Origin of the sequence: Acinetobacter sp. YH12094 (genome assembly GCF_013419295.1) — a bacterium.
GTDB lineage: Bacteria > Pseudomonadota > Gammaproteobacteria > Pseudomonadales > Moraxellaceae > Acinetobacter > Acinetobacter amyesii.
The window spans coordinates 1-57,671 of the sequence record NZ_VPAK01000007.1 but is presented as its reverse complement, the minus strand read 5'-3'; the positions used below and the strand labels follow the sequence as shown (position 1 = coordinate 57,671).

Below are 57,671 nucleotides of genomic sequence, written 5' to 3'. Positions count from 1 at the left end.
TCGTGCCATGAGTGCAGGTTCTTGGGGCAAGCAAGGCGGTGGTTCTTATGGTTTTGACAGTGGTCACATGTTGTTATGGACCCAATGGGCAAACCCAGAAGACCGTCCAAACTTTAGTAAAGCCGATGAATATACTGAAAAATTTGGCGCGCCGATGTCGAAATGGATGATTGAACGTTCACGTAACCTATGTCTTTATCCAAACGTTTATTTGATGGATCAATTCGGTTCACAAATTCGAGTTTTACGTCCGATTTCTGTCAATAAAACTGAAGTCACCATTTACTGTATCGCCCCTGTTGGTGAAGAGCCAGAAGCACGTACACGTCGTATTCGTCAATATGAAGACTTCTTTAATGCTTCAGGCATGGCAACACCTGACGATTTAGAAGAATTCCGTGCCTGCCAAGCAGGTTATGCAGGGATTGAATTGGAATGGAACGACATGTGCCGTGGTTCAAAACACTGGATTCATGGACCGGATGATGCAGCCAATGAAATTGGATTAAAACCACTATTAAGTGGCATCAAAACCGAAGATGAAGGTCTTTACCTTGCTCAGCATCAATATTGGTTAAAAACCATGAAACATGCCATCGCTGAAGAAAAAGAATTGGCAGAACAAGTCGCAAATGAACAAGGAGATGTCGCATGAATGCAACTGCACATTTAGACAGCGTAAGCATTGAAGCTGTATCTCAGTTCCTCTACCGCGAAGCGCGTTTTTTAGATGATGAAAAGTGGGATGAGTGGCTAGAGTGCTATGCCCCATCTGCATCATTTTGGATGCCGGCTTGGGATGACGATGACCGCCTAACGGAAGATCCGCAGTCTGAGATTTCTTTGATTTATTATCCAGACCGCCAAGGTTTAGAAGACCGTGTCTTCCGCATTAAAACTGAGCGTTCATCTGCCACGATGCCGGATACACGAACTAGCCATAACATTAATAATGTCGAGATTATTGAACGTGATGGCAACAGAGTAACGGTGCGTTTTAACTGGAACACCTTAAGTTTCCGCTACAAAACCAACTATAGCTACTTTGGCATGTCACGTTATGAAATTGATTTTTCAGGTGAGCAGCCAAAAATCCTCAGCAAATATGTTGTTCTGAAAAACGATTATATCAACCAAGTTATTGATATTTATCACCTCTAAAAGCTTATTTCACTAAGCAAGTTTTTACTTTCAGCCAGAAGGATATTTGGCTGAAAGGACACGTTATACCAGATTTTCAAAAGGATATTCAGCCATGTCAAACCATAATGTTGCACTTCAATTTGAAGATGGCGTTACTCGTTTTATTAGTGTTGCTCAAGGTGAAACCCTATCCGACGCAGCCTATCGTCAAAAAATCAATATCCCTCTAGATTGCCGTGATGGCGCATGTGGGACATGCCGTGCATTTTGTGAGTCGGGAACTTACGACATGCCTGAAGAATCTTATATCGAAGACGCTTTAACCCCCGAAGAAGCTGAGCAAGGTTATATTTTAGCTTGCCAATGTCGTCCAAGTTCAGATGCTGTTTTCCAAATCAGTGCATCATCTGACGTGTGTAAAACTGAAATTCATGAGTTTCAAGGCACATTGTCTCGTGTTGAAAATATGTCGGATTCTACGATTACCTTTGATATTCAACTGGATGAAGATCAACCTGACATTAACTTCTTGGCAGGTCAATACGTCAATGTAGGCATTCCGGGGACTGAAGAAACTCGTTCGTATTCGTTTAGTTCAAAGCCGGGCAATCGTTTAACAGGCTTCGTGGTTCGTAATGTCCCTGAAGGAAAAATGAGTACCTTCCTGAGTGCCGATGCGAAAGCCGGCGACAAAATGACCTTCAAAGGTCCTTTTGGTAGTTTTTATCTGCGTAATGTCGTCCGCCCTGTGGTCATGCTTGCAGGTGGTACAGGTATTGCGCCGTTTATGTCCATGTTACAAGTGCTTGAAGAAAAAGGTTCTGAGCAACCTGTTCGTCTTGTATTTGGCGTAACCAATGACTTTGACATCGTGGCAAAAGACAAGCTAGATGAATTACAAAACAAACTCCCGTGGTTCGAATACCGTACTGTGGTCGCTCACCCTGAGTCACAGCATGAACGTAAAGGCTATGTGACCTGTCATGTTGAAAAAGATTGGTTAAACAATGGTGATGTGGATATTTACCTCTGTGGTCCTGTGCCGATGGTCGAAGCTGTACGTGGCTGGTTAGATACCGAAGGCGTTAAACCTGCAAACTTCTTGTTTGAAAAATTCTCAGCGAATTGAGGGAGAATAGTTTAATGTCAGAACAAGCCAGATTTAGCAATAAAGTTGTTATTGTAACCGGTGCCGCTCAAGGTATTGGTCGTGGAGTCGCACTACAAGTGGCCCGAGAAGGTGCTCAAGTGGTATTGGCAGATCTCTCAGATTTTGTTGAAGATACGCTGAACGATATTCAAGCCCATAATGGCGATGCCATTATTGTTAAAGCCAACCTTGAAACATTTGCAGGCGCTCAATCAGTTGCTACCCAAGCCATTGAAAAATATGGCCGAATTGATATCTTGATCAATAACGTCGGCGGTGCGATTTGGATGAAGCCCTTCCAAGAGTTTTCAGAAGAAGAAATCGTTAAGGAAGTTAATCGTTCATTATTTCCAACTATGTGGTGCTGCCGAGCCGTGTTACCTGAAATGATTCAAAATCAGCAAGGGACAATTGTAAATGTATCTTCTATTGCAACCCGTGGTATTAACCGTGTGCCATATTCAGCGTCAAAAGGTGGGGTAAATGGCTTAACCTCTGCACTCGCTTTTGAACATGCCAGAGATGGTATTCGAGTCAATGCCGTAGCTACAGGTGGTACAGAAGCGCCACCACGAAAAGTACCTAGAAACGCCAACCCATTGTCAGATCATGAAAAACAATGGATGCAAGACGTGGTCGATCAAACCATTGACCGCACATTCTTAGGCCGCTATGGCACAATTCAGGAACAAGTCAATGCCATCTTATTTTTGGCATCCGATGATTCATCTTATATGACAGGAACAGTCGTCCCTGTTGGTGGTGGAGATCAAGGTTAACGCTATACCGTCATTGGTTTAATTCAACAGGCTCATTGACATAGTCGCATGGAGGCAAAAGCGATGGCACCCCTGTTAAAAACATTAAAAGAAGATTGGTCGATTTCAGCAACGGTTGCAGGATTTTTAGCCGTGCTGATTTCATATTCAGGCCCACTAATTATTTTTTTCCAAGCCGCACAAAAAGCTCAAGTTTCCCCAGCCATGATGATTTCATGGATTTGGGGGATTTCTATTGGTGCTGCGCTAGCGGGTATTTATCTCTCTATTAAATATAAAACCCCGGTGATTACCGCGTGGTCAGCGCCTGGTACGGCGCTTTTAGTCACCCTATTTCCGAATATTTCGCTGAATGAAGCCATAGCGGCTTATATCACGTCTGCTATTGTTATTTTTTTGATTGGCATCACCGGCTATTTTGACAAACTCCTAAAATGGATTCCTCAAGATGTCGCTGCGGGGATGATGGCAGGTATTTTATTTCAGTTTGGACTTGGACTGTTCACTGCTACAGATAGTATGCCGATCATTGTCTTTGGCATGTTATTAGTCTTTCTTATTTCGAAAAGACTATCACCACGCTACGCGATGATTTGGGTCTTACTGACTGGAGTCGTTTTGAGTTTTTCATTAGGAAAAATTAATCCTGTTGATGTGAATTTTCAACTCGCTATACCGCAGTTTATTGCCCCGATTTGGACTTGGAACTCAACTTTAAATTTGGTGATTCCCTTAATCTTAGTCAGTCTGAGTGGTCAATTCCTTCCGGGGATGGCGATCATGAAACTAAGTGGATATGACACGCCAGCTAAGCCCATTATTACAGCGACCAGTATTGCCTCGCTCGTTGTCGCATGTGTCGGAGGCATTACTATTGTTTTAGCGTCTATCACCGCAGCCATGTGTATGGGCAAAGATGCACATGAACTTAAAGAAAAACGCTACATAGCCGGTATTGCCAATGGTATTTTTTATATTTTAGGCGGCTTATTTGCAGGCAGCATTGTCATGTTATTTAGCCTATTACCTAAAGAGTTGGTCGCTGCACTTGCAGGTCTAGCGTTATTAGGTGCGATTGGAACAAACATGTCCGTTGCGATGAAAAATGAGGCCAACCGTGATGCGGCGCTAATCACTTTTTTAGCGACAGCCTCAGGTATGCATTTTTTAGGGCTAAGCTCAGTATTTTGGGGGATTTGTATCGGTGTTGCGGCACATATCATTTTGACCAACCGTGTAACTACACAAGCGCCGATGACAACGACTCAAGATTCTAAAAGTTCATAATATCCAAACGCATTGCTAATACAAAGAAGATGGAAAATTACATCTTCTTTGTTTAATCAAAAATAAAATGCTTTCATTTAGACTTCGGTTAATTCAGGCAATTCTCGATGAGCGATTTCAAAAGCTTCTTGAACATCTAATCCCACAGCAGTCAATAAAAGCTCTACAACTTTGGCAATCCAGTGAACCCTTTAGGCAAATAAGCATAGCAACGCACAGATTCAATTTTTATGATGAAGTAATCGCCACCTAGCCTTAGTTTAAAAAAAACCATCTAATTTGAACCAACATAAACTTTATCAGCAGCGTAAATCTAAAGGTTTTTACCCCCTGAGAAGATTATTTATTGAACAGAATCAATTAACTAAATGATATACTTCAATCAAACTTCAAATGAAAAAAATCGTTAATTAAACTTATAAATGCTTGCACACTTTGCGACGCATTTGTACTTCGCTTACTCATATATAAGTTGATTGTTGGAAGGTCCGTATCTAACTTTTTGACAATAATATTTTCATAAGCAATATCTGCAATATAACTCGGTAAAATCGTACACGACTGTGTGATATTGATTGAATTAATGTTGAATAAAATATTACTGGCGCGTTGGATGATTTTTAAGTTGATCTTTTTGTCTTCTGCAAATTTTAAAATCTTATGATGCAAAACTGACGACACTTCCTCAGCCGGAATAATAAAATCTATTTCTTCTAAAGATTTGACTGATATTTTATTTTGATTTGCAAATGGATGCTGATTATTCATCAAGAAAATCAAAGGCTCTTCAAATATCAACTGACTCGAAATTTCATGGTTATTAATATCTGCCCTCGATATGGCGATATCAATACGTCCATTATGTAAATCACTGACGATTTGCGTGTCATTTAAGCTCAAAAGTTCAACTTTTAAGTCAGGAAACATCTTTGTGAGTTTCGGAATAATAAAAGGAAAAATTTTCATTTCTGCAACTGGTATAAAGCCAATGGTGATTTTTTGGTCTTTGGCTTTTTTGACTTGGCGCGTCATCGCTACTGCTTTATCGGCACATTCCAAAATATTTTTGGCATGTTCCAAAAAAACAATTCCTTCATCGGTCAGTTCAACTTTACGTTTAGAGCGAATAAATAACTGTACGCCAATAAACTCTTCGAGGTCTTTGATTTGTTGGCTAAGAGAAGGCTGAGCCGTATAAAGTTTTAAGGCCGCTTGGCTAAAATTAAGTTCTTGTGCAACCATGACAAAATATTTTAAATGTCTTAATTCCATTTAAGTCACCTGTGTAGTCCAATCCTTAGGACGTTTTTAATACAATTCCGTTAGCAAGCTAAAATAGTCTTATATTTTGTGGTGAAGTGTTCATTTTTTATTTAAATATCATTTTTTCTCATATTTTACTTCTAAATAGTTCAAAATTTTTAATCAATTGAACTTATGCTAAATTTTTGTGATTTCAAAAGAGCGTCTTCTCTAGCACCGCTAAATTCATATTAGAAATACATTTTCAAATAAATATTTTGACAATACAGAATCAAAAAAAAGGGATCATGTTGCATCATCCCTTGTTATTGATCTTTGAATTATTTACGTTTTTTCTTACCACTGAGCAGATCTATGGCTTGGGCATAACGTGTAGGTGCAATCCGCTGAATTAAATCAATGATTTTGGCATCATTACCAATTAAAACTCGACGTTTATTCTGCTTTACCGCATCTAAAATGACTTTTGCTGCGACTTCAGGCGGTGTTTTTAGCACTTTATTAAATGCTTTGGTTGCCCTATCTGGGTTCATCCCTAACGCACGAATACTGTCACTCATACGCGCGCTATTTGCAATATTGGTTCGAATCCCACCCGGATGCACGCAAGTTGCGCTGACTCCAGCATTTTCCAAGTCTAATTCTTGGCGTAAAGATTCAGTAAAACCTCGTACCGCAAACTTCGTTGCATTATAGGCACTTTGAGTCGGTTGAGCCGTCAAACCAAATAAGCTGGAAATATTAACTATATGTCCATCGCCACTTTGTTTTAAATACGGTAAAAATGCTTTTGTCCCATATACCACGCCCCAGAAATTAATATTCATAATCCACTCAATTTCATCATAATGCATACCTTCTACAGTACTGGCTAACGCGACACCTGCATTATTAAAGATCAAATTGACCTGGCCAAATTCAGCTTGGGTTGCAGCCGCCCATTGCTCTACAGCGGCACGATCAGACACATCTAATTGGGTCTGAATTATTTTCACACCGGTGTGCTTAATCATTTCAGCCGTTTGTGCAAGACCGTCAAGGTTGCGATCACTTAATGCTAGATGCGCACCTGATTGAGCCAGTTGAATGGCTAACTGCTGCCCAATACCTGAACCTGCTCCAGTAATGGCTGCGACTTTGTTGTTAAAATTTTTCATCGTTATTCCTATACACACTTAATCTCGTTCAGTGAACAAGCTGCATTTTCATATTATTCATAACACAAGCTTAACGAGAACTGATCTATGAATGAAATGATTTTATTTAATTGTAAAATATGAATGCTATACATAGCTCTTTAGCGTTATTGCTTCAAATCAAATTAATGTAATTCAACATGATTAGAGCAAAAATTGAAAACTTAAATGAGCCTTTTAGCTCCGGCTTTTTTTGGGATTGTAGCTCTAAATTTTTCAGCTCAAACAGCGTTTGATATTTATAAAAGTGATACAAATCCCAAATGTTATAAACAAAGCTCAACATTTATTGTATTTTTCTACACGATCCAGATTCTAGATATTCAAAATCAGTATATAAAATCCACAATATATACTTATTTTTTTGTGAATATAGCCCTTGAAGACAACAAGGCTGATGCTTTGTAATTTTCCAAGTCTTGTGTATCCACCCTTTGGAAGATCAGGGATGCACATCTCTTACTATGTTCAATAGAGGTTCTAAAATGATAAAAACAACTCTTAGCCTAATCGGTTTGTCACTGGTGTCTAGCTTAGCTTTGGCTGCTGATCCATTGCATGGTACTAAATGGAAAACCATCGATGACCAAACCAAAAAACCTTTATCTGTAGTTCAATTTAATGAAACATCAAAGGGCGTTTTATCTGCAAAAATCGTTGATGTACTCATCCCGGGTGAAGCAGAAAACTGCCAAAAATGTGTAGGTAAATTCCACAATAAACCACTACTCGGTGTGCAAATCGTGAATGGTTTGAAAAATACCGGTAAAAATACCTATGACGGCGGTAAAATTACTGACCCGAAAAATGGTAAAACCTATAGTTTCAATGCCAAAATGTCGAATGACGGCAAGACCTTGAATGGTCGTGGCTATATTGGTGTATCTGCGCTTGGACGCAGCCAGACATGGATACGTGTAAACTAATCCGTATCGTACAAATTCAAAAAGCGACTCGATTGAGTCGCTTTTTTTGTATGAAAACCAAGAATGAAATTATTCGAAAATAAAAATTAAACGGTATAACGTTTGCTTAGCCCCCATTCGGCTAATATTCGACGATAGGTTGTCGATGAGCGATCTGCTTCGAAATGCGCCTCCATACTGATATCCAGTGGCAATTCCTCAGGTTTTTGACTTTCCACCATGTCCTGATCTTCAGCAAAAATTTGTGCATTAAAATCATAGACCGCTTGTAAATCGCCTGTGGTATCAAAATTACGAGTTAAAGGCACAAATAAACGGGTTTTATTATGCGATACAGGACAACAGGCATTTAATATTTTTAACACTCCATTTTCAGGAAAATCGATGGTTAAAATTGCAGAAAATGGCGGATAGACATCAAACGTTCTTTTCCATAAAAAATCTTCTGGCGCTAAATGTTGTAAGCCATGCGGATAATTACTCACATCACTAAGATATTCTGTATGTAGTCCATAGTCCGTACGTACTGTCGAATATTTTTGTACTTTAGGATTTTCACGGTCTGCAAAGCTCTCATGATGCACCCATGCGAAATGTGCAACATCAATAAAGCCTTCGAGCTGACGTCCACTTGAACCTCCAATATCTACATAAGGTGGCAATATCGATTGGTGCTGCTCGGTATCCCACGTGTCTAAATCTGGAAAATTGGCCGTAGATTCGTCTCGGTTAAATAAACTGGTCCACACCAATCCATATTTCAATACAACTGGAAATTTAGTTAATGAAAAACGCTCTGAAATTTGAGTCAGCTCTGGCTGTGCGGGAATTTTTACACACCTTCCTGCGCCGTTATAATGTAGACCATGATATGGACAAATGATATCTTCACCCTTGACCCAACCTTTGGTTAATGGCACCCCACGATGTGGACAGATATCACGAACCAAATGAATTTTTCCACTTTCAGTTTGATACAACGCCATTTTTACATCGAGTAATTGCACTTGTTGCGGTTCAATCGAAACATCTTCTACACGTGCAACGGGATACCAATGCTGCGCCAAAATATTCCAGTCGTTAGCATCAAATGTACTGCACTGAGGTTGGGTAAATAAATTGAGTACTGGAATGGCATTCATAGTTCATCTCAACATTTTCAATATTTCTTCAGCATTTAGCATTATCAAGGTTTTGCTAAACCCTTATTTTCTAAGTCGAAATTAATATCTAAACACATTTCTGTCTATTAGAATGATTTGCATAGATTGTTCTGTTTTTTAGAACATTAAGCGTTGATTACTGCTTGATTTGATAAAGCTGGCATGAATATCGCTTAAAATACATAACATTATGATTCGCTGATGACGCGATAGAGATTGAAGCCTGTATGTCGATTACCTTTTCTAGATTTTCTGAATATTTTATGGCGGTTGCACGGACTGGGAGTCTACGCAAAGCTGCTGAACAACTTTTTATTTCAGTCTCGGCAGTACATCGACAAATCGTTTTGGCAGAGGAAGAACTGGGGGTTGCCTTATTTGAACGACTCCCTCAGGGCTTAAAACTGACGCTTGCGGGTGAATTACTGTATGCCGATTTATTAAAATGGCAAAAAGAATATCAACTGACGCGAACTCGATTTGATGAAATCCAAGGCTTAAACCGTGGAAATATTGAAATGGGCTTTATTGCAGCTTTGAATGACAGTTTTGTCGTCGACTGTATTCAAAAGATGGCTGAAACTTATCCGTGGATCAACCTCAACATCAGCATGAATAGCAGTGAAGACATTTCCAGAAAAATCGTCGATGCAGAATTAGATTTTGGCATAATTTTAAATCCCAAAAGCCATAGCCAATTAGAGATTTTATCCTTTATAGAAATTCCGTTAGGCTTTGTGATGTCGCCGCATCATACCTTGGGTGGAATGGATAAAATTTATCTTTCAGATACATTAAATGAACGGCATATTTTACCGAGTGATCCACTCATTATTAGTGAATATGTACAGACTTTATATAAACATCATAAGTTTAGTCCGATTCAAAAGATCGAATGTAATGACATTAGAATGATATTGTCATTGGTTCAACAACAATTAGGCATCAGTTTGATGTCATACATGGATGCTTTGCCACTGCTTGAGAATAATAAGATTATTTTTAAACCGATCCGTGAAAAAGGCTTACACAGTTTGACCATCGCTTTATGTGTCGCATCGAAACGCCAAACCTCTCGAATTTCTCAGATCATGATTAATCTTTTGGTGGAAAAAATGGAAGAAATTAAGATCAATTTAAAATCTTTGAACCCCTAAACCATTATTTAAGTTTTGGGGTCGCAAAACTTTCATAAAAAAAGCCAGTACAAATAAACCGTACTGGTTGCTGAAAGCTAAAGTTTTATTAGTTTATTTTTTTTAATCCAATGGATTACCTACAATATTACTGATAATACCTTTCATAATATGATTGCCTTGTTCCTTACGCAGTTCTGCATACCATTCACGCGTCACACTTTCATCTTTCATATGGGTCACATCACAACGTTTACGCGCTCGCAGAACCAATTCATTGGCACGTTCATTACGTTTATTTTGATAACGACGCAATGAATCTTGTAAGCCTAAAGTATTGATTTGCAAAGAACGAGCTAAATAAATTGCATCTTCCATTGCTTGGCAGCCACCTTGTCCAATATCCGGCGTTGTACTGTGTGCTGCATCACCCACAATCACCACACGACCTTTGTAGAAATCTGCAAAAGGTTCAATATCATGAATTTCTACCCGATTGGTTTTTTGGGCATCTACAGCATCAATTAGCTTTTGCACCGGTTCACACCAGCCCTTAAAGTATTCTTTAAATAAGGCCTTATATTGTGTGCGGTCATTTTCTAAGCCTACTGCCAAAGGTACATCAAAGAAGAAATAGAATCGGTTGTCGGCAACGGGCATCAGCGAAACGCGTTTACCTTCACCTACAAATGTCGTCCATTGATCTGCCGCAGCAAATTCTTCTGAAATGTCGACTAAACCGTTCCAATTGACGTAACCTGCATAGCGGCGCTCAACTTGTTCCCCCAATACATACGCCCGTGTCAATGAATGTGTACCATCGGCGCCAACCAATAAATCAGCCAGAACCTCACTTCCGTCAGCAAAACGCGTGATCACTTGATCGTCTTGTTCTGAGAAGCTCACCATTTTTTTGCCTAGATGAATATTCTCACGACCAAATTCATCCATAAGCATATTTTGTAAGTCAGCACGTGAAACGGGATAAGGTCGCTGTCCAACTTCTTCGATTAAAGGAAACAGACTAAACTGCGTCATAACATCGCCCGTTAAGCCATCAATATAGGCTAAGTGATCCATCTTGCCACCGAGCTTTTCGACTTGTTCGGTTAGCCCCAAATAGTTCAAACATTTGACACCGTTAGACCATAAAGAAATAGCGGCTCCAACAGGTAAAATTTGTTCTGCCTGTTCATAGATGGTTACTTGGTGTCCAAATTTTTTCAAAGCGATCCCTGTCGTTAGGCCCGCCATACCTGCACCAATAATTGTAATGTCCATCTATAACTCCCCTGTGTTTTTTTAAATATCTTTCTCCTAAAAAGCGAAAAGCATGCCATTTTTTCAAACAAGCAATAAAAAATTCTAAAGTTGGCACACGCTGTGCTTCTAAACACGTGTAAATGCTTGTTTTTATCAAATGTTAAATTTTTAACACTGAAAACAAAATGCATATGTTTTAAATGAAAATAGTGAATGGATTTTATATATGGCGACTTTACTCGCACCAAGTTTTGATATTCCTGCACAATTACAGACACTTACAAATTTAGCAGATGACCGTATTGGTGCAAAAATACTTGAATGTTCAGATGATTTTTTTGCAGAAGCAAAACGCATGCTTCAATTTAATGCACCTATCTTTGTCGAAGATAAATTTGATGAGCATGGCAAATGGATGGATGGTTGGGAAACGCGTCGTAAACGCCATGCAGGTTATGATTGGGCAATCATCCAACTCGGTGTTGCTGGTCGAATTCAAGCCTTAGATATTGATACAACATTCTTTACAGGGAATTATCCAGCTTCCGCATCAGTTGAAGCCTGTTTTGCTCCGAATGGCGAGCTAGCACAGGCAGCTTGGGTCAATATCTTAGACAATACTGTATTGGGCCCGAGCCAACACCATATATTGAAGGTCTCAACTGATCAGGTTTTTACCCATGTACGTTTAAATATATATCCAGACGGTGGTATTGCACGATTTAAAGTCTATGGTGAAGTTCAGGTTCAAATTCAAGACAGGACGAGCACATTAGACCTCGCTGCACTAGAAAATGGTGGACGTGTTATTGCTTATAGTGATGCTCATTTTGGACATCCCCGAAACTTAATTAAACCTGGCCGTGGCATCAATATGGGAGATGGTTGGGAAACGAAACGTCGCCGTGCACCAGGTTTTGACTGGTGTATTTTGGCTTTGGGTCAATCTGGTGCAATAGAGAAAATTGATATTGATACTGCCCATTTTAAAGGCAACTTCCCTGCGCAGGTTTCCATACAAGCGATCTATGTAGAAGATGCCACTGACCCTCAACTGATTCCGCAAAGTATGTTCTGGCCGTTTTTACTCGATGCACAAGACATGCAGATGGATCATATTCATAGCTTCGTTAGTGAGATTTTAAAGCATGAAAAAATATCGCATATCCGCATCAATATGATTCCTGACGGGGGAATTAGTCGCATACGGTTATGGGGAAAAATACATCCTTAATTGCTGTGTTAATCAAATAGGAAGCCTTCGTGCTTCCTATGTGTATGGTTTCAATTTTTTTAATTAAATACCCTATAAGATATCTAAACATGACTCACAGCATAAAAATACAAGCTCTAAGTATTGAAGGCTTTGCGCCTTTTGGTGAGGTTATTTGTACGACTGGACATGATTTTTTCCACATCAATGACGCACATACAGAGCGATATCATGCCCTCGTAGAAACAGAAATTTCAGGTGATGCGGTTGCTGGAATTAGCCTCTTTAGAAATATCAAAACGACTGAGTTGCCTTTTACGATTTCGATGTTGGAGCGTCATCCCAACGGCTCGCAAGCTTTTATTCCAATGCAAGCACAGGCTTTTTTAGTGGTTGTTGCACCTGCGTTAGATGATCACAGTCCCGATCTTACACAGCTATATGCTTTCATTACTGATGGTAGCCAAGGAGTCAATTATCGTGCAGGAACATGGCATCATCCTCTCCTAACACTCGAAGCACCGAGTAGCTTTGCCGTTATCGATCGTATTGGCGCTGGGCATAATTGTGATGTGTTTCAGTTCCCAACGCCTATTCACATTTCAAATTAATGTATTTTTAGCTTAAATACTTAGAGTTCAATAGACTAAAAATCACTTAACCATCTGTTAATACATAATTAATTTCATCTCTTGATATTATTTAATTTAAACAATTTCGGGAAGTGTGCATAGAAAGAATGATCGATAATTGGAATCATCCCTGCTGCAATTGCCGTCGCAACAATGATGAGGTTCTTTTGCTCGTTATAGTCAATTTTCGCCAAGGTACGAATACCACTTGCTGCGACCGTTCCAAACAAAACTAAACCAGCCCCACCTAATACAGGGACTGGAATCGCTGCAATCAGTCGCCCCATAATTGGCAGAACGCCTAATACGACTAAAATCATTCCACCCGCTGCGACAACAAAGCGACTTTTCACGCCTGTAATCGCTACTAAACCGACATTTTGTGCAAAAGCACTTTGCATGAATGAGCCGAAGATTGGTGCTGCTGCACTAGATAGCATATCTGCACGTAAGCCATTGGTAATGCGCTCAGCATTCACTTTAGTACCAACAATTTCCCCAACGGCAATAATGTCAGCCGTCGTTTCAGTCATAATCACTAAAGTCACAATCAGCATGGCAATAATGGCACTTAACTCAAAAGTTGGCATACCGAAAGCAAAGAAGCTTGGAAATTGAATCCAGTTACCATGTGCAACTTTAGAAAAATCGCCAAAGCCAAAGGCATAAGCCAGCACTGTACCGAAGACGATGGCTAACAAAATAGATAAACGTCGGATGGTTGCATTACGGGTTAAGTTCAGTGCAATCACAATACCCAAAGTCAAAAATGCCAAGCTGATGTTCTCAGCACTTCCCCAGTCTGGTGCTTTATTATTGCCCCCCATCATCCAGCGTACCGCTACAGGCAACAATGAAAGACCAATTACGGTGATCACACAGCCAGTCACAATCGGTGGGAAAAACCGAATAATTTTTGAAAAATAAGGTGCTAGGAAAAAGCCAATTAGGGATGCAACAATCACCGCGCCATAAACAGCAGAAAGCCCACCGCCTGCGGTTACTATGGCAATCATCGTCGCCACACCTGCAAATGAAACACCTTGTACTAAGGGTAATTTTGCACCGATATATTTCACACCTACGGTTTGTAGTATGGTCGCCAAGCCACCGACAAAAAGCGCCGCCGCAATCAATAAACCGATTTGCGCAGGTTCAAGTCCCGCGGCTGTACCAATAATCAATGGCGGAGCGATAATACCGCCATACATGGTTAATACATGCTGTAGTCCATAGGCAAGGCTTTTCCCTGCGCCTAAATATTCATGTTCTGGTGAATCTGTTTTATCTTGTTCTGTCATTTTTATATCCCCTATTTTTTAACTTTGCTCTTAGCTGCCACGATACGTTGAATATGCAAATGGGCTAATGAGTAAAGGAATATGAAAATGCTGCGAGGCATCTTTTACATAAAAATGAATCACAGCTTTTGGAAAAAAGGTTTCGGTATTTAAAGTCTGAAAATATTCAGCAGTCGCAAATTCAAGGCTATAAGCCCCTGCTGTAAAGTCCTTCAGCGCAAAATCATTAACGCGACCATCAGCATTGGTTTGGGCAGAACCCAACAACTTACCTTCCGCATTAAATAATTGAATGCTGACGTTTGCGGCGGGTTTGCCTAGATTGGTATCTAAAATATGTGAGCTAATCATGTGCTAAGCTCCTGTTTTAATCTTAATAAGGCAATTTCAGCCAATTGATGATGAACAATTCGTTTTTCAGTTTCAGGATCATTCAATAATCGATATTGCAGTGCCTGTAGTACATCTTCACTACTGAGGCCAGAAGCTTTGATTAAAAAGAGATAACCATACTTTTTCTCATACGCGATATTACCTTTGAGCAATGCAAATTGAGTTTCTTCATCTGCTGAAATTTCAGACTGTTCTCGATTAGAAAATTGTTGTTCCACACTACTTAATTCAGCCTGTGCCTTTTTTTCACCAATCCGTGGATGGTTATCTAGAGCATTTTTGATTTCATCCCAAGTCCAAGCATTTGCAGCTTTTACTGCTTGCTCTATGATTTGCGTGACAGAGGTATAAGGACGCTGCGCCACAATGTGTTCTGCCCAGCCTTCAATTTGCACACAGTGCTTTAAAAAAGTTTTTACATCTGCTTCGGATGCTTTATTAAATTCAACAAGTTGCACTATAAAATCGCCTAAAATTATTGAATGATTGTTCAAATTTAGTTTTGCAATATCAGTGCCAACCTAGGTCTATGATGTCAGTTACCTAAGTCCAGGCCTAAAAAAAGAGGAGCTAAGCTCCTCTTTATCCAAATATTTTTTTATTAGACTGCATGATGTGTATACCAATGTTCCGCGATATCACCACGGCGACAGATCCAGACTTTTTCATGTGATTGCACATAATCTAAGAATCGTTGTAGTGCTTTAAAACGGCCTGGTCGCCCTAAAATACGACAATGCATCCCAATCGATAACATTTTTGGCGCGCTTTCACCTTCTTCATATAGCACATCAAAAGCATCTTTAAGATATTGATAAAACTGTTCACCACTGTTAAAACCACCCGGTGAACAAAACTTCATATCATTGCTTTCAAGTGTATAAGGAATAATTAAATGTGGACGGGTTCGACCATTTTCATTCGTCAAACGACTCCAAAAAGGCAGGTCATCACCATAGTGATCGCAGTCATATTTAATTTGCGGAAATTCAGCCAATAGCTGACGTGTGTTGGGACTGTCACGCCCTGTGTACCAGCCAATAGGCGTCTTTCCAAATAAAGCTTCAAGCACACTAATCGCTTGATCCATGTGCTGACATTCTAGCTCTATCGGCATATCCTGATAATGTAACCAGCGTTGACCATGTGAAACGACATCATAATTGGCTTGTTTGATCGCTTCGACAATATAAGGATTGCGCGCTAAAGCCATACCAACGCCAAAGACTGTCATGGGTAAATCACGTTTTTTAAATTCTTCATGAATCCGCCAAAAACCGGCTCTAGAGCCATATTCATACATCGAGTCCATCGACATATGTTTGGCAGGAAAACTGGCCGCTCCAATAATATCGGATAAGAATTGTTCTGATCCTGCATCCCCATGTTCGATGTGATTTTCCCCACCTTCTTCATAGTTCAACACAAACTGCACTGCGATACGTGCCTGATTAGGCCATACGACTTGAGGTACATCGCCATGATATCCAATTAGGTCTCTGGAATAATCCTGTTGTTGGATCTGGTCAATTAAGTTTTGTCCACGTAAGTAGCCTGTAGTCACTTCAACTTCCTAATTTGTTATATCAAACAGTAAAAAAATTAGGTAGAAGCAAGCAAATTATGCGCCAATGTCATAGATGGCTAAATAGCTTTTCATATCAATGACCATTGCCATTTTTTAAAATATTGAATGGTTGCCCTGAATCATCTGCAATGATTGAAATTTGCCAAATTTCATCTATTTCTGGAAAATTCTGATGCAATTGATCAATGAAATAGTAATAACCTGGTGTATTTTCCGTAATATAAATGATTGTATTTGAACACAATATATAGAGTTGAATCTCATCAATGGTTCCAATATTTTGGCGTATGACATCTATACTTTGAATATCTTTCCATAATATAGTTTTTGTGCTTATTTCAGGTCCAGTTATAGTGTATGTGAAACCATCATTAAAATATTCAAAATCACCTTTATACTGTCTTAGACTCTCAAATTCAATTGTTTTATTTTTTATATCTTGTTTTAAATCAATTGAATCTACAAACCAAATATGAGGATGACAAATTATTGCATTCCAAATAATAAAAATACAAAGTGTAAAAAACCATATATTAGCTGTAATTACTATCGTAAGTACTGCCAATATAAATAAGATAAAACCCAAATTTAGGTTTAAAAAAAAATATAGTTGAAGTTCTTATTGGTAGTTGTACTTTTATTGGCAACTGCTTGAATAAAATATTACCATCATTCAATTTTTCGTTATATTTAAAGTAAAAAAAAATTGCCAGTATTAAGAATGACATTAAACTAATGAATGTAAAATGTTTTTCCCATATTTGCCAATTAGATAAAAAATATATAAAAATGACCATAAATATTGAAATTGAACAATACATCGTAAGTAAGGAATTTAAAAAAATATGCATTCTCATTGTTTGTTTAATCTAGTAATTTTTTAATGGTATAACTATACTTAATTATTGATAAATTTAAAGCGTCATGATCAAATATTCTTTGTAAAATCAACACACCTAACTCTGAAAATTAATTTATATTCATAAGTCACTTTCACTCAGTTCCAAATAAAAGATTCAAACAATAAGATTGGCTAGCAATTGATTAATCCATGCTTTGGAGAAAACAAAAGATTTTGATTAGGCCCACCTCATATCCAAGTAACTTACTTAATTTTTAGTGACTTATGGTGGTCTGCCTTAAGAATCTTTATGCAATAGAGCTATAAACGAGCAAAACTATACAAAATATTAAAAAAAATATTTACTCATAATTTTTAAATTTTACTCTTCACTCAACAATGCAATATATTGAAAATAAATAAATTACAAAAATATAGATAAACCTAATATAATATTCATAAACTTCACTTTCTTTTTTTATTTTCCCGATCAACAAATAACTCCCATTATAAATTAGATCAACAAAAATAATAAAAAAAACTACTGCACCAATAAAACTCCAGAAACCTATTCCAAAAAAGTAATACTTTATTGAAAAAATCAAAAACTCAATAATAAAAAAAATAGCTATAATTAGCCTTTTATAATCTTGATAAACTCTAATTACAAATTTATCCATTATTATTCCTTTTTAAACTAACGATCCATCTCATTACGAACTGCATCATTACTTTACTTCTTCAGTAGACATCAATTATTTAATACACATCACGGCGGTAACGACCTGCTTTACGCAGTGTATGCAGTTGTTCAATGCCCAGTATCTCTTGCAAAGTGGCATCTACCGCTTTAGCCATATTCAAACTGCCGCAGATATAGAGACAAGCCCCTTGCTCTAGCCAATCAATCAATTCAGCTTTTTTTACAACTAGGACATCTTGCACATACTTTTCAGCAAATCCATCACGAGAAAATACCCGATCGATTTCTGCAATTTTACCTTGGTTTTGTAATTCATGCAGTTCATCAGCAAAAATTGCATCGAAAGCTTGTTGACGCTCACCATAAATTAACCAGTTTTGATAGTGCTCTGTTGCGACACGTTGCTTAAGATGTGAAAGCAAACCCGCCATTCCTGAGCCATTGCCAATCATAATTACCGACTTAACGCCCTCTGCTAAGTCAAAATTTGGATTCGCACGAATATAGGCATGAATACATTGTCCAAGTTTTAAATCTTGTGTTAATAAACCAGAACCTAAACCTAGTTCATCGCCATGCTGCTCTTGACGTACGACGAGCTCTAAATCTTTTTAATTAAATAGAGTTTGATAATTTCACGCTTATACTAAACGACTGAATAAAGACTATAATAAAAATTAAAAATTCATTCGCCATTTGCGAAATCTTCGAGCAATCATGTCCAAAAATCTTGCAACGCTGATTGGATTCAGTGCAATCTTACAATGGTCTTCTATTGTTGGTTTACTTAAGAAAATTAGTTTCAGTATTGGCCCTGATCTTGCTGTGCTCTTTATGTATACCTTGAGCGCAATTATTCTATTGCTCTTATTTAAAATTCCAAACCTTAAACTAGTTCCGCGCCAATTTTTGATATACGCCACCCTTTTATTTGTGATTTATGAGTTGTGTTTTTCGTATGCCATTGCTCTGGCTCAAACTGCTCAACAAGCGATTGAAATCAGTTTAGTTAATTATTTATGGCCGAGTCTGACAATTGCCGCGTTAATCTTATTTAAAGAATTAAAATTTAACTTTTTCGTAATCATTGGTTTAGCCATTTGTTTGGGTGGCATTATTTTGATCCAAACGGGTAATGGAAGTTTTAACTGGTCTACAGTCTTTACGAACATTCAGTCCAATCCATTAAGCTATTTTCTTGCTTTTATGGGAGCGAGTTTATGGTCACTCTACTGTGTGATTACACGTAAATACAGTCTTGGACATAACCCTATTTCATTCTTTTTCGTCGTGATCACGATTATGCTATGGCTAAAAATGTTGATATTTCACGGTATTCCGCGAATGCCTGCCGTAGACTTACATACCGGTATGTATATGTTGACCGTGTCCATTGTAACCGCTTTGGGTTATGCAGCGTGGAATGTAGGTATTATTAAAGGCAATATTACGATATTGGTGACTTTATCGTATTTTAGTCCGATTTTTTCTTCGGTTATTTCAATGTTTATATTACAGACACCACTGAGTTTAAGTTTTTGGCATGGTGCCATTTTGGTGACATTAGGTTCGCTGGTATGTTGGATTTCAACCAGTTGGCCACAAATTAAAGCCAGGTTAATGCAATTGCGCCATGAATAATAAGAAGCAGTCCCTTGGCTCATTTATCTTAAACTGAATAGCAAAACCGCGATTAGGCACAGCATATGAAGTAACTGTGTTGGTGCAAAATATAGAAAATATTTCCAGCCACCTGTGAGAAATGCATTCACACATTTTGAAATCGCATGGGCTGATAATCCAATCACCACAGCATAAACCAATGTTAAATTGTCGATATTACCTTGCATCACCACGGTTGCCATAGCTGCATGGACTTCAAAGAGTGATGCTAATAATGTCCCTAAAATTAAGCCTTTATCACCTAAAGCGAGATTTAATCCATAAACAATTGCTTGGATTAAAGTAAGCGTGATGGCAATGATTGCCGCCTGTTTTAAGCTAAACATTCGACTATCAGTATTTTCTAACGGCACTGTTTCATTCGCCTCTACACGAAGCATTTCAGGTTCTGACTCTTTATTATGCTGAACTTGAGATGAGCCATAAATCAGATATAACGCAGCAAGGACCAATATCAAGATGCCGACGATACTTGGTATAACTAATATTTTAAACCAAGCAAAACTCACCCCAAGGACAATGATCAAAAGTTGAACCAATGTCGCAACACATGAAAAAAGTCCTGCCCCTGCATTACTTTTGGCACTGGCTTTTCCTGCTCGCACTTCCATGCCTAAGCTTGCGATCGTTGCTGTGCTTGACACAAAACCAGATGCCAAGGCCGATAAAATAATCGCTTTATCAGAAGATAGTAGCCGCTTGGCGATGTGCGCTAATGACTGCACCACCAAGATCAAAATCAGTAATTTTAAAATCACATAGGGATTTAATACTGAACCCCAATAGGCTTGATTCGGCGTTAAAGGTAAGGCAATTAGGATCAATGCCAGTAAAAAGACTCCATCTCTTAACTCATAGTCTTTGATCCAATGTGCTGCAAAATGATGTAAGCCTTTTTTTCCAACTAATATGAGGGTCAGCACCACAGCCAAACACGCAGCCAATGAAATATTAAATACACAAGCAGCGCCGATTAAATAGGTCATAACAAAAGCAAGTTCTGTGGTTGTGCCAATATCTTGTTTTTGCTGGCTTAATCCATAATAGCTAAACATACTGACGACAATTGCACCGATCACACCAACAGCTAAATGGATTAAAAAACACAATGCTCCAAACAGCGCACAAATGGTAAATGAGCGTAAACCGGCAAAGCTCTGTTCACTGTCCAAATTGTTGTTACGTTGACGCTCCAAACCGATGAGCAATCCACAGCCTAAAGCCGAAGCTAAAATAGTTAACAATGCGGGGAAGGATAAAGTTTGTATGAGTATTTCCAAATTTAAGCCCTCCCATCAATACATTGTTTATTTTGGCAATATAAATAAAAAATAATAAAAAAATTTAACGCTAAAATTTGAAAAATAAATATATAGATTGAACAACTTAAGCATTTTCAATCATGTTCAAAGTTTAGTCATTCTTTAAATCATAAACAATTCCATGATAAATATCCTAGTGGACATCAAATATTTCTCATCTTTTAATTAAAAAAATATTCGAAAATCTGACTTAAATTCGGACTTTTTTTACCTTCATGTCTGTTTAAAGCACACATTAAGCCCAAATCACCATAATGGCCGCAATCACCACTAAGGCTAATCCCCAATGATCGGTTCTTGCGAGTTTTTCCTTAAAGAAATATGCAGAGATTAAGAGGCTAAATAAGATTTCGATTTGACCTAAGGTTTTGACAATCGCAACCGTTTGCATACTCATAGCAGTAAACCAGCCCAAAGACGCTAGAAAGCTACAGACACTAACGCGAAAGGTCAGACCGACTCTATCCCACATGGCAATGAGCGTTTTACGGCTAAATAGACTGAGGTACAGCAGCATAATCACACATTGAAAGCCAATTACACTCAACAACACCCATGCCGCACGATGCAAAGTCGGTAAATCACTTAGCTCTAAACTGGCTTCACGAACCAATAAAGAGGTAATTGCAAAACTTAATCCACTACCTACACCGATGCATAACGTTGGCAGAGATAATTTTTGTCGTTGAGAACCTTTGCTTAAAAGAAAAACGGCAACACCACCAACCAAAACACCAATCCAACCAAATAAACTTAAATGTTCACTTAAGAAAATCACCCCAACAATGGCCGCAAATATCGCTTCACTTTTCGCTAAACCAACACCAATGGCATAATTCTTTTGTTTAAAAAGCAAGACCATTAAAATCGTCGCTAAAATTTGACTTAGTCCTGCAATCACCACATAGACCCAAAACATAGTTGTAAATGTGGTCACCTGAGTCACAGGCTGTTGTTGGTACAGCACATATAAATAAATGCAGGCAAATGGGAGCCCAAAAATAAACCGTGCAAGGGTGACACCATACACATCAACAGTGGTACTGAGTTGTTTTTGAAATGCATTGCGCCATGACTGCATAAAAGCAGCCATTAAAGTGAATAAGATCCAAACTGGAAACATAAGAAAGGTGTTTTAACGGTGGATGCCTCATCAATTTACGCTTTTATTGAATTGAATGCGACCCAACACGGCTAGATTATTCATTGAACTTGGTTATGGATTCGTTGAAAAAAATTTATTTAAAAACCTCATATTAAGCATATGGTATTTATCAAAATTTAAGTTTTTATAAAAAAGCGCAAAGGCATGTTGCCTTTGCGTTTTACTCCTTACCAACATTTAGTTAGTGACTTATATTAAGTTGGCTTTGTAGTAATACAGCACCAAATTGCTCACGTAGATCTTTCTTCAGCATTTTACCTGTTCCACTCAATGGAATAGCATCCACGAAAATCACTTTATCTGGCACCTGCCATTTAGCGACTTTATCTGCATAATAATCCAAAATTTCTGTATCAGATAAATCGACATCTGGCTTTTTAATTGCAATCAAAACAGGACGCTCATCCCATTTCGGATGGGTTGCTGCAATCACTGCCGCCATTGCAATTTTAGGATGTCCCATAGCTAAATTTTCTAACTCAACGGAAGAAATCCATTCACCGCCCGATTTGATCAAATCTTTTGAACGGTCACTAATTTTTAAGAAACCATCTTCGTTCAGGGTTGCAATATCCCCGGTATCAAACCAACCATCTGAGGTTAATGCAGATTCTGTTTTGCCAAAGTAATTGCCAATAATCCAATGCCCTTGGATCTGTAAATTACCCGTCGTTTCGCCATCACGTGCAACTTCGTGTGTACCGTTTTCTTCATCGGTAATACGTAAATCGACCCCAAATGGTGGACGACCTTGTGACAATCGTACTTGTAATTGTTCTTCTTCAGATAATAACAAATGTTTGGCTTTAAATTGGTTTGAAGAACCTAATGGACTGGTTTCAGTCATCCCCCAAGCATGAATCGTTTCACAGTTAAATTGTTCTTTAAAGACTTTCAACATCGCAGGTGGGCAAGCAGATCCACCCACCACATTTCGCACTAAACTTTGGAGCTGACTGCCCGCTTGCTGCGCAGCATTGATTAATCCCTGCCAAATTGTTGGAACACCCAATGCAACGGATACTTTATAGTCATCAATCATTTGTGTCAGGCTCGCACCATCTAAACCTGGGCCTGGCAGCACTAAAGTACATCCCACCATTGCCGCAGCATATGGCGTACCCCATGCATTGACATGGAACATCGGTACAACGGGCATCATAATATCTCGCGCTGAGATATTTAATGAATCCGGCATACAAATCGCATAACTGTGTAAGACTGTTGAACGATGGCTATACAACACGCCTTTCGGATTGCCTGTGGTACCCGAGGTATAACATAAAGAACTAGCCGATAATTCATTTAATTCTGGCCATGTATAGTCTGCAGATTGCGCCGCGATGAGTTCATCATAAAACTTCACATCGGGCACCGCTTCAACAATCGCTGCATCTGGTGCATCTAAACAAATAAAATGTTCAACAGATTTTAATAAAGGTTTTACTGCTTTGATTAAAGGCAAAAAGGTTTTATCAAATAACATCACGCGGTCTGCGGCATCATTGATGATAAAAATTAATTGTTCTGGAAATAAACGCGGATTAATGGTGTGACAAACATAGCCGCTACCTGAAATAGCGTACCAAGACTCTAAATGACGGTGGTTATTCCAAGCGATGGTCGCAACACGATCCCCTAAATTTAAACCGAGAGATGCAAGAACATTAGCAAATCGTTTTGAATTTTTATGAACATCACCCCAAGTGGTTTTCGTAATCGTCGTGTCTGTATTTTTTGAAATGACTAAACTATCCGCATGATAGCGACCCGCATGTTCAATCATGCTACTAATCAAAAGCGGTTTAAACATCATATTACCAAGCATTCTTTGCTCCCACATTCATCCATATTGAGTTGTTGTTTTTCCGCACTGTCCTGCAGATTTTTTAAAACTTTGTACCATGTCAAAAGTGATTGTTCTTTATCGACAAGGTTGAAAGCAGTAGATATGAAACGCATATCCAAAACTGATTCTTATGTTTTAACCTTAATTGATTTTAGAATCCACTGTTTTATTGCTCAAAATATGAATGCTTTAGTGGTATAAAATGCAAAAATTAAAACTTTAGCCCTATTCAAAATATAGTCTTATTTAGTTATAACACTGCTGCTTTAAAAAATGTCGTTTTCAGTTATCAAATAATCGACTGAGTCAATTAGCATAAAAAAACCCAGTCTAGATACACTGGGTTCATTCGTTGCATTAGCCGTTGTAGTTAAGTTGAAATAGTTACAGTACTTCAAACTCAATACGACGGTTTTTCTTACGACCTTCAGGCGTAGCATTGTCTGCTACAGGCTTATTTGAGCCCATCCCTTCAGTACTTAAGTTCGCCGCTGCAATATTTTTTGAAATCAGGTAGTTTTTAACTGCATTAGCACGATCTTGGCTTAAACTTAAGTTTTTCTCAGGATTCCCTGAGCTGTCTGTGTGACCAATAATTCGTACTTTTTTCCCACCGACGCGATTCAGTGCGATAACCATTTCATCTAAGATCTGTACCCCAGATGGTGCTAAAATCGCGCTTCCAGATTCAAATTCAATAATACGATTACGTAAAGCCGCATCAATAATGGCCTGTTCAGCCTGATTGACAGAAAGCTGTGCATTGAAACGAAAAGGTGCTGTGACCAAAGACTGAAACTTGGTGGTCGTGGGTTGGATATCATCTTGATTTGACATCTTTCCACTTAAATCGACTTGCGTTCCGCGTACAGAGAGTTTCCCCTGTTTTACTTTCTTTAAGTCATCATTAATCATCTGGCTTACGCTATTGCCCCAACCATTGGGTGCAGTAACCGCTCGAACCTGAATTTTATCAACCACATTTGCCTGACCATAAGTCAAATAGGCTTTATTTAATATTTCTTGCTTGGTTGCTTCATTCGGTACAGCGCCTTCAATCACAATAGGCTCTGCCCAGAGCAAAGCCGAACAGCCTAAAATGCACACACTCGCAAGAAATTTGGGCAACATTGGTAAGATTCTTTGCATCATTATTCTTCTATAAAAGTCTGTCTAAAAAGTTTAATGCCATGAATAAGGCTGATCTGACGCTCACTCAAAGACTGTTCCAAAACGGCTAAGCCTGCATTTTGTTCAAGATAAGGATCAATCCAACTGGCATCGATCAGGGAAACCCAATGATCACTTTGCATATTTTGGGTAAAAACATCATTGAGTGCAGTAATATCAGCACCTTGAAAACCAAATAGTAAAACAGGTGAATCACTGTGTAGGATGCCAATGAGTAACTCAACATCTTGGTTTTCGACAAAACGACTAATTAAATTGACCCAAAAAGCCGCGATTTCATAGCAGTAACTAATATTATTGATCGGTAAGATCAACACTTTATTCAACCGAGACGTACCCTGATGAATAATCGGTTGTAGCAGCAAACCGAGACCAATCATGCTTTGCGCCAACTGATAAGGCGTAAAATTCAATAAACGTGCAAATGAATGCAACGTATGGTGCTCATAAAAAGAAGAGGTTTCCTCTGTTCCGAACACTTGGATTTCGTTATTCAATTTACCTAATTTATCGAGCAAAATATCGGGATCGCGAATTGAACGCATCACTCGGTTACGCTGATATAAGTCAATTAAGGTTTGTTTATAACGATATGGTGCATACAAAATATTATCGAAAGGATCATCGATTTCTAGCAGATGAGCGAGCACCATTGGAAATTGACGCTTTGAACTGTCTTCACTACTAATCAAATTGGCAACCAAAAAACGCTTATCTTTTGGACTGGCAATAAAGAAATCTAATGAAGGCAGTGAGTTATACGCTGCATTAAAATTGTCTGAACGCATAGCGAACTCAAGCGCCTCCGTGATCCACTGATCGATTAACTGAATCAGTGAATATTGTTCACGGCTCTTTAAGAAGTCACCACGAGCTGGACATTTTCCATAATACAGCGGTGTCGTTCTCACTTCATACATCGTCACACTCCTTGTTCTTTTGCACGAATGCCACCGCTATCATTTTTAAATTCATCATCATGGTGTTGCTGTTCCTTGTACAACACTCATCGGTGAAGTCGCTGGTGGCGCTACAGGCGCTTGTCCTGCAGGCATCGTTTGCGCTGCGACGACACGAACACCTTTATTCGTCACCACTTGATCAACAAGAGTCATACCTGAATAGCCTGAACCTGTAGTTGGGCCAGATGCGTTACCACTAATTAAACGGAAATTCACTTTAACAAACACTTTTGGATTTTGTTTGCTACGCCACACCATTTCAAATGAATTACCATTTTGTGTACGCTGAGCGCCTTCAACCAATCGGTTAATACCATATTCACCCGGCTCATCAAAAATCGTATGCGTTTGACCTTCCAAGTCAATTGCAGTAATACGTGCACCCGGAATTGCCCCTTTATTTGGCCAAACGAAGTTCACCCATTGCTGAACACCGTTTTCATACACCATACGCTGACCATCAATATCAATGGTATATGAAAGCAACTGTGTATTTTCTAATGGGAAGAACTGGAAGTTCGATTGATTGGTTGCCGCAGGTGCTGCTTGACTCAATTCCCCTGTAGCAACGCCATTACTTGGCGCAACATAGCGTTGGAAGTTCGCTACAAATTGTGGATTTAAACCAATGCCCAAATCTTTCCATGTTTTCGTGGTTAAGGTATAGCCTCGACGAATCACCAATGGATCCAAATATTCTTTTACAAAACGAGCGATACTTCCGTTTTCACCAAAAATTTGGCTAATTTCATTACTGGTCGCTTGTAAAGTAGCATTGCTATTAAATGGATATTTAGGCGCAAGATTGGTTGTAAATGGTTGATACGCCTGCATTGCCCACAATTTATTTATTTCGTTTTGAGCAGGTATCAACAGAACTTCAAATGACTGGGTCACTGGCTGCATAAAGAGTTTTTGAATCAACTGTTGATCTAATTCATTTAGACCCACAGACATTTTTTCATCTACGAATTTTTGTGTGCTATTAAAGACTGAGCTTTGATCATTGATGGTTTGTTTCACCAATGTCATGCTTGCAGGTCCCATGTCACCGCCACTCTTCAAATCATTGAACTTACTACGTACTTGACTCAAAGACAGCATGTATTCATCTAAAATAGATTTGTTTTGCTGATCATCACGCTTACGAACCAATTGATAGAACACATCAAACTCTTTTGCAATAACACCTTGACCGGCTTTAGAAGCAACTTGCTGTGCCTGCTGCGCATCATCACGGCTGAGAACTTTACGTTTAAACCACGCAATAAAGCCTTTCTGAGGTGCAGCCAGTTCTGCTTGAACAATTGGATTATCCCAGCTGGTTTCTTTCGCAATACGGTCAACCACTTTACGAATTGGCGAATTTTCAGGTTCACCTAAAATATCAATGAAACGTGACTGCTGAGCGACATCTGCGCCTTTGCCATAATGCACAGCATTTAAGAATTTACGCCATTCAGCGATATATTCCTGCTTATAAAGTTCGGTTAACTGTTTACTGATCTGATCTGGACTACCACTAAACGTCAGGTCATCAGAGCGATTGGTATTGAGTACCCAATCTTGGGTATCTGTCGGATTATTCGCAGCTTGGTTAATCGCATCTTTTACATAATCATTCCATGCTTGGTAAGTAAAAATACCCGGCAAGGCGTAACTACCCAACATGCTGTTTTGGCCTGTTTCACCTAATATTTGCTTCACTGTCACCGCAGGGAAACGTACCGAACCACGCATTTTAATTTCATTATAAACGCGGTCACGTGCAGGAATACCCATGGTAACAGCTGTTAATAATTGACGTGTTTGATCTACCAATAAAGGATCAGATTCCATTTGCGGAAACGCAGGATCAGCAGCTAAAGTCATCGCATAAGATAAAACTTGTTCGGCTTTTTGAATCATTTCCCCACGTGGCATTTGACCACGATTTGAATCTAACCACGAACGCCAGAAACGAGTAACCTGGTCACTCAAATGGCTCGATTCCATATATTTATGATTGCTCATCATCAAATACGCCTTCAGTGCATTGTATGCATCCTGAGGGTTAGTATCCGATGGTTCTAAATAGGGCTGATTTGATTTCACAGCTTGAGTGATTTGCACATTGACGTGATTTTCTTTCAACGTCGCTTCATTGGCTTTGACACGTTGTAAGTACTGCGCCATATTTTGCTGAGATGGTGCCAATACAATTTGTTGAATACCACGTAAATACTCAACTTTGAGTTTTTCACGAATCTTATTCCCTTGGTATAAACCAAAGCTGTATTTCAAAGGACGATCTTCATCAAAGTGATCGAGCTGCTGTAAATGCCCTTGTAATATCAGCAATGCATCCAATTGAGTCGAAAGCTCACTTCCGCTACGGCTTTCCATTTGCACAACTTTGTCTAAGTCAGCTTGAACTTCCGCCACGAGTTGTTGGTTATTACGATACGACCAAACCCATAACCCAAGCACCACAGCAACCAATAACAATGCAGCAATAAATGCCATAAAGCGCTGACGTTTACGTGCAGGATTGATATGTTGTTTAACTAGATTTTTATCTTTTAAAATGACGGTTGAAAAGAGTCCTTTTAAGAAATAACCATGGTCTTGCGAAACAGAATTCGTAGGAATGCCAAACTCACTATCCGTACTTTTCACCAAATGAAAATCTTCAGCGATTTGCTCCGTCATTGGACTTTCAATCACACCTTCTTGCAACGCACTGGTGAAATAGAACCCACGGAATACCGGTTTAAACTGATAAGGGTTGTCTTGAAACAACGTACCAATAAAAGTTTTTAACACTGGCTTTAAACTTTTAAACTCAAGTGGAAATGTCATTACACTTGGAGAAATATTTTGCGAATGACGACGACTCAAGTGCGTAGTACTGACACTCTTCAAACCATCGTATAAAATTGAATAATGCTTTTCGAACATCTCAACGGCATGCTCAGATGAGTCTGGATCATAAGGCAGTGTTGCACCCCAAACTTGATCAAATTCATCCTTATCATAACAATCAAAAAATTCAGTAAAGCCGGCAATCAAATCCATTTTTGAAAAAACGATATACACTGGCGCAAAAATTTCTAAACGTTCCGTCAAATCCTGTATACGTGCGCGTAAGTTTTTGGCTAATTTGATTGATTTTTCAGGACTTTGACTAACAAGCTCCGCCACAGAAACAATCACGATTAAACCGTTAATTGGTGCTTTAGAACGGTTTTTCTTGAGAATATTTAAGAAACCTAACCATTCTGAATGGTCTTCGGCATAAACTGAATATCGACCTGCGGTATCGAGTAACACACCATCTGTAGAGAAAAACCAATCACAGTTACGAGTACCACTTAGACCTGCCGACACCATTTTCTGATGGGTTTCTTCAAATGGAAATCTAAGGCCAGAATTATAAATCGCTGAACTTTTACCCGCTGCTGGGTTACCAATCACCATGTACCAAGGTAATTCATATAGCGCTGCATTTCCCTTTTTGTCGCCAAGTTTTGATTTACGGATAAGTTGAATCGATTCTTTCATTTGCTGATTGATCAGCGCAAGTTCTTCTTTATTCTTTTGTTTGCCGTATTCAGCTTCATTATCTTTGGCAATCGCCTCAGCCAGCTCTTCGCCTTGCTGTTTATGACGATAATGCTGCACTAATTCATAAATACCCCACAGAATTAATCCGAGAATATAAACAGCAACCACAATGTAAAAAGTCTTTTGTGGAATCGAATTATGCATAGCCACAATGGCCACAAAAAATGACAAAGCCACCATCGCTTTAGGATTGGTGACGTACTGCCAAACATAACCGAGGATCGTATAAAATAGTGTGTTCACAATGTTCTCAATTTCGTCTTAATTCTAATTAAACAGTTTCTTGTTCAAGTTCATCTTCTACTGAAAATGCTTGAATAAAAGCAAATGTCGATTCTTGGTCTGTGCTATAAATCATGGCAGTTAACTCTTCTGGCAAGTGCATACCCAACATGAATCCAAAAATTTTTGCCAATTGCTGGGTATTTCCAAGATTCTGTTTTGTATATAAAAAATGATAGGTTTCAATCGCGGTTTCATTAAATTTATACTGTAATTTTTTCACCACTTTCATATCCGTTGCATCATCTAACATCAATAAAAAGGGTTGTTCTTGATCATACTGATCTAAATTATTCAGTGCTTTAAGCTCTAAATTACGTTTCAACTCAGGCTCATGTGCCACCACTTGTAGCACTTTATTTGGAGTTAAACCTCGAACTTGAACGTCTGAAGCAGCCAAACACCAACTCGATGCAAACTCTGCAGCAATGTATTTTTCTTGTAACCACATCTTTTCATCAATCCATTCTTGGTCGATTTCAGAGTCAGCATTGAGAATCAAACTGACTTCAAACTTTTGTTTTGAAATCATCTCTAAAATGCTTAACCATTCTGAATAAGCGACTTGAGTGCCGATAAAATGTGGCTCGATATGAATTTGTTCGGGAATGATCGAAAATCCGTCAGATAGATACTGCTGAATAATTTGAGCATAATCATCATTCCATTGATGAATCAAATTATCAGCAAGCAAAATATGGACATTTAAACGATTTAAACGTGAAACTTGCTGTGCATTGTTCGCCAAATGTTCTGGATGTTCATCTTGCGTATAATCTGGATCCACCCAACCCGGATGCATACGGTACTGATATGCCAATTCACTATCATAAAAGAGTGCTGATTGCTTCAGATGCTCAGCAATTAAAAATAGACTTTCAACGTGTTGCTCTAGTTGTTGCTGAATAAGTGACTGGATTCGTTTTTCACGCATGGTGATGGCACTATATTCATCATCTGCTTCTTCATTAGTGAGTTCATCTAAATCTTTGATTCGAAATGAAAGAACAGGCAAACCGTATGCATTAAATAACTTATCATCGAGTTCAGGACTTTTGAATTGTTGAATATCTTGGATAATTTGTTCGTTTTCACCAAAACTATGCCAAGCCGCTGAAGAATAAACATTTAAACGAAATTGCTGTACATCAATAGGCTTCGGTTTTGCTTGTTCAATGGCCTCAAGTTGTTGTTGCTCAGCTTGTTCTTCTGCACGTTTTTCAGTTTCAAGTTTTTTTTCTTTTTGATGTTGAATGCCCTTGTAAAGCAAATAAGGCGACAAAATAATTGCACATAAAGCTAAAGGAAGAAGTAAAAAGTATGTGACTAAATCGAAAGCCGTCGGATCATAGCCTGTATCTCGCCAGTAAAAAATCACGAAAGCAGTACACAAAACAAAAAGCGTACTAAAGGTTCCAATTATTAATTTCAGCATTATTATGCATTCCCCATTAAGGCATAACAGGTTTCTGTATTATCGACCTGTTTATTCGGCTGTAAAAATGCTCCCTGAGCTAAACCAATTCCGCTCAAAGAATTTAAACACACCGGTTTTATTTCTTCTTTTTGTAAAATTAAGCGCACATCCACCATTAATGTTGGACTACACCAAGTTTGAATCATTTGTTTTAATTTTAGGCTGCGTGCCTGATTCGGTAAAAATGTTAAATAATCTTCATGATTTAAAGGTCCAATCACGATTTCAATTTTTTCGTCAATCTGTTGAATCTTCTCACCACAAAAAGTATTCAGCCCCAATAAGCTCGGCTGAGATCCACCTAAACATGTTCTCTGATCTTCTTCAAATACAAAAGTTTCAGGGATAAATTCTCGAATATCAAATTTCTGCTTAAAGATACAATTCAGCATGGTTTTTAATGCATAAGCTGTATTGTTTTGCCCCTGCATTAAACCTGAGAATTCAGCAAAATAATCATCTAAATCTGGCTGATCATGCTGGCTACTGATATAACCATTTAATGCATGTAAAATATCAAGATAGTGATTATCCTGCTCGATTTCATAACGAATAGGTAAATGATAATTTAAACTGGCATCAACATAATGTGCTGTTAATTTATGATTAAACAGCCCTAAAAACTTTTGTGTTTCTTGTCGCTGATGTCGCCCGCTGAGCTTAACCTTATTGGTATAGCTATAAGGTAATGCACCTTGAATACCCGTTAAACCCACCATTAAATTTGTCAGTTCAACTTTCTCATCGTTGAACTCTAAACTTTCAATTTCAGTGTTCGGGAAGTTCAAATTAAGTGAACTATTAAACTCAAAGTCATTGGCCCAATGGACTTGAGCTGCTCCATAAGGTGCATGTCTTAACAAACGAGTAGCTTGAACAAACTCGTAGGCTTTCGGTTCTTGGAAAAGTCCGTCAATTACAGAGCTTTCTTGCCACCAACGTTCTGCACGCATTGGTATAACTCCTGTTGACTATTTGCATCAAAAACCGAGACATCGACAAAGCTGTTCATATTGACTTTTAAATTAAAGATATGGGCCAGCAATTGACTAAATATATACAGGCTATGCCCTCTAAATATATCCGCATCGATATCGAGCTGTACTTTTAAACCTCTGACAAATAATGGAAACGGTTTACTATCTACAAGTTTCTGTGTGGTAGAAAACTGAATATTTTTTATGGAGTCGATAATAATTTGGTTTTCTTTCGATTTAGGTAAATTATACAATTCCAAAAGTTCTTTAATATGAGAGACCGCATCGCCTTTCATTAAAGACATATTATTCAAAGATAAATGTGAAATGACCCGCCACTGTTCTTGTTTATTTTGCTCAAAATAATACGGTAACGACGGTCGTTTGAGCATCAGGGCACGACGGGCCAAATTACTATCATTCAGAGTTAATGCATTCTGATCTTTATTATAACTTTCGTAAGGTAACTCACGATTACTACATAGTAGTTCAGTACTAATAAAATCGGACTGAGTGCTATGTGGGTCTAAAGCACGAGATATGATTGAATAGTTTAATTCCTGATGTTTATTCTTCATCTGCTGCGGATTTAAACTATAAAAAAACTGGACTTTATCCTGATGATAATGACTCATTGCAAAAAAAGGTAGCACAGGATAATACACTTCATCTTGGTTGCTTTTTTCACGCACCATATTCATTTTTAAAATGCTATAGGCTTGAAAATATTCAGGATGGTGTGCATCTGTCACCAATGGATATTCCATTCGCTTATGATTAATCTTTTGCGGCTCTGCTTGTTTATTGAAGAGATTAACGATTGGTGTAACAAACAATTTAAAATTTGCCGCATTTAATTCTGAATAATTTCGAATCGCTGCTTGATCATTTAAATTGAGTTTAAAGTGTATTTGAACATCAAATTCACTATGTTCTAAACTTAAAAACTTAATGAAATCTAGATTTAGATTTAAAAAATTGAATTTTTCAGGAACACAAAAATATTCCATCAGTAAACGATATGCATGATGTGTATGTTGATCGATAGGTAGAACACTTTGAACTTCATCAAAGCCCATAATTTCAAATGGATTGGCAATATCAAAAATGTGCTGCCCCACACGAATCGAAAAACTTGTAGTTGATTTAAAAATACTATCTAAAACCTGCAAAGGAAAATTAGAAATAGCGTCTAAAAATATCGGCAAAGTTTCATTTTTGAGTAAAGCGTGCTTATTCGAAAAAATTTCAAATCCTAAGCTCAATGTAGCATTTTGATTTAAATGCATATGTGCCGATGGATGAGTTTTGAAATTGAGCTGTTTTAATTGAATCGGTAATAATGTGACTTCTTGTACCGTCTGATATTCACATTGAACACCGCGCGTACTTTTGGCTTTTAGACTGGTCGCCTTTGGAATAACGTGTCGATCTGTTAATTGCTTAATTTTATTTATATCTTCGAAGCTCACCACAGAACATGCAGGAAATGGTTTTAAATATTGAGGAAACATCACCTCAAAAATTGAACGGGTAAAAACGTCATAACTATCTGCAAGTTTTTTGTCAATCCGTGCAGAAATTAGAGAAAATGCTTGAATTAAACGCTCAATATGCGGGTCATCTATTTGTTCTTGGTTTAAAGACAAACGCTGGGCGATTTTGGGGTATTTACTGGCAAACTCACGGGACTGTTGTCCAAATTCCTGTAGTTGTTTTTCGTAATACGGTAACAGCTCTTCAATCACAGATAACCCACTTCATTAAGCTCTTGGAGAAATAACATATTGTTGTGTTGTTGGTTTTAATAAGGCATCAAAAATAACTGGTTCGTATAAAGGATGAATATTTAAATATGCCTGAATACTTAAACATAGTGCCCCCATATTATGGCCATCCATGAGCATTTCGACTCGAATCTGTTTTAAACGCGGTTCATGTGCAGCAATCGATTGCTCAATTGACTGGCAAATTTTGTCGCGATCCGATGGATTTGCTGTCGATAAGCCCACAAAATCGATAATGCCAAATTGCAAAATAGATTTTTTTGCTAATGGAAAGTCATCAATCAGTTCATCTAACTTTGCCACCCGACTATTGAGGAGATCCTCTAAATCGGAAGCAACAGATTCACGAAGTTCTTGCAAAGACAGACCTTGAGTCTGCTGAGCATCTGCTGGTAATAAGCGGTCAAATAAAGTCGTTCTAAAACCATAAGGATAAAGCTGATCGAGATTCATATCTTCTTATAAATATTTAAAAAAATGAAAATAGAGGCTACCCAAGTTAGCCTCTATCTGAATCCATCTATTACGCTGCGTATGAAGCAGTGTTGTTAGATAATGACCACTTCTTAGTAACAGCACCTTTCGCAGTACCGTTAATATCTTGTTGGTTATATGTCCACTCTACTGCAGCATATTTCAAACCAAATGATTCGTGTGGAACACCTTCATCATTTACAGTTGGAGTCACGCTAGAAACCAACACATGTTTCAGTTTGATTTGAAGATATTTAATGCGTTTGTCGCCATTCGCACGGTAGAAATCAATTTGAACTTCATCAAATGTATAACCTGCTGAACATGCTTCCCAAAGTTTAGGGCTTGTCGCGTCTAAATCTTTAACAAACACCATATCAGAATGTTCTACACGTTCTGCAGTATGACCACCCACACTTGAAGAAGTCGCAGATTTAGGTTGACGGATGTTATGCGTCCAAGAGTTTACTTCTAACCAACTCTTGTGCTCTGCATCACGAGATTCGCCGTCTACTTTGTACTTACCACGAAATTGAATGTATATATCTTTCATTGTTCTGAATACCTATTTATTTAAAGTTATTATAGTGTTGACCCAAATTAATTTGAGGACTGAGGTAACTCGGTCACAAGTCGTAATGAAACAGACAACTCATCCAACTGGAAATGTGGTCTTAAGAAAACCACAGATTTGTAGTGACCAGGCAAAGCTGGATTTTCTACAACTTTTACAGAAGCTTCACGCAATGGATACTGAGCTTTAGCTTCTTGAGATGCACCATCATCAAGTAATACATATTGCGATAACCACTCATTTAAGAAGGTCTCAACATTACCTGCTGATGCAAAACTACCTACTTTGTCACGCATCATTGCTTTTAAATAATGTGCAATACGTGAAACTGCCATGATGTATTGGATCTGGCTAGACAATGCAGAGTTTGCATTAGCTGTATCGCTGTCATATTTTTTAGGTTTTTGCGTCGATTGCGCACCGAAAAATGCTGCATAATCAGTATTTTTGCAATGAACTAACGGAATAAAACCAAGATCACTCAGCTCTTTTTCACGACGGTCGGTAATGGCAATTTCAGTTGGGCATTTAAAGACCACTTCGCCATCATTGGTTTTGAACGTATGGACAGGCAAGCCTTCAACTAAACCACCACCTTCTACACCACGAATCGCAGCACACCAACCATGCATATCAAATGCATTGGTTAAACGCGTACCAAAGGCATAAGCCGCGTTCATCCATAAATATTCATTATGATTTTCACCTGAAACTTCTTCAACGAAGTTAAATCCTTCAGTGGCAATGCCTTCTTTTGGATCATATGGCAAACGACCCAATACACGTGGCATTGTCAACGCAACATAACGTGCATCGTCACTTTCACGGAATGAACGCCATTGTACATATTCAGCAGTTTCAAAGATTTTAGACACATCGCGTGGACGATCAATATCTGTAAAAGATTCTAGACCCAACATATTTGGGCTTGCAGCCGAAATAAACGGTGCGTGTGCAGCCGCCGCGACATGTGAAATTTGCTCAAGCAAATACATATCAGAAGGTGTACGGTCAAACTCAAAATCACCAATCAGTGTTGCATAAGGTGCACCACCGAATGATCCATATTCTTCTTCATAGATTTTTTTGAACAACGTGCTTTGGTCAAAATCGGTCGCACCTTGGAAATCTTTAATCAATTCTTTTTTCGTCGTATTTAACATACGAATTTTTGTTAAAGAATTTGAAGGTGTTTCTTGGCAGAAATAATACAAACCACGCCATGTCGATTCAATTTTTTGAAATTCAGCATGGTGCATGATTTTACTTAACTGAGATGAAATCAACGCATCAATTTCAGCAATACGCTTATCAATTGATAAAGTCATATTGTCCGAAACGGTGATGGTACCTGCCATGACTTCTTTGGCAAGTTCACCGATCAGACTTTTTGCACGATCATGTTCTTGATCTGTACGCGCAATACGACTTTGTTCAACAATTGAATCTAAAAGCGAATATTCTTCAGTTGCTTCAAGGTTTGCAGCAGTTGCAGTATTAAAATTACTCATTTTCTGCCTCCACACTCAACTTACGAATTTGATCAGTGTTATGTAACACTTCATCCAGTAAATCTTCTAAGCGTTCATTATTTGAAATTTTATTACGCAAGTCAGACAGACGCTCACGCGCGGCAACTAACTTTTGTAGTGGATCAACCTGTTGTACAACTTGCTCTGGAGTGAAATCGGCCATGCTCTTAAATGTAAGATCTACCGACATTTTTCCACCGTCTTCAGTCAAGGTATTCTCAACTTGAAAATTAGCACGTGGCGCTAAAGACTCCATTACCTCATCAATATTATCTAAATCAACATTAATGAATTTCTTGTCTTTTAATTTAGTTTTCTCTACTTCAGATGCCGCAGAGAAATCACCTAACACCCCAACAACGAATGGTAACTCTTTAATTTCTTTACCGTCGCCAACTTCAACATCGTAAGTCAATTGAACACGAGGAGGACGAATTCGTTGAAGTTTTTTCTGTACACTTTCACGTTTTGCCATGAGTGCTTTTCCTTGTTATTTATTCTTCAATGTATCGAAAGGTGAACCACTGGCAGCAGGTTTTTTCGCTGTAGTCTGCGTTTTTGCTGTCGTGGTAGTTTTCTTTTTGCTTGCTGCTGTAGTCGTTTGTTTAGACTTGGTAGACGCTGTATTGGTTCGTTTTTTAGCTGGTGTTGTCTGTTTAGATTTCACATTGCTCGAAGATTCTGTACTTTTTTCACGAACATCTGCTGCAGCAGACGTAGATTTATCAATCGTCGGCTGAATATAACGAATATTATCCGACAACACTTTGGCAGGAGAATAGGTCTGTTCATCTAGAGTACGATTTTCATTACTCCGCATATGATTCAGCGCATTATAAGAAATAGCGATACCTGCTAAAAAAGTGACATCAGTAAGTTCAGGCGACTGATAGTTCTTTTCTCGCAGCAGATTGACCGCTTGCAATGCTTTTAAATTGTAACCATTAGCTTGATATTTTTTGGCAATATCTACAAAAATTTCATTTTTTAAGTTCTCATTTTTCTTATTTTTTTTGTCACATAACTGATTATAAAAACCAATAATCTCTGGATCTGTATCACCTACTGCCAGTGGATAATCCTTTAAACAGGATTTTTTCACAGATGCCGCTTTATCTTTTGCAAAAACGGTTTGTGTTAAACTGGCTGCTAAAATTATAGGTAATAAAACACTAAATTTATTCAAAATTGCCTCTGTATTTCTACGTGCTAAAACTTAATTTATGTGGAGAAATCACCACTTATTTTCCCGCGGGTTTTCTCTTCATTTATCAAAATTAAAAATATGCTGCAGATTTAACAAAAAATAAGCACATAGAGTCAATACAAAAATGTGCCAAATACCCCAAAGTTTGTTGACTATTTGTTTTTTTTTGTTTCATTTTATAAAAAAATCTTTTTCCTTTTTTTATTTAGTCTGTATTATATCGCCTAAAGCAAGACACTAATAATATATAAGGTGTTGATTTTAAAGTTTTTATTTTTATAGCAAGAAAAAAGAGATCACAGTCAAACTTGTAAAATTTTGTACTGTGGATTCTAAATTTGATGAGTTATTTATGAATAATTTAAAAGTTTTAATTACTAAACTTTCACCTCACGCCCGCATTTCACTCGAAAAGTCAGCCAATACATGTATTTCACAGCAAAATTATGAAATCGAAATTGAACATTTTTTACTCGAATTATTAACCTATAACAATAAAAATGACCTTCAAATACTCTTAGAAAAATACAAAGTTTCTGCAGATGGTTTGGCAGATGACCTCAAAGAAAGTATTGCTCAACTTCCAAAAGGAAATACGCGCACTCCTATTTTTGCACAATCCATTGTGCGCTTACTTGAACAAGCTTGGTTATTAGCATCTGCTGAACAAGATCCACAAATTCGTAGTGGTCATTTACTTGTTGCGCTCCTTACCGCGCCAGATTTATACCAAATTGCAGCAAGAGCTTCTTCTCTTTTCGATTTATTACCTATCGATACGATTAAACATAAATTTTTAGATCTTTGCCTAAAGAGCATTGAAAATGAAGATTTAGCAACTGCATCACCAGAGGAAAAATCAGCTGCTCAAACGAATGCAACAACGCCAGTTAAAACACCAGCTCTAGACCAATACACCATTAATCTTACTGAAAAAGCTAAAAATGGTGGCATTGATCCTGTGATTGGTCGTGAGTTTGAAATCCGCTTAATGCTCGATATTTTGATGCGTCGTCGTCAAAACAATCCGATTTTAACGGGTGAGCCTGGTGTTGGTAAAACGGCCGTTGTTGAAGGTCTTGCATTAAAAATTGCAACCAACCAAGTTCCAGATGCTTTAAAAAATGTCAGCATTCATACTTTAGATATGGGCTTACTACAAGCGGGTGCCAGTGTTAAAGGTGAATTCGAAAATCGCTTAAAACAAGTCATTCATGAAGTTCAAGCCTCTGCACATCCAATCATTTTATTTATTGATGAAGCACACACGTTGATTGGTGCGGGTGGTCAAGCAGGTCAAAATGATGCAGCAAACCTGTTAAAACCGGCGCTTGCACGTGGTGAGTTAAGAACCATTGCCGCAACCACATGGGCTGAATATAAGCAGTATTTTGAAAAAGATGCCGCATTAAGCCGACGCTTCCAAGTAATTCAGGTTGAAGAACCGACTGAAGAAGTCGCAATCGATATGCTGCGTGCCATGATTCCCGTGATGGCAAAACATTTCAATTTACAAATTGACGATGAAGCTATCGTTACTGCAGTCCATGCTTCGCACCGTTATATCACTGGCCGTCAATTGCCTGATAAAGCGATTAGTGTCTTAGATACAGCTTCTGCGCGTGTTGCGTTAACGCAAAATGCACAACCTGTAAAATTGGATCAACTTCATGCTCAATTACATAATTTGAAGCTTGAATTGGCGATTCTTGAAAATGAACATAAGAATATTCCTATTCACCACGAACGCATTGAAAGTGTAAAAACACAAATATCCGCGCTTGAACAAGAAATTCAGTCGACAGAAACGCAGTGGAAAAAAGAACTCGAAATCGTTCAACAGATTAAAACGCTTGAACAAGAGTCCGAGCAAAAACCAGAAAATATTGAAACTTTAAGCAATATTCGTAACCAACTGGCAACTTTACAAGGTCAAACGCCGCTGGTTTTTGAACGTGTAAATGCTCAAATTATTAATGAAATCATTTCAGACTGGACCGGCATCCCTGTTGGTAAAATGGTGAATGATGAAATTCAGCAAATTTTGAAGCTTGAAGCACAGTTAGAACAACGTGTGATGGGTCAAGATTATGCACTGCATCAACTGGTACAAGGCATTAAAACCTCCAAGGCAAAATTGGAAGACCCAAATAAACCTCAAGGCGTTTTCATGCTGGTTGGCCCAAGTGGTGTGGGTAAAACCGAAACTGCACTTGCGTTAGCAAACGAGTTATATGGTGGTGAGTCTCATTTAATCACCATTAACATGTCTGAATATCAAGAAGCACATACCGTGTCGTCTTTAAAAGGTGCTCCTCCAGGCTATGTCGGTTATGGCCAAGGCGGCGTACTGACAGAAGCAGTTCGCCGTAACCCATATAGTGTGGTTTTACTTGATGAGATTGAAAAAGCACACAGCGATGTTCAAGAATTATTCTACCAAGTATTCGATAAAGGTACTTTGGAAGATGGCGAAGGTCGTGTCATTGACTTTAAAAATACTACGATCTTATTGACTTCAAATGCAGGCTCAAGTGCCATTATGCAGGCCTGTTTAAATCAGCCAGTAGAAGAATGGCCGTCAGCAGAAGAACTTTTAGATGTATTAAAACCAGCTTTATATAAACAATTTAAGCCGGCATTTTTAGGTCGTATGCGTATCGTGCCGTATTTCCCATTGCACGATGATCTGCTCGTACGCATTATTCAGCATAAATTAGGCAAAATCACCGCGCGTATTGAAAAACAATATGGTACGCAAACACGTTATACCGACGATTTAGTCGAATTATTATTAAGTCGCTGTACTGAGGTCGATAGTGGTGCGCGTAATGTCGATAACATTTTAAATGCGACGGTCTTGCCTGCTTTAGCCACTGAATTACTCATGGCAATGAGCGAGCAAAAGATTCCATCAGTCATTGAAATCGATGTCAAAGACGATGAAATTATTTATGTTTTAGATCCTAAAAGTAAACCTGCGAAAAAACGCAGCAGCAAAAAGACCAAAACCTTAGAAGCATAAGTTAGGAACGATGTAGAATATGAGTTTAGAGCTCGACGCTTTATTGCAACCGATTACGGATGATTTACCTTGCGGTAGTGATTTTTCATTTTCAAATGATTTTCATGCAATTAAAAAAGCTAAAACACAAGATGACCCGCTCTTGGATCAAGGCGACTGGATCGCAGAACCAAAACAGGCAGATTGGGGCTTTGTGCACCAAAAATCGTCAGATCTACTTCGCGAACATACAAAAGATATTCGCTTATATGGTTGGTTGCTTGAAGCGTGGACTCACATTCATGGTTTCGAAGGGATTGCCAAAGGGATTGAACTTACACAAAAAAGTTTGCAAGACTTTTGGCTACAACTTCATCCTGAAATTGAAGATGATGACCTTGATCAACGTCTAGGTTTATTACAAGGGATAATTAATCAAATCCCAACATTAATTAAATCAGTTTCAATCGTTCATGGCGCGGTAGCTTATTCCCTATCCGACTATGATCGACTACTTCATGTTCAAAACCAAAGACGTAAATCCAACCATGAAGATGATGATCAAGAAGAGTCTTTTAATGGTATGGAACAGTTTGAACATGCCTTGTTCAATACTTCAAAATCAATTCAATACCAGTATTACCAACAGTTTTTAGATATTTTAAACCATTGGGAAAACTTAAAAACGACTCTTGATGATTTGATGGGTTTAGATGCGCCAAGCTTTGCTGGCATTGACTCTCAAATCGAAATGATTCACTTGAGCTTAAAAAAAATCTATAAAGCAGATGCTTTTATCAATTCATCGAGTGCTGAACAGGTTCAATCAAATTCTCCAATTGAAAGCCAAACACTTTCCACTGTAACTTCCGTGCAGAATGATATGCAAATAATACAACAACAGCATACACAGCAGTTTAAACCTCAAGTGCAAAATCATCTTGAAAATCGTGAACAAGCCATGAAAGTCTTGCAAGATATTGCTGACTATTTTCAAGTGAATGAGCCGCATAGCCCTGTCAGTTATATGCTGCAAAAAACCATTAAATGGTCACAAATGCCTCTACATGAATGGTTAACTCATGTGATTAAGGATGAAAACCCTCTTGAAGCTGTACAAGAAATGTTAGGTGTTCAGCAACAAAGCAATGAATCGAATAGCGACTGGTAAAAACAATGTTTAAAGCAGAAAAAATTTTATGGGGCGAAGGATTATTTTTACGCCCACAACACTTTCAATTACAAGATGCTTATCATGAACAGCGTTTAAACCATACGGTTCGCGCAACAATACCGTTCGCTTATGGTATTCAAAGTTTAATTTTTGATGAACCACAACTCAGTACCAATACTTTGGCTTTAAATAAAGTTGAAATGATTTGGCAAGATGGCGAGATTTATCAGGCGCCTGCACAAGACTTATTACCTGAGCCTGTACTACTTGATTCATTAAATTTACGTGGTGAAATGCAAATTTATTTAGCATTACCGATCGTTCAACCGAATAAACGAAACGTCAATTTTGAAGAAAATACCCAATCAAGTCGTTATCATTCACATTTGACTGAAACTCATGATTTGTTTACAGATGCGACGGCTGCTGAAATCACTTTATTACGCCGCCGTGCAGAGTTTAAAATCTTTGAATTAGGCCAAGAACCACAGCACAATCTTGATGGTTTTCTTTACATGCCTATAGGCCGAATCAAGCGCCAAAGTTCAGGTAATTTTGTCTTAGATTATCAATTTATCCCACCAATATTACATATTAGTTCGTGTGATTCGCTGATTACTGGGCTCAAACGAACGCTCAATATTATCAAAGCTAAAATTAAAACCATTCAATCGAATAATCGTGAAAACGAACAAAAGTTAATTGAATTCCGTTCTGGTGATATCGTTTCATTTTGGTTGGTTAATGCGTTGAATACTGCACATGCGACCCTAAACCATTTGTTGCAATATCCCCTGATTCATCCTGAACGTTTGTATTTTGAATTATTACGTCTGACAGGTTCCTTGCTCACCTTCTCGACAGCTTATGAAGTAGATCAACTCCCACAGTATCAACATCATAATTTGCAAGAAAGTTTTGCTCAATTAGATGTGATTTTACGTGAGTTGCTCGATACGATTATTTCAAATCGATATATCAGTATTAACTTGAAAGAAACGCGTCAATCCTACTGGGTGGGCAGCCTTGAAAGTGACAAAATTACTCGCGATTCTCGCCTGTATTTAGCTGTTTCAAGTAGTGTGATGCCTACACATGACATTATTTCTTATGTACCGCTGCGCTTTAAAGTCGGCAACACTGTCGATGTTGAACAGCGTGTCATGGCGGCATTACCGGCTGTGCCATTGCAACATATGATGCAAGTGCCAACAGCAATTCCGGTACGTTCAGGTGTGAGTTATTTTGAAGTTGAGCCAAATAATGATTTGTATCAGCGTATGCTTGATTCTGAATCGATCTGTGTTTACATACCAGCTGGCTTCCAAGATATTTCGATTGAACTTATTGCAGTGATGAATGGTTAAGGAGCAATCATGAATATTTCAAATAATGCCCCTTCACTTTTTGACGATGGTCAAATTGGATTAGGCTCTTCAAAACCAAGTGCTGAACCTAAAATCAACAGTTCAACCAATTTAGTTGATCTACTGCATGATGGTTTTTACATCGTATTCTTACTCAAAAATCAATATGTTCCATCCAGCCCTGAAAGTTTCAGGACAAAAATTATGGATCTATTAAACCGATTTGAAAGCCAAGCCCGTAAGCTTCAATTCAGCAATGAAGATATCACGGACGCAAAATATGCCTATTGCGCTTTATTAGATGAAACCATTGTCACCCAACAAGATGCACGTTTTTTTGATTTACAAAACAATTGGATGATGAATCCACTGCAATTAAGTCTTTTTGGTTCACAGCTAGCAGGTTATCGTTTTTTTGAAAATTTAGAGCAAATTCGTTCTAAGAATAAAGATCGCTTAGCAGCACTTGAAGTTTATCATTACTGCATGCTCCTTGGTTTTCATGGTAAATACCGACTTGAATCGATTGAAATGCTCAATTCACTCGTTGCACGTGTCAGCGATGAAATTGATTATATGAAAGGTAAAAAGGCGTTTTCGCCTTTCGCGGCACTGCCGGATCAAATTAAAAATATTATTCACCGTGAATTACCATTTTTTTGGATCATTATCTTTTGGGCATTGTTTGCTGTATTAGCATTTGGTGGACTGAAATATATGTTATCCAGCCAAAATAATCAGGCGTTATCACAATATCAAAATGTCATAACTGCACCATCGGAACAGGCTTATATCACCATTCATTTACCATAAGACTTAGACACCATGGCAAACGAAAAATCGAATAACGTTAGAATTTTACAGTCGACTCAAAAGAATAATTTACCGCCTTTAGCTCATGCTGCGATTGGCTTTCTTGTTGGTGCAGCGGTCATTATTGTTGCTGGCCTGGGATATTTTTATCTAAGTTATGACGATCAGCCTGCAAATACAGAAATGACTACTTCTGCCCCAACTGAAGATAAAGCTGAAACTGAAGCAACCACTGCACCCCGTCAAAGTGAAAATGAGCAATCTTCAGCTGAAAAAGCACTGCAAAGCGTTCATGCTATGGACGAAAAAGATCAGGATAATGGTTTATATTCGAATGATTTAGCTACTGCTTTCAATCATGGCAATACGGCTAAAGTGACTCAGCCTGTTCAAGCTGTAGCGAATAACCGTTCGCCTTTTGAAATTACCCAACCGCAGCGCCCTGTTGTAGCTGCTACAACAACCGTTAAACAACATATTCCAACTACATTAGTAAAACCAAAAGCTGCGCCAACAACAGCTAAGGTGACCAAACCTACAGAGCCTTCTACGAAAGCAGCAAAAGAAGAAGAATACTTTGAAGAACCGATGGGTGGAACGCAAATTTCTGAAACCAAACGTCCGAAAGTGGTTGCTGCAACAAACACTGCTAATGCGACTGTGAGCGCTACAGTTTCCCCATGATCATCTTTTTGGTTAGTTGTTTCTTTGTCTTAGCACTGGTGACAGTGCTTTGTTTTTCTTATGAACTCAGAGTTAAAGTTCAGGATTTTTTCTTTCAAATCATTCCACAAAGTAAAAAAAGAATTCAGCACGCCAAAAATTTTGCTTATGAACTGAACTATGCAGCAGCACCACAACAAATTCAATCACACTGGCATTTACAACAATGGTGGATTTTATTTGCAGGCTTCTTACTGTTTGCCAGTATTTTATTATTTGCTTTTACTCGCCCGATTACTGCAAGTAAAGTGGAAGCTGATTATTTGCGTAAAGTTGACCCACAAATTTACGCCATGCTTGATGGACAGGTTTTAGATGCGCCTCCTGAGGTTGAAGAATATCTTGTTCAAGAAGCGATCGCTGAAGAAGCAGCAATGATTGAGCAGCCATCTGTTATGGCTTCTAGCTTTAACCCAGAAGTTCAAGATATCCATACGCACACATACTCAACAGATGTACCTTCAGCAGACCGTAAATGGCATAAAATGAACCCTCGTTATAAGCAGCGCTTATTAATGGTGTTTAAAATCATGCGTGAACAACATGGCTATGAAATGGTTTTACTCGAAGGTTATCGTAGTCCAGAACGTCAAAATAATTTAGCCACCAATAAAAATACCACTCGTGCCCGTGGCTTCCAAAGTTATCATCAGTTTGGTTTAGCAGCTGATGTTGCATTTAAACGCAATGGCAAAGTGGTCATTACTGAACGAGACCCTTGGGCTATGCGTGGTTATCAACTTTATGGTCAAGCCGCTGAGTCTGTTGGTTTAACATGGGGCGGACGCTGGAAATCTATTCAAGATTATGGTCATACAGAATATCGTATGCCAGGCCTGAAAAAAACTGCAGAGATGGCCGCACTACTGACCTCAGAAGGTCAGCTTCAAGCCAATAACATTTCGATTGAGTAATATTTCGATGTTTTGCCTTCAAAATATAATTGAAGGCACACCGTATTAATTTAAATAATTTTGTATTTGCTCTAAAACGTCAGTTGTTTTTTCTGCATGTAACCAATGGCCTGCACCTTCTATTTCTACAATTTTTGCATGTGGAAATTGGTGTTCTATCGCATTGATATGTTCTGCTTTTGAAATATAAGGTGACTGTCCACCTTTGAGGTACAATGCAGGCTGTTGCCAAATATTTCCGATATTTTCCCAACCAATAATTTGGTCATACTGTTTATACAACGCATCTACATTAAACAACCATTGTCCTTTACTAAACGATTTGAGTAGAAACTGTATCACCATATCTGAATGAATATACTCACGCATAATTTCAACCGCTTGTTGTCTAGATTGAATTTGCGCATTTTGTACAGCGATCAAAGCTTTAAATATTTCATCATGATGACGTTCTTGATATGCAAAGGGCGCGATATCCAATACAACAAGTTGCTCTACCCGCTCTGAAATTAAAGCCAATTGCATTGCGACCTTGCCACCCATGGAATGGCCAATCACTGAAAACTTATCGATGCCAATCGCATCTAATGTTTCGAGTACATCGTTTGCCATCTCACGATAATTCATTTCTGTACTTTGAGGTGATTTACCATGGTTTCGTAAATCAAGCTGAATGACAGAATATGAATTTTGAAAAGCTCTGGCAAGCATCCCTAAGTTACTGAGGCTTCCAAATAAACCGTGAATAAAGACAAGTGGGTGTGTTTCGCCTTCTAATTTTTGATGATATTCGTAATTTAGGATCATTTTTGAATACTTTGCTATGTTGATATTATGATGCCTAGTTGAATGAATGAAATCAAATGACAGTTAAAAAATTATTAGTCTTACTTAGGCTATTTGTAGGTGGCAATTAATTAAATTGCTTAGGCTATTTTATAAAATGAAATAGCCAACCGCATTCGACCTAAAGGTTCTTTGTCTTTAATTTGCAGATTTAAAGTAATTAAAAGGAATTTTTAAATAGCGGATACCATTCCCTTCTGGTTTTGGAAATTTACCTGTATCCATATTAATTTGTATGGCAGGTAAAATCAGTTTGGGCATAGCCAAATTTGCATCACGCTGAGTTCGCATTGTGACAAAATCTTCTTTTTTCGTACCAACGTGGATATGAATATTCTGCTGTTTTTGCGCATGCACACTGCTTTCGCAGCAGTATTTTGACCGGTTTTCTGGTAAATAGTCATGACATAAAAACACGCGCATTTCAGGTGCTAACTGATAAATCTTTTGTACAGAGTCGAATAATTCTGCCGCACTACCCTTGGGAAAATCATAGCGTGCTGTGCCATAATCAGGCATAAATAAGGTATCACCGACAAACACAGCATCACCAACAACAACATAGCTCAGACAAGCAGGTGTATGTCCAGGCGTTGGAATGTTATAGGCATTTAACTCACCGATTTTAAATGCCTCATGATCTGCAAATAAATAATCAAAAGACTGATGTGAATTAAAATATTTCATATCAAAATTATAAATGGCGCTGAATGTTTCCTGCACAATCTTGATGTTATGGCTCATCGCAATTTTACCACCAAGAACTTGTTTTAAATATTGAGAAGCGGTTAAGTGATCTGCGTGCACATGCGTTTCTAAAATCTATTATATACTTAGGCTATTTTATTGAAGTAACCAACTGCCGCCAGTCTAAATATTCATTCTGACATGCCTTTCCTGATTGAAAAATTCAACGTTTCAAGAGTGTTTGATTAATTTATTTAGAAATAATTTATAAACTTGAAAAATCACGAAATATATCCTCGGAGATTTTTCAATAAAGGCTGTTTATTATGAAGTTAATTGAAATAATAAATAATTTATAGATCAATACTAATATCGCTGAGTGCATCGCTCACCCACGTTAAAGCATCTGAGCCCAATTCTATAATATTCGAACCAATTTCAGCTAAGTCAGTCAAATCTACAGAAGACAACGGATCAGATGATGTACTATTTTTTTGCTGTTCTTGTTCAACTTGCGGCTCAATGGCTTGATCAAGATGAGTTTGCATGTTGTTGTAATTTATAGTCGTTATTTTGCATAGGTTCATCCTGTTATTTTGTTTTATATTATATTCAGTTGATATTAATTTGGCTCAAACTCTTTAAGCACCTTATCTACAAACCACCACGGTAAACGCTGAATACCTGAATTCATCTTTAAAATTTCAGCTTGTTCAATTTCCGCAATGAAAGAAGCATGCTGTCCATCGGCAGAGTTATCAAATAAATAACTACGATCCGTTGCTTCTACCGCCTGCATTAACAAATCCATACTTCGATAATAACGTTCGCGAATTTTTTGTTCTGGCACTCCGTGTCCACCCGTTTTCACTCGGTACTGAACACGTGAAATATTGATAACAGGATCAATAGTGGAAACATAATACAGATAGGTTTTAAAGCCTTTTCTTTTTGCTTCGCGTAGAAACTCCACCTTTGAAATATGGGACATCACCGTTTCAAAGGTAAAACTAATTTTTAGTTCTAAAAACTGCAAACGAATGTAATCGATAATTCTTGCACAAAGATATGAGTCAATCTGGTCTGGATGAAACTCAATTTTCCACGGATCTAATATCTGAGGTTTACGTGCTAATAGAGGGATAAATTCTCCATTCGCGGGACGTTTTTTCGTATATAGAAAGTCAATTAATTCTTCTGATTTTAAAGCGGGATGGTAATCCAACAAATTGAGCCTGTGTGAATGTTTCAGTTGAGCTTCGAGTTCATCCGCATTTAAATATGCCCCAATATGATGGGGCAATAAATATTCTTTAACTGTGCTTTTACCTGAACCATTTGGACCCGCGAACATTCTAATGCGAGGTTGTGGAGGCATGTATTAAACAATTTCCTCTGTTTTCTTTTTTCGTTTTAAAATTTTTGGTAGATCATCCACTTGTACAAAGTCGGCTGAAACATCTTTTAATTGTACTTCTTGACCATTTTGCAGACGTTGAACCAGTTGTAAACCTTTTACATAAACCACAGTGGATGATGCACTTGCTTGTTCAAAAGCATGGCGAAATGCATTGATAGCAAGGCTCGGGATCATATCATCCTCATATTGGCTTGCTTTCATTACTGAAGTATAAGCTGTCATGTAAACAACTCCTCAAACATCAAAAATAATGTGTTCAATTATCTTATCATACTTGCAATATTTGTCTATTTATCCATCACTCATACCGAGAGTGAAATAATAAAAATACAAAGTGATTTAATCATTTGACTGTATTCCTCGAACCAAACTGCACATATGAGTCAATGTATGAGGATGCCACATCATGAATAATTTAAATTTTATCCAAATTCGATTTATAATCTGATTAAGCATTTAATTTTTCACAAAAAAATAGCCACTTATTCAGTGGCCAAAAGAGAACGACATCAACAAGTTGATGTATTAGTACTGACCTATGCAACAGGACCAGGGATGTTTGTTGCATATAAATCGTTCTAACCTGATCATAATAATGTGATGAGCTTATCATTTTAAGCACATTTCATATCATTTCCTGACAATCTAAATTTTCAACTTCTAAGATTATTAGAAACTGCACCTATAGTGAATAATGTTGTAATAATTTTGAAATATTAGACCATTTCGAATTATGAAAAATAGAACAAAATGAAAAAAAGTTTGACGAGAGCCCAAAAGTTTTAGAAGAGAAATTTAAACCTAATTTATTTTGTAGGACTCGAACAAAATGCACTTTCGTTTAAGCCAGATGACTGCATACTCTGTTGCTGTTGTTGTAAATAATGTTGTGAAGCCACTTGCATTAGATTGGCCATTTCAAGAGCTGAGTTTTGCTGAGATATTTCTAAAATCTGACGATATGCATTCAATCTTAAACAAAAAGCTTGAGTTTGCTGCTGACCCGTTGCTGTAGATGCAGGGTCATCTAAAATAGCTTTGGTTGAATTAATTTGCTCAGTATATGCTTTTATCTGAGCATTATATTCAGCTTGAGTCAGTTGTGGAGTAACCGCTTCATTCACATTTGCATATGCTACAGAAGCAGTAAACACAGAGAAAATAAGGACATAAAGTTTATACATCAACGGAGAATGCATAAATTAAGCCTCATCACCTTCTTTCCAGACATCTTCATAATCATCAGCATCTATCATAAAACGATAGCCTACATCCAAAGCTAAATACGGTAGCACTTCAGGCACGACATCTTGCAGTTTACGCACAGTCATTGTTTCAAAGTTATCTGCGCCTTCAAGCTCGCCACCATAAATATACCAACTGACATTTTCATCACCTTCTGCAGGCTTACGAATACCAACTATTGGATCTTTATTTAAGGTATGGACAGCCACAGCAATTACATCATCGCCCTGCACTTCTACATATGCAGAACCCACTTCTTCACATAAAAGTTTTTGTTCTGCAATCAACTCTGCCAAAGGTGATGAATTTTGCGTATGTTTTGCCATGTTTGTTCTCAGGCCATATAGGTTTCGGGCATTCTACCGTGAATTACACGTATATAGATAAATTTTTTCCGTGCGAAAGCATTCGTGCCTTGTTTTATTAATTCATTTATAGCAAAAGACTCAATGCAGTAGATTCCATGCAAAGATATAAACAGGAATAAAGGAGACTTAATTCAAGACATATACCGTTCAAACACAGAAATAGACGAATAAAAAATAGAATCAGTATGCAAACAGCAAGCTTCTTTACCACCACAGATTTAACTTTTGCCAATACCTGTACAAATTTGGACAAATACCCAATTTTCCAAACTTGCATGATTTATGAAAGAAATCGTCAATGCCTTGCACGCTTTATACATTTAAAACACTGACTAGAAAATACACAAGATGGTTAAAACGCTTATATATAGGTCTATAAAGTATGACTTAGCTACGCAATAAATGTTCATCATATCTAAAGCTGCCTACTTATAAGGAAATGCTCCCACAGAAAATTCAATTCACTGAGGCAAACAAAATATCTAGGTTGAGCCCTATCATTTATGAAAACATTTCATTGGTTTGGAAATATGCTGTATCAATCATAAAAAAATAAACTATCTTTTAATTTTTATATACTTAGCATACAGACTTGCTTTATTCTTTTAAATAACTCGCTTGAAAGCTGAGAGCAATTTAGATTCCTTTACGCGTGAAATAAGTTAAACCTTAGAATTTTTTAAGTCGCTGTATAAATACCATCTTTACGACTATGCATGCGTAGGCTGTTCAACTGACGACCTATAAGGCGGATACACAAATCAGCACACCTTTTAGATCATTCGCACTGGTTATTGCTAAACGTACGCACCACGATAAAGCAAGTTTACACAAAAGATATCAACAGTTTTAGCCAATTGGGTTTAAAATGATGTACTACAATATAATGATAAAAATGTAATCTTTTAACATTGCCAATTCTCTGCAAAATTCGCATTATATAGCCCATTCTCGGCACATGCTTTTCACGTCAATTCAAAGAAATTATAAAAAAAATGTGGAATTTTATGCCATAATGAGCAAACTTTGCAGGTATCTTGCAAAGTAAATTTGCAACTTTTTATTGGAGCAAGCTGAATGAGCTCGACCATTTTGGTCATTCATGGACCGAATCTCAACTTACTGGGAAAACGTGAACCCGAAGTTTATGGCTATCTGACACTTGAAGATATCAACCAAAAACTGATTTCACAGGCTCAAAACGCTTCCATTTCTCTCGACACTTTCCAAAGTAATTGGGAAGGCGCTGTCGTCGACCGAATTCATCAAGCGCAACAAGAAGGCGTTCAATTCATCATTATTAACCCAGCAGCCCTAACACATACTTCGGTTGCTGTGCGTGATGCCCTTCTTGGTGTAGCCATTCCGTTTATAGAAGTACATCTATCAAATGTCCACGCTCGCGAAGCATTTAGACATCACTCCTATCTATCTGATAAAGCCGTTGGCGTTATTTGTGGTTTAGGTGCAAAAGGCTATGCCGCAGCACTAGACTTCGCCATCGAAAAAATTCAACCAACTTCTCAATCTTAATTAGGAATACTGTTCATGGATATCCGTAAAATCAAGAAACTCATCGATTTGATGATTGAATCTGACTTACAGGCGATTGAAGTTAAAGAAGGCGATCAATCGATTGCTCTAACTCGTCGCAATCCAGTAGTTGCTGCCGCTGCGCCTGCTATGGCTGCACCTGCCGCTGCGCCTGCTGCACCTCGTTCACCACGTGGTGCTGTTGAGCCGTCTCCTATGGTTGGTGTGTTCTATGCTGCGCCAAATCCAGGTGAAGCACCATTTGTGAAAGTTGGTCAAACTGTATCTGCTGGTGAAACACTCGGTATTATCGAAGCAATGAAAATCATGAACCCAATTGAAGCAACTCAAAGCGGTGTGATTGAAGAAATTTTGGTTAAAAATGGCGAAGTGATCCAATTCGGTCAACCATTATTCCGCTATCGCGCTTAAGACCACGGGGAATCACAATGTTGCAAAAAGTTTTAATTGCAAACCGTGGTGAGATTGCGCTCCGCATCACCCGCGCTTGCAAAACTTTAGGAATTAAAACCGTAGGGATTTATTCCGATGCCGACAAAGACCTAATGCATTTACGCTTCTGTGACGAAGCAGTGTGTATTGGACCAGGTGCCAGCAGCGAAAGTTATCTTAATATCCCTGCGATTATTACAGCGGCTGAAATCACCGGTGCAGATGCCATCCATCCAGGTTATGGTTTCTTATCTGAAAACGCTGAGTTTGCTGAAATTGTAGAAAACTCAGGTTTTATCTTTATCGGCCCGCGTCCTGAACACATTCGCTTAATGGGGAACAAAGTTTCTGCCATTATTGCGATGAAAAAAGCCGGCGTACCGACTGTTCCGGGTTGTGACCATGCTGTAACGATTCACAATGCATTGGCAGAAGCCAAAGAAATTGGCTTCCCATTGATCGTAAAAGCTGCTTCTGGTGGTGGTGGTCGTGGTATGCGTATCGTTGAACGTGTGGACACACTACTCGAATCTGTACAAGCTGCTCAGCGTGATGCGGAAATGTGGTTTGGTGACGATACCGTTTATATGGAACGTTTCCTTCAAAAGCCACGCCATGTCGAAGTGCAAGTTCTTGCAGATGGTAATGGCCATGCAATTCACCTTTATGATCGTGACTGTTCATTGCAACGTCGCCATCAAAAAGTGCTTGAAGAAGCGCCTGCACCGGGTTTACCTGAAGAAGCACGTGCGCATATTCTTGAAGCATGTGTAAATGCTTGTAAATTAATGCAATACCGTGGTGCTGGTACATTTGAGTTCTTATTTGAAGAAGGTGAATTCTTCTTTATTGAAATGAATACTCGTGTACAAGTAGAACATCCTGTTACTGAGCAAGTAACTGGTGTGGATATTATCGAGCAACAATTACGCATTGCTGCTGGCTTAGGTTTGGATCTTCAACAAGAAGATATTCAACTTAAAGGTCATGCGATTGAATGTCGTATTAATGCAGAAGATCCATCTACATTTATGCCTTCACCGGGCAAAATCGATCATTTCTATGCACCGGGCGGCGCAGGTATCCGACTAGATTCTCATATCTATCAAGGATATAGTATCCCGCCATACTATGATTCAATGATTGCAAAACTCATTGCGCATGGTAAAGATCGTGAAACCTCTATTGCGCGCATGAAACAAGCTCTAGAAGAGATTATCTTAACTGGCGTGAAAACCAATATTCCGCTACATAAAGATTTGATTCTTCAAGATAAAAATTTCTGCGAACAAGCTATGGATATTCACTATCTTGAAAAGCATTTATTGAAGAAAGTCGAAGGACATGAAGATAAATAAATCTTCAGCGTCAAAAAAACCACTCAAATGAGTGGTTTTTTATTTTCATAAGAAAGATCTATAGTCATGCTTAAGGCAAAACTCGACGCAATGTCGCAAAACACTGCTGAGCCTGATCATTGGCACAGAAATTAATAACCGATGGACTTTTCCACTTTACAAAATACTGTGAAATTTCGCCGGTTTGATCTTGAATATTGCCCGAACAATCCATCTGATTATTGTCATATTTCACTTGTAAAATCAGTGCTGGAATTTGCACATTCGGATCTTGCGCAGGTTGATAGTCATATACTCCAGATGACCACTCTTCACCGCTTTTGATCACAACATCATTATTGCTCTTAAAATTATAATATTCAACGCACTTTTTATTGGTCGGAATTTCCATACCCCATAAGCCGACCAATTCAGAACGTGTTGTCACCCTAAAGCTATTCACCGCTTCAACTTGATTTTTAGCCTCTGAATTTTGAGTTGTATTCTTATTATCTGCCGCCATCACCAACGAAGAACTCAACATGAGTAAAACTGTAAGATATGCTATTTTCATACATTTAATCAGTCATATAAATCATGCTCTTAAAGTAACACATTTTTTTACAAATCCGCGGTTTATCACATTTTCATAACAATCATTTTTCCTATTTATCCAAAAAATCAATCTCGGTTAACGAAACTACAAATCAGCTAAATGCCAAACAAATCACACTATTTACAATAAAATAATATAAAATCTTTTTTATCGTTTAATATACGAAAAAAACGAATTCTCCCATATTTAACCTAGGCTTACATAAGCTAATGAAACTGCATTCGAATAGTCTTGCTCCGCTTAATGCACGCCACAGCATGGCTTTTGTCATAGTCGCTGCAGTTATTCTTTGCTGCTGCTTAATCGGTATTTTCACCCGCCCATTAAGCTATTTAGCGATTTTTTGGCCTGCGAATGCAGTATTGTTAGCAATATTCTTAAGGTTCCCTAAACTGAGTAATCTGGGAGGATGGTTAGGTGCATTTACCGGTTATATGCTCGCAGATTTAGTGACGGGCAATTATTTCCAACTCACTTTATTTCTCACTTTTTCAAATTTAACCAACAGCATGGTATCGCTATTTTTTATGCGATATTTTCAGGTGAACTATCAAAACTATAATAAAGGTTTCACCTTTCTGACCATGATTGTCATCATCGCTTGTGGTGGATGCCTTGCAGGTGCTCTTTTTGCTATTTTCACTGTGCCTTATATCCCCAACACGTTTATGTCGACCGATAGATTATCGATTGATTTTGGTATGTGGTGGATTACTGAAATATTAAATGCGCTGATTATATTACCGCTTATTCTGTCTTTTCCTAAACTGGCCGATCTTAAACTTTATTTCAAAGATCGACGTCATCAAAGCTTTCAGATCAATAAAATATTTCCGGCAATTGCAGTTATCTTCTGTGTATTTTTAACAGCTGTTTCTGCAGGTCCAGGGGCAATTCTCTACCCTTTAGCGGCTCTAATTTGGGCAGCATTAACCTATCGCTTATTTACCTTATCCCTAATTAATGCCGTGGTAATTTTAGCGACCTATTACAATTTAAATGCGTTCTACTTACACGATTCTTCATTAGCCTATTTATCGACAGCAATTTCAGTTCGTATTGGCCTAGCCATGCTGATTCTCTCGCCGTTGATTCTTTGTATTATTAGCCGAAATCGGCACGAACTATATAAAGAGGTTTTATACCTTGCAAATCATGATAGTTTAACGCATGCGATGAATCGTCGATATTTTTTCGAGCAAGGTGAGCTTTACCTACAAAACCAAATTCAGCTTAACTTTTCCATTATCATGATGGATATTGATCATTTTAAAAAATTAAATGATCAATATGGGCATTATGTCGGTGACCAAGTTTTACAAGAATTTTCGAGTATTGTGCGTAAGAATTTACGTGAAACTGATTTATTTGCACGAATTGGGGGAGAAGAGTTTAGTGTATTACTCACGAACATTGCTGCAACTGAAGCTCAAGGTATTGCTGAACGCATCCGAAAAGTCTTTGAAACTACACCTATCATCATTGATGAACAAAATACGATTTATATTACGGTGAGTATTGGTCTGATTCATCAGTCTTTGCCCAATGCTCCAAGTTTGCAAAGTATGATAAATCAAGCCGATCAGGCCTTATATCAAGCCAAAGAGCTCGGCCGTAATCAGTTGATTTTAGTTCATTGAGACTTATCAAAATACTGAATTGTTTTAAGTTGGCTTTTGGATCGTTTTAGGCAAGCCCACGACCAAAAACATGGCAGGTATAACCGCCAGTCCTGCGATCATAAAAATAACGGGTCCCGAAAGCATGTCCCAATATCGACCTGCTAAAATACTGCCACTCGCAACACCTAAGCCCCACATGGTACTGTATAGCGCTTGACCACGCCCTTGTTGACTTGCGGTAAAATTTTGAAAAATGATTCGCATAGCGATTAAGTGGAATAATCCAAAACTAAAGGCATGAATCGTTTGCGCAGCAAATTGAGTGATAAACACCGTCGGATATAAGCCTACAATCACCCATCGCATCCCTGTTAGCCCCAAACAAATGAGCACTAAGTTACGCCAAGAATATCGATTAAAAAAGACATTGGCATAGGCAAACATAATGATTTCCGCAATGACTCCGACAGACCATAAAAAACCGATTTGGCTCGTCGAAAAATCAGCCTGCATAAGGTAATTGCTATAAAAACTATAAAACGGTGCATGCGAAAAGAGCAGAAAAAATTCAATGATAAAAAAACTCGCTACAACTGGTCGTTTTAAGATAGGCCAAAGTGGTTCAAGTTTTTTCTGTGAAGATGGTGCAGTAGCGGGCTCTTTAATCGTAAATGACCAAATAAATGCGAGAAATGCAATGCATAACAACATGATAGGCAGCATTGAAACAGGTATTATTTCTAGCAAAGCCCCTATTCCAAATACCCCAACAATGAAGCCAACTGATCCCCATTTTCTGACTTTTCCATAAAGTTCTGCACGCCGCTCAGCTAACCAAAATAAAGTTACTCCTTCAAACTGAGCCAATATAGCATTTTGAAAGAAACTAAAAACCAGCATGAGTAATGCAACAGACTGAAAACTGTTGGGAATTATAAAAATCAGAAACCAAATACAGGCTTCCATCCATGTTGCTATTCGGACTAAAAGCATGCGCTTGCCGGATTTATCTGCAATCCAACCCCAAATAAATGGGGCAAAAAAACGTGTCACAATTGCAATCGAAGATAAAACCCCTATTTCTTGATAATTAAACCCTTGATCCTCTAGATACAAACTCCAATACGGCATGAATGTACCCACTATTGAATAATAGAAAAAGTAGAATCCACCTAGTTTTGTTTGGATTGGAATTGATTGCATTTGGTTATATTCACTTGTATTTTCAAACACTTAAAAATTTTAATGGTTGTATAAGATTGCAGTCATTTGGCTATATTTGTAGGGTAATCCCCCCTAAAAATAAAAGGATCTAAAAGTAGAATTTTCTCTTAAGATACGAGCAGGAGAGGTGGTCCCACTTGTTTGAACAACTAAAAGCGTATTTATAAGTGATATTCCGCTCTAGTTAAGCCACCTTGTTTTGTTGGGGTAGCTGATCATAGTAAAACTCATTTGGTGTCATTTTGTCTAGACTCGAATGA

Annotated in this window: 52 protein-coding genes and 2 pseudogenes (1 of these 54 running past the window's edge); 20 read left to right on the top strand and 34 right to left on the bottom strand. The window is 38.1% G+C overall.

What is annotated here, in order from left to right; all coding sequences use genetic code 11:
• The 5 genes from benA to benE all read left to right on the top strand — a co-directional run.
• On the top strand, window positions 1-655 hold the 3' end of the coding sequence (benA, locus tag FTU34_RS07325) for a benzoate 1,2-dioxygenase large subunit (RefSeq protein WP_078190863.1). The gene continues 743 nt to the left of window position 1, outside the view; the window shows 655 of its 1,398 coding nt (coding positions 744-1,398); its start codon lies beyond the left edge, outside the window; it ends in the stop codon at window positions 653-655.
• Window positions 652-1,161, top strand: coding sequence for a benzoate 1,2-dioxygenase small subunit (gene benB, locus FTU34_RS07320; protein WP_180035222.1), 510 nt, complete (start codon window positions 652-654; stop codon window positions 1,159-1,161). The genes benA and benB overlap by 4 nt, the downstream gene beginning before the upstream one ends.
• Window positions 1,162-1,255: 94 nt before the next feature.
• The gene (gene benC / locus FTU34_RS07315) at window positions 1,256-2,272 is read left to right on the top strand and encodes a benzoate 1,2-dioxygenase electron transfer component BenC (RefSeq protein ID WP_180035223.1); all 1,017 of its coding nucleotides are present in this window, start codon (window positions 1,256-1,258) and stop codon (window positions 2,270-2,272) included.
• 14 nt (window positions 2,273-2,286) lie between these two features.
• A complete protein-coding gene (benD, locus tag FTU34_RS07310; RefSeq protein ID WP_180011801.1) occupies window positions 2,287-3,072 on the top strand; it encodes a benzoate diol dehydrogenase BenD in 786 nt (261 codons plus the stop codon).
• A 63-nt stretch (window positions 3,073-3,135) separates the two neighbouring features.
• Window positions 3,136-4,359 (top strand): benzoate/H(+) symporter BenE, encoded by a 1,224-nt coding sequence (gene benE / locus FTU34_RS07305; RefSeq protein WP_180035224.1) that lies wholly within the window; start codon window positions 3,136-3,138, stop codon window positions 4,357-4,359.
• Between the two features lie 378 nt (window positions 4,360-4,737).
• On the opposite strand, the gene hcaR is transcribed toward benE, so the two are convergent.
• Both hcaR and FTU34_RS07295 read right to left on the bottom strand, forming a co-directional pair.
• Window positions 4,738-5,631 (bottom strand): DNA-binding transcriptional regulator HcaR, encoded by an 894-nt coding sequence (hcaR, locus tag FTU34_RS07300; RefSeq protein ID WP_180035225.1) that lies wholly within the window; start codon window positions 5,629-5,631, stop codon window positions 4,738-4,740.
• A 311-nt stretch (window positions 5,632-5,942) separates the two neighbouring features.
• A complete protein-coding gene (locus FTU34_RS07295; protein WP_180035226.1) occupies window positions 5,943-6,779 on the bottom strand; it encodes an SDR family oxidoreductase in 837 nt (278 codons plus the stop codon).
• Window positions 6,780-7,303: 524 nt separating this feature from the next.
• On the opposite strand from FTU34_RS07295, the gene FTU34_RS07290 reads away from it, so the two are divergent.
• Entirely contained in the window at window positions 7,304-7,744 is a 441-nt protein-coding gene (locus FTU34_RS07290) for a DUF2147 domain-containing protein (RefSeq protein ID WP_180035227.1), read from the top strand.
• Window positions 7,745-7,830: 86 nt separating this feature from the next.
• Here FTU34_RS07290 and FTU34_RS07285 read toward each other — a convergent pair whose 3' ends face one another.
• Window positions 7,831-8,886, bottom strand: coding sequence for an aromatic ring-hydroxylating dioxygenase subunit alpha (locus FTU34_RS07285; protein ID WP_180035228.1), 1,056 nt, complete (start codon window positions 8,884-8,886; stop codon window positions 7,831-7,833).
• A 248-nt stretch (window positions 8,887-9,134) separates the two neighbouring features.
• On the opposite strand from FTU34_RS07285, the gene FTU34_RS07280 reads away from it, so the two are divergent.
• Window positions 9,135-10,064, top strand: a complete 930-nt coding sequence (locus FTU34_RS07280) for a LysR family transcriptional regulator (protein ID WP_078190745.1) — start codon at window positions 9,135-9,137, stop codon at window positions 10,062-10,064.
• Window positions 10,065-10,166: 102 nt separating this feature from the next.
• Here the strand turns inward: FTU34_RS07280 and hpxO are convergent, their stop codons facing one another.
• Complete coding sequence (gene hpxO, locus FTU34_RS07275; protein ID WP_180035229.1) at window positions 10,167-11,324, bottom strand: FAD-dependent urate hydroxylase HpxO; 1,158 nt, start codon at window positions 11,322-11,324, stop codon at window positions 10,167-10,169.
• Window positions 11,325-11,532: 208 nt separating this feature from the next.
• Between hpxO and alc the strand changes: the two genes are divergently transcribed.
• Both alc and FTU34_RS07265 read left to right on the top strand, forming a co-directional pair.
• Window positions 11,533-12,540, top strand: a complete 1,008-nt coding sequence (alc, locus tag FTU34_RS07270) for an allantoicase (protein WP_180035230.1) — start codon at window positions 11,533-11,535, stop codon at window positions 12,538-12,540.
• 89 nt (window positions 12,541-12,629) lie between these two features.
• Window positions 12,630-13,130, top strand: coding sequence for an ureidoglycolate lyase (locus FTU34_RS07265; RefSeq protein WP_180035231.1), 501 nt, complete (start codon window positions 12,630-12,632; stop codon window positions 13,128-13,130).
• A 107-nt stretch (window positions 13,131-13,237) separates the two neighbouring features.
• Here FTU34_RS07265 and FTU34_RS07260 read toward each other — a convergent pair.
• The 7 genes and pseudogenes from FTU34_RS07260 to FTU34_RS07230 all read right to left on the bottom strand — a co-directional run.
• A pseudogene (locus FTU34_RS07260) lies at window positions 13,238-14,452 on the bottom strand (nucleobase:cation symporter-2 family protein); the annotation flags it as partial.
• Window positions 14,453-14,482: 30 nt separating this feature from the next.
• Window positions 14,483-14,803, bottom strand: coding sequence for a hydroxyisourate hydrolase (gene uraH, locus FTU34_RS07255; RefSeq protein ID WP_111886083.1), 321 nt, complete (start codon window positions 14,801-14,803; stop codon window positions 14,483-14,485).
• Window positions 14,800-15,303: a 2-oxo-4-hydroxy-4-carboxy-5-ureidoimidazoline decarboxylase gene (gene uraD / locus FTU34_RS07250; RefSeq protein WP_180035232.1), complete on the bottom strand. Its 504-nt coding sequence runs from the start codon at window positions 15,301-15,303 to the stop codon at window positions 14,800-14,802. The genes uraH and uraD overlap by 4 nt, the downstream gene beginning before the upstream one ends.
• A gap of 143 nt (window positions 15,304-15,446) precedes the next feature.
• Complete coding sequence (gene puuE, locus FTU34_RS07245; RefSeq protein WP_180035233.1) at window positions 15,447-16,409, bottom strand: allantoinase PuuE; 963 nt, start codon at window positions 16,407-16,409, stop codon at window positions 15,447-15,449.
• A 97-nt stretch (window positions 16,410-16,506) separates the two neighbouring features.
• Window positions 16,507-16,998, bottom strand: a complete 492-nt coding sequence (locus tag FTU34_RS07240; RefSeq protein WP_180035234.1) for a hypothetical protein — start codon at window positions 16,996-16,998, stop codon at window positions 16,507-16,509.
• A gap of 665 nt (window positions 16,999-17,663) precedes the next feature.
• Window positions 17,664-17,954 carry a hypothetical protein gene (locus FTU34_RS07235; protein WP_180035235.1) on the bottom strand — a complete coding sequence of 97 codons (291 nt, stop codon included), beginning with the start codon at window positions 17,952-17,954 and terminating at the stop codon, window positions 17,664-17,666.
• A gap of 79 nt (window positions 17,955-18,033) precedes the next feature.
• On the bottom strand, window positions 18,034-18,429 hold the full coding sequence (locus FTU34_RS07230; protein ID WP_078193352.1) for a hypothetical protein: 396 nt from the start codon (window positions 18,427-18,429) through the stop codon (window positions 18,034-18,036).
• 265 nt (window positions 18,430-18,694) lie between these two features.
• Here FTU34_RS07230 and yddG point away from each other — a divergent pair, with 265 nt between their 5' ends.
• Window positions 18,695-19,618 carry an aromatic amino acid DMT transporter YddG gene (yddG, locus tag FTU34_RS07225; protein WP_180035236.1) on the top strand — a complete coding sequence of 308 codons (924 nt, stop codon included), beginning with the start codon at window positions 18,695-18,697 and terminating at the stop codon, window positions 19,616-19,618.
• A gap of 23 nt (window positions 19,619-19,641) precedes the next feature.
• On the opposite strand, the gene FTU34_RS07220 is transcribed toward yddG, so the two are convergent.
• The 14 genes from FTU34_RS07220 to FTU34_RS07155 form a co-directional block, all read right to left on the bottom strand.
• Complete coding sequence (locus FTU34_RS07220; RefSeq protein ID WP_180035237.1) at window positions 19,642-20,940, bottom strand: MgtC/SapB family protein; 1,299 nt, start codon at window positions 20,938-20,940, stop codon at window positions 19,642-19,644.
• Between the two features lie 277 nt (window positions 20,941-21,217).
• The gene (locus FTU34_RS07215) at window positions 21,218-22,105 is read right to left on the bottom strand and encodes a DMT family transporter (RefSeq protein ID WP_111885468.1); all 888 of its coding nucleotides are present in this window, start codon (window positions 22,103-22,105) and stop codon (window positions 21,218-21,220) included.
• A 223-nt stretch (window positions 22,106-22,328) separates the two neighbouring features.
• The gene (locus FTU34_RS07210; RefSeq protein WP_180035238.1) at window positions 22,329-23,975 is read right to left on the bottom strand and encodes a long-chain-fatty-acid--CoA ligase; all 1,647 of its coding nucleotides are present in this window, start codon (window positions 23,973-23,975) and stop codon (window positions 22,329-22,331) included.
• Between the two features lie 405 nt (window positions 23,976-24,380).
• Window positions 24,381-25,127, bottom strand: a complete 747-nt coding sequence (locus tag FTU34_RS07205) for an OmpA family protein (RefSeq protein WP_228157211.1) — start codon at window positions 25,125-25,127, stop codon at window positions 24,381-24,383.
• Window positions 25,128-25,147: 20 nt separating this feature from the next.
• A complete protein-coding gene (tagF, locus tag FTU34_RS07200; RefSeq protein ID WP_180035239.1) occupies window positions 25,148-26,107 on the bottom strand; it encodes a type VI secretion system-associated protein TagF in 960 nt (319 codons plus the stop codon).
• Between the two features lie 57 nt (window positions 26,108-26,164).
• Entirely contained in the window at window positions 26,165-29,998 is a 3,834-nt protein-coding gene (gene tssM, locus FTU34_RS07195) for a type VI secretion system membrane subunit TssM (RefSeq protein WP_180035240.1), read from the bottom strand.
• 28 nt (window positions 29,999-30,026) lie between these two features.
• A complete protein-coding gene (locus FTU34_RS07190) occupies window positions 30,027-31,472 on the bottom strand; it encodes a hypothetical protein (protein ID WP_180035241.1) in 1,446 nt (481 codons plus the stop codon).
• A 2-nt stretch (window positions 31,473-31,474) separates the two neighbouring features.
• Window positions 31,475-32,467 carry a type VI secretion system baseplate subunit TssG gene (gene tssG / locus FTU34_RS07185; RefSeq protein WP_180035242.1) on the bottom strand — a complete coding sequence of 331 codons (993 nt, stop codon included), beginning with the start codon at window positions 32,465-32,467 and terminating at the stop codon, window positions 31,475-31,477.
• Window positions 32,431-34,239 carry a type VI secretion system baseplate subunit TssF gene (gene tssF, locus FTU34_RS07180; RefSeq protein WP_180035243.1) on the bottom strand — a complete coding sequence of 603 codons (1,809 nt, stop codon included), beginning with the start codon at window positions 34,237-34,239 and terminating at the stop codon, window positions 32,431-32,433. Before tssF ends, tssG begins: the two co-directional genes overlap by 37 nt.
• Before the next feature lie 15 nt (window positions 34,240-34,254).
• Window positions 34,255-34,731: a type VI secretion system baseplate subunit TssE gene (tssE, locus tag FTU34_RS07175; protein WP_078190770.1), complete on the bottom strand. Its 477-nt coding sequence runs from the start codon at window positions 34,729-34,731 to the stop codon at window positions 34,255-34,257.
• Window positions 34,732-34,801: 70 nt separating this feature from the next.
• Complete coding sequence (locus FTU34_RS07170) at window positions 34,802-35,305, bottom strand: type VI secretion system tube protein Hcp (protein ID WP_078190771.1); 504 nt, start codon at window positions 35,303-35,305, stop codon at window positions 34,802-34,804.
• A 47-nt stretch (window positions 35,306-35,352) separates the two neighbouring features.
• A complete protein-coding gene (gene tssC / locus FTU34_RS07165) occupies window positions 35,353-36,837 on the bottom strand; it encodes a type VI secretion system contractile sheath large subunit (RefSeq protein WP_168379480.1) in 1,485 nt (494 codons plus the stop codon).
• The gene (gene tssB, locus FTU34_RS07160) at window positions 36,830-37,333 is read right to left on the bottom strand and encodes a type VI secretion system contractile sheath small subunit (protein ID WP_078193364.1); all 504 of its coding nucleotides are present in this window, start codon (window positions 37,331-37,333) and stop codon (window positions 36,830-36,832) included. The genes tssC and tssB overlap by 8 nt, the downstream gene beginning before the upstream one ends.
• Before the next feature lie 15 nt (window positions 37,334-37,348).
• A complete protein-coding gene (locus FTU34_RS07155) occupies window positions 37,349-38,044 on the bottom strand; it encodes a hypothetical protein (RefSeq protein ID WP_111885475.1) in 696 nt (231 codons plus the stop codon).
• Window positions 38,045-38,417: 373 nt separating this feature from the next.
• Here FTU34_RS07155 and tssH point away from each other — a divergent pair, with 373 nt between their 5' ends.
• The 6 genes from tssH to FTU34_RS07125 are packed head-to-tail and all read left to right on the top strand — an operon-like array spanning window position 38,418 to window position 46,060.
• Window positions 38,418-41,090 carry a type VI secretion system ATPase TssH gene (gene tssH / locus FTU34_RS07150; protein ID WP_180035244.1) on the top strand — a complete coding sequence of 891 codons (2,673 nt, stop codon included), beginning with the start codon at window positions 38,418-38,420 and terminating at the stop codon, window positions 41,088-41,090.
• A gap of 19 nt (window positions 41,091-41,109) precedes the next feature.
• Complete coding sequence (gene tssA, locus FTU34_RS07145) at window positions 41,110-42,240, top strand: type VI secretion system protein TssA (RefSeq protein ID WP_111885477.1); 1,131 nt, start codon at window positions 41,110-41,112, stop codon at window positions 42,238-42,240.
• A gap of 5 nt (window positions 42,241-42,245) precedes the next feature.
• Window positions 42,246-43,610 carry a type VI secretion system baseplate subunit TssK gene (gene tssK / locus FTU34_RS07140; RefSeq protein ID WP_180035245.1) on the top strand — a complete coding sequence of 455 codons (1,365 nt, stop codon included), beginning with the start codon at window positions 42,246-42,248 and terminating at the stop codon, window positions 43,608-43,610.
• Window positions 43,611-43,619: 9 nt separating this feature from the next.
• Window positions 43,620-44,423, top strand: coding sequence for a type IVB secretion system protein IcmH/DotU (gene icmH / locus FTU34_RS07135; RefSeq protein ID WP_180035246.1), 804 nt, complete (start codon window positions 43,620-43,622; stop codon window positions 44,421-44,423).
• A gap of 12 nt (window positions 44,424-44,435) precedes the next feature.
• On the top strand, window positions 44,436-45,107 hold the full coding sequence (locus tag FTU34_RS07130; protein WP_180035247.1) for a hypothetical protein: 672 nt from the start codon (window positions 44,436-44,438) through the stop codon (window positions 45,105-45,107).
• Window positions 45,104-46,060 (top strand): M15 family metallopeptidase, encoded by a 957-nt coding sequence (locus FTU34_RS07125; protein ID WP_180035248.1) that lies wholly within the window; start codon window positions 45,104-45,106, stop codon window positions 46,058-46,060. Before FTU34_RS07130 ends, FTU34_RS07125 begins: the two co-directional genes overlap by 4 nt.
• 45 nt (window positions 46,061-46,105) lie before the next feature.
• Here FTU34_RS07125 and FTU34_RS07120 read toward each other — a convergent pair whose 3' ends face one another.
• From FTU34_RS07120 to FTU34_RS07090, 7 genes and pseudogenes are all read right to left on the bottom strand, one after another.
• Window positions 46,106-46,867, bottom strand: a complete 762-nt coding sequence (locus FTU34_RS07120; RefSeq protein ID WP_180035249.1) for an alpha/beta fold hydrolase — start codon at window positions 46,865-46,867, stop codon at window positions 46,106-46,108.
• A 177-nt stretch (window positions 46,868-47,044) separates the two neighbouring features.
• Window positions 47,045-47,728: pseudogene (locus FTU34_RS07115) on the bottom strand (MBL fold metallo-hydrolase); the annotation flags it as partial.
• A 218-nt stretch (window positions 47,729-47,946) separates the two neighbouring features.
• Complete coding sequence (locus FTU34_RS07110) at window positions 47,947-48,141, bottom strand: hypothetical protein (RefSeq protein ID WP_180035250.1); 195 nt, start codon at window positions 48,139-48,141, stop codon at window positions 47,947-47,949.
• A gap of 74 nt (window positions 48,142-48,215) precedes the next feature.
• A complete protein-coding gene (locus FTU34_RS07105; protein WP_249748882.1) occupies window positions 48,216-48,971 on the bottom strand; it encodes a zeta toxin in 756 nt (251 codons plus the stop codon).
• Between the two features lie 3 nt (window positions 48,972-48,974).
• On the bottom strand, window positions 48,975-49,235 hold the full coding sequence (locus FTU34_RS07100; protein WP_180023738.1) for a hypothetical protein: 261 nt from the start codon (window positions 49,233-49,235) through the stop codon (window positions 48,975-48,977).
• Between the two features lie 584 nt (window positions 49,236-49,819).
• Entirely contained in the window at window positions 49,820-50,212 is a 393-nt protein-coding gene (locus tag FTU34_RS07095) for a hypothetical protein (RefSeq protein WP_180005522.1), read from the bottom strand.
• A gap of 3 nt (window positions 50,213-50,215) precedes the next feature.
• Window positions 50,216-50,584: a hypothetical protein gene (locus FTU34_RS07090; RefSeq protein WP_078190788.1), complete on the bottom strand. Its 369-nt coding sequence runs from the start codon at window positions 50,582-50,584 to the stop codon at window positions 50,216-50,218.
• A 1,119-nt stretch (window positions 50,585-51,703) separates the two neighbouring features.
• Here FTU34_RS07090 and aroQ point away from each other — a divergent pair.
• The 3 genes from aroQ to accC are packed head-to-tail and all read left to right on the top strand — an operon-like array spanning window position 51,704 to window position 53,970.
• On the top strand, window positions 51,704-52,159 hold the full coding sequence (gene aroQ, locus FTU34_RS07085; RefSeq protein WP_078190789.1) for a type II 3-dehydroquinate dehydratase: 456 nt from the start codon (window positions 51,704-51,706) through the stop codon (window positions 52,157-52,159).
• A gap of 15 nt (window positions 52,160-52,174) precedes the next feature.
• Window positions 52,175-52,591 (top strand): acetyl-CoA carboxylase biotin carboxyl carrier protein, encoded by a 417-nt coding sequence (gene accB / locus FTU34_RS07080; RefSeq protein WP_078190790.1) that lies wholly within the window; start codon window positions 52,175-52,177, stop codon window positions 52,589-52,591.
• A gap of 17 nt (window positions 52,592-52,608) precedes the next feature.
• On the top strand, window positions 52,609-53,970 hold the full coding sequence (accC, locus tag FTU34_RS07075) for an acetyl-CoA carboxylase biotin carboxylase subunit (protein WP_111885487.1): 1,362 nt from the start codon (window positions 52,609-52,611) through the stop codon (window positions 53,968-53,970).
• Window positions 53,971-54,040: 70 nt separating this feature from the next.
• Here accC and FTU34_RS07070 read toward each other — a convergent pair whose 3' ends face one another.
• Complete coding sequence (locus FTU34_RS07070) at window positions 54,041-54,523, bottom strand: hypothetical protein (protein WP_078190792.1); 483 nt, start codon at window positions 54,521-54,523, stop codon at window positions 54,041-54,043.
• A gap of 299 nt (window positions 54,524-54,822) precedes the next feature.
• On the opposite strand from FTU34_RS07070, the gene FTU34_RS07065 reads away from it, so the two are divergent.
• Window positions 54,823-56,205 (top strand): sensor domain-containing diguanylate cyclase, encoded by a 1,383-nt coding sequence (locus FTU34_RS07065; protein WP_257226239.1) that lies wholly within the window; start codon window positions 54,823-54,825, stop codon window positions 56,203-56,205.
• 24 nt (window positions 56,206-56,229) lie between these two features.
• Here FTU34_RS07065 and FTU34_RS07060 read toward each other — a convergent pair whose 3' ends face one another.
• The gene (locus FTU34_RS07060; protein ID WP_180035252.1) at window positions 56,230-57,390 is read right to left on the bottom strand and encodes an MFS transporter; all 1,161 of its coding nucleotides are present in this window, start codon (window positions 57,388-57,390) and stop codon (window positions 56,230-56,232) included.
• Between the last annotated feature and the right edge of the window lie 281 nt (window positions 57,391-57,671).

Excerpts from the sequence above, each read along its gene's own strand:
- benB (WP_180035222.1), top strand. The coding sequence starts at position 652 with ATGAATGCAACTGCACATTTAGACAGCGTAAGCATTGAAGCTGTATCT.
- benC (WP_180035223.1), top strand. The coding sequence starts at position 1,256 with ATGTCAAACCATAATGTTGCACTTCAATTTGAAGATGGCGTTACTCGT.
- benD (WP_180011801.1), top strand. The coding sequence starts at position 2,287 with ATGTCAGAACAAGCCAGATTTAGCAATAAAGTTGTTATTGTAACCGGT.
- benE (WP_180035224.1), top strand. The coding sequence starts at position 3,136 with ATGGCACCCCTGTTAAAAACATTAAAAGAAGATTGGTCGATTTCAGCA.
- hcaR (WP_180035225.1), bottom strand. The coding sequence starts at position 5,631 with ATGGAATTAAGACATTTAAAATATTTTGTCATGGTTGCACAAGAACTT.
- FTU34_RS07295 (WP_180035226.1), bottom strand. The coding sequence starts at position 6,779 with ATGAAAAATTTTAACAACAAAGTCGCAGCCATTACTGGAGCAGGTTCA.
- FTU34_RS07290 (WP_180035227.1), top strand. The coding sequence starts at position 7,304 with ATGATAAAAACAACTCTTAGCCTAATCGGTTTGTCACTGGTGTCTAGC.
- FTU34_RS07285 (WP_180035228.1), bottom strand. The coding sequence starts at position 8,886 with ATGAATGCCATTCCAGTACTCAATTTATTTACCCAACCTCAGTGCAGT.
- FTU34_RS07280 (WP_078190745.1), top strand. The coding sequence starts at position 9,135 with ATGTCGATTACCTTTTCTAGATTTTCTGAATATTTTATGGCGGTTGCA.
- hpxO (WP_180035229.1), bottom strand. The coding sequence starts at position 11,324 with ATGGACATTACAATTATTGGTGCAGGTATGGCGGGCCTAACGACAGGG.
- alc (WP_180035230.1), top strand. The coding sequence starts at position 11,533 with ATGGCGACTTTACTCGCACCAAGTTTTGATATTCCTGCACAATTACAG.
- FTU34_RS07265 (WP_180035231.1), top strand. The coding sequence starts at position 12,630 with ATGACTCACAGCATAAAAATACAAGCTCTAAGTATTGAAGGCTTTGCG.
- uraH (WP_111886083.1), bottom strand. The coding sequence starts at position 14,803 with ATGATTAGCTCACATATTTTAGATACCAATCTAGGCAAACCCGCCGCA.
- FTU34_RS07235 (WP_180035235.1), bottom strand. The coding sequence starts at position 17,954 with ATGGATAAATTTGTAATTAGAGTTTATCAAGATTATAAAAGGCTAATT.
- FTU34_RS07230 (WP_078193352.1), bottom strand. The coding sequence starts at position 18,429 with ATGATTGGCAATGGCTCAGGAATGGCGGGTTTGCTTTCACATCTTAAG.
- yddG (WP_180035236.1), top strand. The coding sequence starts at position 18,695 with ATGTCCAAAAATCTTGCAACGCTGATTGGATTCAGTGCAATCTTACAA.
- FTU34_RS07215 (WP_111885468.1), bottom strand. The coding sequence starts at position 22,105 with ATGTTTCCAGTTTGGATCTTATTCACTTTAATGGCTGCTTTTATGCAG.
- FTU34_RS07210 (WP_180035238.1), bottom strand. The coding sequence starts at position 23,975 with ATGCTTGGTAATATGATGTTTAAACCGCTTTTGATTAGTAGCATGATT.
- FTU34_RS07205 (WP_228157211.1), bottom strand. The coding sequence starts at position 25,127 with ATGTTGCCCAAATTTCTTGCGAGTGTGTGCATTTTAGGCTGTTCGGCT.
- tagF (WP_180035239.1), bottom strand. The coding sequence starts at position 26,107 with ATGTATGAAGTGAGAACGACACCGCTGTATTATGGAAAATGTCCAGCT.
- FTU34_RS07190 (WP_180035241.1), bottom strand. The coding sequence starts at position 31,472 with ATGCTGAAATTAATAATTGGAACCTTTAGTACGCTTTTTGTTTTGTGT.
- tssG (WP_180035242.1), bottom strand. The coding sequence starts at position 32,467 with ATGCGTGCAGAACGTTGGTGGCAAGAAAGCTCTGTAATTGACGGACTT.
- tssE (WP_078190770.1), bottom strand. The coding sequence starts at position 34,731 with ATGAATCTCGATCAGCTTTATCCTTATGGTTTTAGAACGACTTTATTT.
- FTU34_RS07170 (WP_078190771.1), bottom strand. The coding sequence starts at position 35,305 with ATGAAAGATATATACATTCAATTTCGTGGTAAGTACAAAGTAGACGGC.
- tssC (WP_168379480.1), bottom strand. The coding sequence starts at position 36,837 with ATGAGTAATTTTAATACTGCAACTGCTGCAAACCTTGAAGCAACTGAA.
- tssB (WP_078193364.1), bottom strand. The coding sequence starts at position 37,333 with ATGGCAAAACGTGAAAGTGTACAGAAAAAACTTCAACGAATTCGTCCT.
- tssH (WP_180035244.1), top strand. The coding sequence starts at position 38,418 with ATGAATAATTTAAAAGTTTTAATTACTAAACTTTCACCTCACGCCCGC.
- tssA (WP_111885477.1), top strand. The coding sequence starts at position 41,110 with ATGAGTTTAGAGCTCGACGCTTTATTGCAACCGATTACGGATGATTTA.
- tssK (WP_180035245.1), top strand. The coding sequence starts at position 42,246 with ATGTTTAAAGCAGAAAAAATTTTATGGGGCGAAGGATTATTTTTACGC.
- icmH (WP_180035246.1), top strand. The coding sequence starts at position 43,620 with ATGAATATTTCAAATAATGCCCCTTCACTTTTTGACGATGGTCAAATT.
- FTU34_RS07130 (WP_180035247.1), top strand. The coding sequence starts at position 44,436 with ATGGCAAACGAAAAATCGAATAACGTTAGAATTTTACAGTCGACTCAA.
- FTU34_RS07125 (WP_180035248.1), top strand. The coding sequence starts at position 45,104 with ATGATCATCTTTTTGGTTAGTTGTTTCTTTGTCTTAGCACTGGTGACA.
- FTU34_RS07120 (WP_180035249.1), bottom strand. The coding sequence starts at position 46,867 with ATGATCCTAAATTACGAATATCATCAAAAATTAGAAGGCGAAACACAC.
- FTU34_RS07110 (WP_180035250.1), bottom strand. The coding sequence starts at position 48,141 with ATGCAAACTCATCTTGATCAAGCCATTGAGCCGCAAGTTGAACAAGAA.
- FTU34_RS07105 (WP_249748882.1), bottom strand. The coding sequence starts at position 48,971 with ATGCCTCCACAACCTCGCATTAGAATGTTCGCGGGTCCAAATGGTTCA.
- FTU34_RS07100 (WP_180023738.1), bottom strand. The coding sequence starts at position 49,235 with ATGACAGCTTATACTTCAGTAATGAAAGCAAGCCAATATGAGGATGAT.
- FTU34_RS07095 (WP_180005522.1), bottom strand. The coding sequence starts at position 50,212 with ATGCATTCTCCGTTGATGTATAAACTTTATGTCCTTATTTTCTCTGTG.
- FTU34_RS07090 (WP_078190788.1), bottom strand. The coding sequence starts at position 50,584 with ATGGCAAAACATACGCAAAATTCATCACCTTTGGCAGAGTTGATTGCA.
- aroQ (WP_078190789.1), top strand. The coding sequence starts at position 51,704 with ATGAGCTCGACCATTTTGGTCATTCATGGACCGAATCTCAACTTACTG.
- accB (WP_078190790.1), top strand. The coding sequence starts at position 52,175 with ATGGATATCCGTAAAATCAAGAAACTCATCGATTTGATGATTGAATCT.
- accC (WP_111885487.1), top strand. The coding sequence starts at position 52,609 with ATGTTGCAAAAAGTTTTAATTGCAAACCGTGGTGAGATTGCGCTCCGC.
- FTU34_RS07070 (WP_078190792.1), bottom strand. The coding sequence starts at position 54,523 with ATGAAAATAGCATATCTTACAGTTTTACTCATGTTGAGTTCTTCGTTG.
- FTU34_RS07065 (WP_257226239.1), top strand. The coding sequence starts at position 54,823 with ATGGCTTTTGTCATAGTCGCTGCAGTTATTCTTTGCTGCTGCTTAATC.
- FTU34_RS07060 (WP_180035252.1), bottom strand. The coding sequence starts at position 57,390 with ATGCAATCAATTCCAATCCAAACAAAACTAGGTGGATTCTACTTTTTC.